Source organism: Sulfobacillus harzensis (genome assembly GCF_012933365.1).
In the GTDB taxonomy this organism is placed as follows: domain Bacteria; phylum Bacillota; class Sulfobacillia; order Sulfobacillales; family Sulfobacillaceae; genus Sulfobacillus_B; species Sulfobacillus_B harzensis.
In genome coordinates, this window is record NZ_JABBVZ010000017.1 from 1 (window position 1) to 56,055 (window position 56,055).

At 58.6% G+C, this 56,055-nt stretch carries 57 protein-coding genes (1 of these 57 only partly in view); 44 read left to right on the forward strand and 13 right to left on the reverse strand.

The window, feature by feature from the left end; all coding sequences use genetic code 11:
* Positions 1-341: 341 nt before the first annotated feature.
* The 9 genes from HIJ39_RS06975 (at position 342) to HIJ39_RS07015 (ending at position 10,106) form a co-directional block, all read left to right on the forward strand.
* Positions 342-1,112, forward strand: a complete 771-nt coding sequence (locus HIJ39_RS06975; protein WP_169098096.1) for an SDR family oxidoreductase — start codon at positions 342-344, stop codon at positions 1,110-1,112.
* A 222-nt stretch (positions 1,113-1,334) separates the two neighbouring features.
* On the forward strand, positions 1,335-2,090 hold the full coding sequence (locus HIJ39_RS06980; protein WP_169098098.1) for an SDR family NAD(P)-dependent oxidoreductase: 756 nt from the start codon (positions 1,335-1,337) through the stop codon (positions 2,088-2,090).
* 605 nt (positions 2,091-2,695) lie between these two features.
* Complete coding sequence (locus HIJ39_RS06985; protein ID WP_169098100.1) at positions 2,696-3,562, forward strand: aldo/keto reductase; 867 nt, start codon at positions 2,696-2,698, stop codon at positions 3,560-3,562.
* A gap of 371 nt (positions 3,563-3,933) precedes the next feature.
* On the forward strand, positions 3,934-4,728 hold the full coding sequence (locus HIJ39_RS06990; RefSeq protein ID WP_169098102.1) for a ferritin-like domain-containing protein: 795 nt from the start codon (positions 3,934-3,936) through the stop codon (positions 4,726-4,728).
* A 361-nt stretch (positions 4,729-5,089) separates the two neighbouring features.
* Positions 5,090-6,505 (forward strand): MFS transporter, encoded by a 1,416-nt coding sequence (locus HIJ39_RS06995; protein ID WP_169098104.1) that lies wholly within the window; start codon positions 5,090-5,092, stop codon positions 6,503-6,505.
* 216 nt (positions 6,506-6,721) lie between these two features.
* Positions 6,722-7,243 carry an FMN-binding protein gene (locus HIJ39_RS07000; RefSeq protein ID WP_169098106.1) on the forward strand — a complete coding sequence of 174 codons (522 nt, stop codon included), beginning with the start codon at positions 6,722-6,724 and terminating at the stop codon, positions 7,241-7,243.
* A 4-nt stretch (positions 7,244-7,247) separates the two neighbouring features.
* Positions 7,248-8,192: an FAD:protein FMN transferase gene (locus tag HIJ39_RS07005; protein WP_169098108.1), complete on the forward strand. Its 945-nt coding sequence runs from the start codon at positions 7,248-7,250 to the stop codon at positions 8,190-8,192.
* Positions 8,189-9,067 (forward strand): RnfABCDGE type electron transport complex subunit D, encoded by an 879-nt coding sequence (locus HIJ39_RS07010; protein WP_169098110.1) that lies wholly within the window; start codon positions 8,189-8,191, stop codon positions 9,065-9,067. Before HIJ39_RS07005 ends, HIJ39_RS07010 begins: the two co-directional genes overlap by 4 nt.
* Before the next feature lie 355 nt (positions 9,068-9,422).
* The gene (locus tag HIJ39_RS07015) at positions 9,423-10,106 is read left to right on the forward strand and encodes a zinc ribbon domain-containing protein (protein ID WP_169098112.1); all 684 of its coding nucleotides are present in this window, start codon (positions 9,423-9,425) and stop codon (positions 10,104-10,106) included.
* 253 nt (positions 10,107-10,359) lie between these two features.
* Here HIJ39_RS07015 and HIJ39_RS24570 read toward each other — a convergent pair whose 3' ends face one another.
* A complete protein-coding gene (locus HIJ39_RS24570; RefSeq protein ID WP_169098113.1) occupies positions 10,360-10,905 on the reverse strand; it encodes a YetF domain-containing protein in 546 nt (181 codons plus the stop codon).
* A 137-nt stretch (positions 10,906-11,042) separates the two neighbouring features.
* Here HIJ39_RS24570 and HIJ39_RS07025 point away from each other — a divergent pair, with 137 nt between their 5' ends.
* The gene (locus HIJ39_RS07025; RefSeq protein ID WP_169098115.1) at positions 11,043-12,350 is read left to right on the forward strand and encodes a glutamine synthetase family protein; all 1,308 of its coding nucleotides are present in this window, start codon (positions 11,043-11,045) and stop codon (positions 12,348-12,350) included.
* Here HIJ39_RS07025 and HIJ39_RS07030 read toward each other — a convergent pair.
* Positions 12,347-13,384: a Kelch repeat-containing protein gene (locus HIJ39_RS07030; protein WP_169098117.1), complete on the reverse strand. Its 1,038-nt coding sequence runs from the start codon at positions 13,382-13,384 to the stop codon at positions 12,347-12,349. The genes HIJ39_RS07025 and HIJ39_RS07030 overlap by 4 nt on opposite strands.
* Before the next feature lie 80 nt (positions 13,385-13,464).
* On the opposite strand from HIJ39_RS07030, the gene HIJ39_RS07035 reads away from it, so the two are divergent.
* From HIJ39_RS07035 to HIJ39_RS07055, 5 genes are read left to right on the forward strand one after another with little or no spacing between them, the layout of a single operon-like run.
* The gene (locus HIJ39_RS07035; protein WP_169098119.1) at positions 13,465-15,414 is read left to right on the forward strand and encodes an FUSC family protein; all 1,950 of its coding nucleotides are present in this window, start codon (positions 13,465-13,467) and stop codon (positions 15,412-15,414) included.
* 28 nt (positions 15,415-15,442) lie between these two features.
* Positions 15,443-16,105 (forward strand): HAD-IA family hydrolase, encoded by a 663-nt coding sequence (locus HIJ39_RS07040; RefSeq protein WP_338055106.1) that lies wholly within the window; start codon positions 15,443-15,445, stop codon positions 16,103-16,105.
* Between the two features lie 12 nt (positions 16,106-16,117).
* Positions 16,118-16,828: a metal-dependent hydrolase gene (locus HIJ39_RS07045; protein ID WP_169098123.1), complete on the forward strand. Its 711-nt coding sequence runs from the start codon at positions 16,118-16,120 to the stop codon at positions 16,826-16,828.
* On the forward strand, positions 16,819-17,523 hold the full coding sequence (locus HIJ39_RS07050; protein WP_169098125.1) for a PD-(D/E)XK nuclease family protein: 705 nt from the start codon (positions 16,819-16,821) through the stop codon (positions 17,521-17,523). Before HIJ39_RS07045 ends, HIJ39_RS07050 begins: the two co-directional genes overlap by 10 nt.
* Positions 17,524-17,535: 12 nt before the next feature.
* The gene (locus HIJ39_RS07055) at positions 17,536-17,970 is read left to right on the forward strand and encodes an OsmC family protein (RefSeq protein WP_243239412.1); all 435 of its coding nucleotides are present in this window, start codon (positions 17,536-17,538) and stop codon (positions 17,968-17,970) included.
* 2 nt (positions 17,971-17,972) lie between these two features.
* Here HIJ39_RS07055 and HIJ39_RS07060 read toward each other — a convergent pair whose 3' ends face one another.
* The gene (locus HIJ39_RS07060; protein ID WP_169098127.1) at positions 17,973-18,524 is read right to left on the reverse strand and encodes an NUDIX hydrolase; all 552 of its coding nucleotides are present in this window, start codon (positions 18,522-18,524) and stop codon (positions 17,973-17,975) included.
* Between the two features lie 129 nt (positions 18,525-18,653).
* On the opposite strand from HIJ39_RS07060, the gene HIJ39_RS07065 reads away from it, so the two are divergent.
* The 6 genes from HIJ39_RS07065 (at position 18,654) to HIJ39_RS07090 (ending at position 24,260) form a co-directional block, all read left to right on the forward strand.
* Positions 18,654-18,827, forward strand: coding sequence for a hypothetical protein (locus tag HIJ39_RS07065; RefSeq protein ID WP_169098094.1), 174 nt, complete (start codon positions 18,654-18,656; stop codon positions 18,825-18,827).
* 386 nt (positions 18,828-19,213) lie between these two features.
* Positions 19,214-19,420, forward strand: coding sequence for a DUF3311 domain-containing protein (locus HIJ39_RS07070; RefSeq protein WP_169098129.1), 207 nt, complete (start codon positions 19,214-19,216; stop codon positions 19,418-19,420).
* Positions 19,421-19,459: 39 nt separating this feature from the next.
* Positions 19,460-20,968, forward strand: a complete 1,509-nt coding sequence (gene mctP / locus HIJ39_RS07075) for a monocarboxylate uptake permease MctP (RefSeq protein WP_338055107.1) — start codon at positions 19,460-19,462, stop codon at positions 20,966-20,968.
* A gap of 113 nt (positions 20,969-21,081) precedes the next feature.
* On the forward strand, positions 21,082-22,146 hold the full coding sequence (ychF, locus tag HIJ39_RS07080) for a redox-regulated ATPase YchF (protein WP_169098131.1): 1,065 nt from the start codon (positions 21,082-21,084) through the stop codon (positions 22,144-22,146).
* Positions 22,147-22,166: 20 nt separating this feature from the next.
* The gene (gene hemL, locus HIJ39_RS07085; protein WP_169098132.1) at positions 22,167-23,444 is read left to right on the forward strand and encodes a glutamate-1-semialdehyde 2,1-aminomutase; all 1,278 of its coding nucleotides are present in this window, start codon (positions 22,167-22,169) and stop codon (positions 23,442-23,444) included.
* Between the two features lie 9 nt (positions 23,445-23,453).
* Positions 23,454-24,260, forward strand: a complete 807-nt coding sequence (locus tag HIJ39_RS07090; protein ID WP_169098134.1) for a prolipoprotein diacylglyceryl transferase — start codon at positions 23,454-23,456, stop codon at positions 24,258-24,260.
* Here the strand turns inward: HIJ39_RS07090 and HIJ39_RS07095 are convergent.
* Positions 24,181-25,047 carry a L,D-transpeptidase gene (locus HIJ39_RS07095; RefSeq protein WP_169098136.1) on the reverse strand — a complete coding sequence of 289 codons (867 nt, stop codon included), beginning with the start codon at positions 25,045-25,047 and terminating at the stop codon, positions 24,181-24,183. The genes HIJ39_RS07090 and HIJ39_RS07095 overlap by 80 nt on opposite strands.
* A gap of 48 nt (positions 25,048-25,095) precedes the next feature.
* On the opposite strand from HIJ39_RS07095, the gene HIJ39_RS07100 reads away from it, so the two are divergent.
* Both HIJ39_RS07100 and HIJ39_RS07105 read left to right on the forward strand, forming a co-directional pair.
* A complete protein-coding gene (locus HIJ39_RS07100) occupies positions 25,096-25,338 on the forward strand; it encodes a MoaD/ThiS family protein (protein ID WP_169098138.1) in 243 nt (80 codons plus the stop codon).
* A 4-nt stretch (positions 25,339-25,342) separates the two neighbouring features.
* Positions 25,343-25,765, forward strand: a complete 423-nt coding sequence (locus tag HIJ39_RS07105) for a molybdenum cofactor biosynthesis protein MoaE (RefSeq protein WP_169098140.1) — start codon at positions 25,343-25,345, stop codon at positions 25,763-25,765.
* Here HIJ39_RS07105 and HIJ39_RS07110 read toward each other — a convergent pair.
* The 5 genes from HIJ39_RS07110 to HIJ39_RS07130 all read right to left on the reverse strand — a co-directional run bounded on the left by HIJ39_RS07110 (position 25,762) and on the right by HIJ39_RS07130 (position 30,249).
* Positions 25,762-26,505: a LytR/AlgR family response regulator transcription factor gene (locus HIJ39_RS07110; RefSeq protein ID WP_169098142.1), complete on the reverse strand. Its 744-nt coding sequence runs from the start codon at positions 26,503-26,505 to the stop codon at positions 25,762-25,764. The genes HIJ39_RS07105 and HIJ39_RS07110 overlap by 4 nt on opposite strands.
* On the reverse strand, positions 26,492-27,769 hold the full coding sequence (locus HIJ39_RS07115; protein ID WP_243239413.1) for a sensor histidine kinase: 1,278 nt from the start codon (positions 27,767-27,769) through the stop codon (positions 26,492-26,494). The genes HIJ39_RS07110 and HIJ39_RS07115 overlap by 14 nt, the downstream gene beginning before the upstream one ends.
* A 1-nt stretch (position 27,770) precedes the next feature.
* Positions 27,771-28,346 carry a bifunctional nicotinamidase/pyrazinamidase gene (pncA, locus tag HIJ39_RS07120; protein ID WP_169098144.1) on the reverse strand — a complete coding sequence of 192 codons (576 nt, stop codon included), beginning with the start codon at positions 28,344-28,346 and terminating at the stop codon, positions 27,771-27,773.
* A 14-nt stretch (positions 28,347-28,360) separates the two neighbouring features.
* On the reverse strand, positions 28,361-29,179 hold the full coding sequence (locus tag HIJ39_RS07125) for a DODA-type extradiol aromatic ring-opening family dioxygenase (protein WP_169098146.1): 819 nt from the start codon (positions 29,177-29,179) through the stop codon (positions 28,361-28,363).
* A gap of 86 nt (positions 29,180-29,265) precedes the next feature.
* Positions 29,266-30,249, reverse strand: a complete 984-nt coding sequence (locus tag HIJ39_RS07130; RefSeq protein ID WP_169098148.1) for a hypothetical protein — start codon at positions 30,247-30,249, stop codon at positions 29,266-29,268.
* Between the two features lie 103 nt (positions 30,250-30,352).
* Here HIJ39_RS07130 and HIJ39_RS07135 point away from each other — a divergent pair, with 103 nt between their 5' ends.
* Complete coding sequence (locus HIJ39_RS07135; protein ID WP_169098149.1) at positions 30,353-31,894, forward strand: CAP domain-containing protein; 1,542 nt, start codon at positions 30,353-30,355, stop codon at positions 31,892-31,894.
* Positions 31,884-32,717, forward strand: coding sequence for an alpha/beta fold hydrolase (locus HIJ39_RS07140; RefSeq protein ID WP_169098151.1), 834 nt, complete (start codon positions 31,884-31,886; stop codon positions 32,715-32,717). The genes HIJ39_RS07135 and HIJ39_RS07140 overlap by 11 nt, the downstream gene beginning before the upstream one ends.
* On the opposite strand, the gene HIJ39_RS07145 is transcribed toward HIJ39_RS07140, so the two are convergent.
* A complete protein-coding gene (locus HIJ39_RS07145; RefSeq protein WP_169098153.1) occupies positions 32,653-34,059 on the reverse strand; it encodes a glutamate synthase-related protein in 1,407 nt (468 codons plus the stop codon). The genes HIJ39_RS07140 and HIJ39_RS07145 overlap by 65 nt on opposite strands.
* Positions 34,060-34,124: 65 nt before the next feature.
* Positions 34,125-34,313 (reverse strand): hypothetical protein, encoded by a 189-nt coding sequence (locus tag HIJ39_RS07150; RefSeq protein ID WP_169098155.1) that lies wholly within the window; start codon positions 34,311-34,313, stop codon positions 34,125-34,127.
* Positions 34,314-34,452: 139 nt separating this feature from the next.
* Between HIJ39_RS07150 and HIJ39_RS07155 the strand changes: the two genes are divergently transcribed.
* Complete coding sequence (locus HIJ39_RS07155) at positions 34,453-35,580, forward strand: amidase domain-containing protein (protein ID WP_169098157.1); 1,128 nt, start codon at positions 34,453-34,455, stop codon at positions 35,578-35,580.
* Positions 35,581-35,677: 97 nt separating this feature from the next.
* On the opposite strand, the gene HIJ39_RS07160 is transcribed toward HIJ39_RS07155, so the two are convergent.
* The gene (locus HIJ39_RS07160) at positions 35,678-37,678 is read right to left on the reverse strand and encodes a S9 family peptidase (RefSeq protein ID WP_169098159.1); all 2,001 of its coding nucleotides are present in this window, start codon (positions 37,676-37,678) and stop codon (positions 35,678-35,680) included.
* Between the two features lie 42 nt (positions 37,679-37,720).
* On the opposite strand from HIJ39_RS07160, the gene HIJ39_RS07165 reads away from it, so the two are divergent.
* Genes HIJ39_RS07165 through pstB form a run of 12 tightly spaced genes read left to right on the forward strand, consistent with a single transcriptional unit; the run spans position 37,721 to position 48,284 of the window.
* Positions 37,721-38,317, forward strand: coding sequence for an NUDIX hydrolase (locus HIJ39_RS07165; protein ID WP_169098160.1), 597 nt, complete (start codon positions 37,721-37,723; stop codon positions 38,315-38,317).
* Positions 38,311-39,024 (forward strand): GNAT family N-acetyltransferase, encoded by a 714-nt coding sequence (locus HIJ39_RS07170; protein ID WP_169098162.1) that lies wholly within the window; start codon positions 38,311-38,313, stop codon positions 39,022-39,024. Before HIJ39_RS07165 ends, HIJ39_RS07170 begins: the two co-directional genes overlap by 7 nt.
* On the forward strand, positions 39,014-40,183 hold the full coding sequence (menC, locus tag HIJ39_RS07175) for an o-succinylbenzoate synthase (RefSeq protein ID WP_169098164.1): 1,170 nt from the start codon (positions 39,014-39,016) through the stop codon (positions 40,181-40,183). The genes HIJ39_RS07170 and menC overlap by 11 nt, the downstream gene beginning before the upstream one ends.
* Complete coding sequence (locus HIJ39_RS07180; protein ID WP_169098166.1) at positions 40,161-41,258, forward strand: M20/M25/M40 family metallo-hydrolase; 1,098 nt, start codon at positions 40,161-40,163, stop codon at positions 41,256-41,258. Before menC ends, HIJ39_RS07180 begins: the two co-directional genes overlap by 23 nt.
* The gene (locus HIJ39_RS07185) at positions 41,255-42,181 is read left to right on the forward strand and encodes a D-2-hydroxyacid dehydrogenase (RefSeq protein WP_169098168.1); all 927 of its coding nucleotides are present in this window, start codon (positions 41,255-41,257) and stop codon (positions 42,179-42,181) included. The genes HIJ39_RS07180 and HIJ39_RS07185 overlap by 4 nt, the downstream gene beginning before the upstream one ends.
* A 1-nt stretch (position 42,182) precedes the next feature.
* A complete protein-coding gene (locus HIJ39_RS07190) occupies positions 42,183-43,004 on the forward strand; it encodes an Asp23/Gls24 family envelope stress response protein (protein WP_243239414.1) in 822 nt (273 codons plus the stop codon).
* A gap of 13 nt (positions 43,005-43,017) precedes the next feature.
* Positions 43,018-43,698 (forward strand): response regulator transcription factor, encoded by a 681-nt coding sequence (locus HIJ39_RS07195; protein WP_169098170.1) that lies wholly within the window; start codon positions 43,018-43,020, stop codon positions 43,696-43,698.
* The gene (pnpS, locus tag HIJ39_RS07200; RefSeq protein WP_169098173.1) at positions 43,695-45,095 is read left to right on the forward strand and encodes a two-component system histidine kinase PnpS; all 1,401 of its coding nucleotides are present in this window, start codon (positions 43,695-43,697) and stop codon (positions 45,093-45,095) included. Before HIJ39_RS07195 ends, pnpS begins: the two co-directional genes overlap by 4 nt.
* The gene (locus HIJ39_RS07205; protein WP_169098174.1) at positions 45,092-45,847 is read left to right on the forward strand and encodes a PstS family phosphate ABC transporter substrate-binding protein; all 756 of its coding nucleotides are present in this window, start codon (positions 45,092-45,094) and stop codon (positions 45,845-45,847) included. The genes pnpS and HIJ39_RS07205 overlap by 4 nt, the downstream gene beginning before the upstream one ends.
* Complete coding sequence (locus HIJ39_RS07210; protein ID WP_169098175.1) at positions 45,844-46,698, forward strand: PstC family ABC transporter permease; 855 nt, start codon at positions 45,844-45,846, stop codon at positions 46,696-46,698. The genes HIJ39_RS07205 and HIJ39_RS07210 overlap by 4 nt, the downstream gene beginning before the upstream one ends.
* Entirely contained in the window at positions 46,695-47,507 is an 813-nt protein-coding gene (locus HIJ39_RS07215; protein ID WP_243239415.1) for a PstA family ABC transporter permease, read from the forward strand. Before HIJ39_RS07210 ends, HIJ39_RS07215 begins: the two co-directional genes overlap by 4 nt.
* A 15-nt stretch (positions 47,508-47,522) precedes the next feature.
* Complete coding sequence (pstB, locus tag HIJ39_RS07220) at positions 47,523-48,284, forward strand: phosphate ABC transporter ATP-binding protein PstB (protein ID WP_169098176.1); 762 nt, start codon at positions 47,523-47,525, stop codon at positions 48,282-48,284.
* A 65-nt stretch (positions 48,285-48,349) separates the two neighbouring features.
* On the opposite strand, the gene HIJ39_RS07225 is transcribed toward pstB, so the two are convergent.
* Positions 48,350-49,948: an APC family permease gene (locus tag HIJ39_RS07225; protein ID WP_169098177.1), complete on the reverse strand. Its 1,599-nt coding sequence runs from the start codon at positions 49,946-49,948 to the stop codon at positions 48,350-48,352.
* Between the two features lie 504 nt (positions 49,949-50,452).
* Between HIJ39_RS07225 and phoU the strand changes: the two genes are divergently transcribed.
* From phoU to eno, 6 genes are all read left to right on the forward strand, one after another.
* Entirely contained in the window at positions 50,453-51,109 is a 657-nt protein-coding gene (phoU, locus tag HIJ39_RS07230) for a phosphate signaling complex protein PhoU (RefSeq protein WP_169098178.1), read from the forward strand.
* A 61-nt stretch (positions 51,110-51,170) separates the two neighbouring features.
* Positions 51,171-52,178, forward strand: a complete 1,008-nt coding sequence (gene gap / locus HIJ39_RS07235) for a type I glyceraldehyde-3-phosphate dehydrogenase (RefSeq protein ID WP_169098179.1) — start codon at positions 51,171-51,173, stop codon at positions 52,176-52,178.
* Complete coding sequence (locus HIJ39_RS07240) at positions 52,171-53,373, forward strand: phosphoglycerate kinase (RefSeq protein ID WP_169098180.1); 1,203 nt, start codon at positions 52,171-52,173, stop codon at positions 53,371-53,373. Before gap ends, HIJ39_RS07240 begins: the two co-directional genes overlap by 8 nt.
* A gap of 1 nt (position 53,374) precedes the next feature.
* Positions 53,375-54,145, forward strand: a complete 771-nt coding sequence (gene tpiA, locus HIJ39_RS07245) for a triose-phosphate isomerase (protein WP_169098181.1) — start codon at positions 53,375-53,377, stop codon at positions 54,143-54,145.
* A complete protein-coding gene (gene gpmI / locus HIJ39_RS07250) occupies positions 54,145-55,683 on the forward strand; it encodes a 2,3-bisphosphoglycerate-independent phosphoglycerate mutase (protein WP_169098182.1) in 1,539 nt (512 codons plus the stop codon). The genes tpiA and gpmI overlap by 1 nt, the downstream gene beginning before the upstream one ends.
* Positions 55,684-56,055, forward strand: partial view of a phosphopyruvate hydratase gene (gene eno / locus HIJ39_RS07255; RefSeq protein ID WP_169098183.1) — the 5' end (the start) only. It continues 897 nt past the right edge of the window; the window shows 372 of its 1,269 coding nt (coding positions 1-372); it begins with the start codon at positions 55,684-55,686; the stop codon falls past the right edge of the window.

Sequence of the window (56,055 nt, forward strand, 5' to 3'; positions counted from 1 at the left end):
CAAATGGCCGCCCACCCCAGCGAATTTTGACACCCGTCCGCGGAGCCGTCCGGGTCAATTTTTGAAAAAGCTCCTAGTGTGACAAAGGGTAAACAGGACCTCACTATAAGGAGTGGAAGGATGTCTGAACAGTCCTCGTCCGGTATTCTTCCAGGGCGGAATCACTCTCTTGTACTGGAATTTACCGATGAGTCTGGGAAGGCCGATGTTCGAAAGGGAAAAAGAGATCGTGATGCAAGCACCTGAACCAGTTACCTTGTGCGGAAGAATTTTCGGGGAAGGTTCTGCCTGATGGAGTCGGGAACGATAATATTTTCGCCGTTGGGGTAGGGGTACAGACCATGTTAAAAAACACATTGTTTTCATTAGAAGGTAAAACCGCCTTGGTAACGGGGGCTCGCCGAGGCCTTGGACGGGCTATGGCCGTTGCGTTGGCGGAGGCGGGAGCCGATATTATCGGTGTCAGCGCTCAAATGGAGCCGCATAGCCTCGTGCAAGATGAGGTCGCAGGGCTGGGTCGACAGTTTTGGGCGTACGCGTGCGACCTATCCGATCGCAATCAGGTTTACGAATTGATTGCCACCATCCAGCGGGAGTTCGACCGCCCTATTGACATTCTGGTCAACAATGCGGGAACCATTCTGAGGGCGCCGGCGGTACAATACTCCGATAAGTATTGGGACGAGGTCATCAATACCAACCTCAATGCACCTTTCGTGCTAAGCCGTGAGTTGGGTGGCTACATGGTCCAACGTGGGGCTGGTAAGGTAATTTTCATTGCGTCGCTGCTGTCATTCCAAGGGGGGATACTGGTTCCCGGATATGCGGCTTCGAAGGGCGGAATTGTTCAATTGACAAAGGCGCTGGCTAACGAATGGGCTAAGGATAACGTGCAAGTCAATGCCATAGCGCCCGGGTATATGGCCACCGACAATACGGCGCCGCTGCGCTCTGATCCAGTGCGCTCACGTGACATTCTAAACCGGATTCCGGCGGGAAGGTGGGGAACGCCCGATGATGTTAAGGGAGCGGTAGTGTTCTTGGCGTCCGATGCATCTAACTATGTGACTGGGACGGTGCTGACGGTTGACGGCGGCTGGATGGCTCGATAGTGTTGCCCAAATGGAGGGGGCTGCCTCGATTGGATTGCCAACTTCCGACTATGATGATGTTTCGCTGGTCACATCTCAAGCCCAGTGCTAGAGGATTGGCAAGGCGATTGCGGTCTGGCCTGGCGGTTGAAAGACCGTAAGGCGAAATGGCCACCTTGCTCACACCTGACAGTAGTGACGTAGAGACCGGATCAACCCCGTGATAGAGAAAGGGAGACGGATATGGATCAACCACTTAAAGGACAATGGGCCATTGTTACTGGAGCCACGTCGGGAATTGGACATGCAACAGCCCTGCGTTTGGGGGAGATGGGGGCTAATGTCGCCATTCATTATCATGGTCATCGAGAAGCGGCGGATGAAGTGGTATCCCAAATCCGAAAGATGGGGCGGGAAAGCCGCGCTGCCCAGGGCGATTTTCGCAAGCAGGGCGACGTGTTTCGGGTCATCGAAGAGCTAGCTGAGGGCAATCATCTGGACATTCTGGTCAACAATGCCGGAACGCTAATTCAACGCTATTCATTGCACGAGATGCCGCTCAGGCATTGGGACGACACGATTGCGCTCAATCTTTCCAGTGCATTTTGGGCCGTTCGTGCCGCTTTGCCATCATTGGTAGAGGGAGCACGGATTATCAATGTATCATCCATCGCAGCCCAAACCGGTGGCGGTCCCGGGGCTTTCGCTTATGCAGCGGCCAAGGGCGGCCTTATCTCCCTTACCCGCGGATTGGCGAAGCAACTTGCGGGTCGGAACATCCGAGTTAACGCAGTTGCCCCTGGAACCATTGACACGCCCTTTCACGAGCAACACTCGACACCGCAGTCGCTCGCCGATGTTGCGCAGCGCATTCCGTTGAAGCGTCTGGGCTCATCAGAAGAGTGCGCGGGGGTTATCGCTTTTCTGGCGAGTACCGACTCTTCATACATTACCGGCGAGGTCATCACAGTTCATGGAGGGCAAGGGCTGGTCTGGTAAATCCAAGTTTTTCGCCGGTCAAGCGTGAAACCGGTTACGTCCGACGGAGTCTTTAATGGGGCGAAGATGCGGTGGAGGTGTGCAACAAAAGACCATCCACAAGGCGTCCGCTAGGTAGATTACGGCGCATCTGCGGCTAACTTGGCCGGTAAGACGAGATTTGAGCGCAAGCGTCAAGGCGTAATCCCTGAAGTTCGGGTAAGCCCAGTGCTTAAGGGTGCCAACGTGCGAAGGGGAAAAATAACGTGTCTAACGGGTAGGAGGGTGGGATCCAAGCAGAGATTCAATTTGAGCGCCCTCAATCGAAGTCGGGCAGATCCAGTTCTGCCTGCAGGCACGATAGGTCCGCCTGTATCCGACAGCAATAAATTTCTGGACTAATCCGCCTTTAATAGAGGAACCCATGGCTTCGCATCGACGGGGCGTGCTTTGCATATTTGCGGATACAATAGCATGAGGCAGGGAGGACAAGACGAAGGATCGCTCGGGCGCTTTCCTAGGATTGGGTCGCTTGGCTTGCCAATCTCTGTGCTCCATGCCAGCGTATTGGGGCGGGGTCTTGTTATTCCGCCCTTGATTCAGAACATATTGAGGAGGGGACTAACATGGCAGTGGGAAACATCTCAGCATCGGCTTCGGGAACGTTTGCGATTGGCGGCGATCTTCAGGTTCACCGGTTGGGTTATGGCGCGATGCAATTGCCCGGGCCCGGCGTTTGGGGTGAGTCGCGCGATCCCGATGGGGCCGTTCGCGTACTACGCCGGGCGGTGGAACTGGGTGTGAACTTGATTGACACGGCAGATGCCTATGGTCCCTTTGTAGCAGACCTGCTCATCAAGAAGGCGCTCCACCCCTACCCGAAGGACCTGGTGATTGCCACCAAGGTGGGGCTCACCCGTTCGGGGCCGGACGACTGGCGACCGGTGGGACGTCCCGAGTACCTGCGCCAACAGGTGGAATTAAACTTGCGTCATCTCGGATTGGAGCGGATTGACCTTTTACAGTTGCATCGGGTCGACCCCAAGGTGGCGCTTGCCGATCAGGTGGGTGAGTTGGCGCTGATGCAGCGCGAGGGAAAAATCCGGCATATCGGGCTTAGTGAGGTCACTGTGGACCAACTGAAAGAGGCTGGCCAATACGCGACGATTGTCTCGGTTCAGAACTTGTACAATCTGGCTCATCGTGATGCGGAACCGGTGTTGAAGTACTGTGAGGAGCACAATCTGGCGTTTATCCCCTGGTTCCCTCTAGCCACGGGCGAACTGGCCAAGCCCGGCGGTCCGCTGGATGCGGTGGCCAAGCGGTTGGGAGCGAAACCATCCCAGCTGGCGCTTGCGTGGCTCTTGAAGCGATCCCCGGTCATGTTGCCGATCCCCGGCACTTCCAGCGTGACCCACTTGGAAGAAAACGTTGCAGCGGCTGAGGTGAAACTGAGTCAGGAAGACTTTGAAACACTTACCAAGGCGGTCTAAACTCGAAGCCGCAGAATTTGCGGATTAAGTTTGCCACCCTCTGAGTCGCCGGAAGATATTGGGAACGGGCATGCGGGCGTTGTTTACGCCGTGATGCCCGTTCCTTGTTTCCTTGTTCATCCGATAGTCTCAGCCCATTAACAGTCTCGGTAACCTTCACGATGTTCCAGGCACCAATGCGGCAGAGCGTCAGCCAGTGACAGGTCATACCTTCTTGCTCCATCCGGCTCAACCAGGCGGACCATGGCAAGACCTGGGGTTCCCTTAGGGCGCGGTAGTGTGGCTCCCCGGAAAAAGACCGCTTCAGGCAACGAGTCGTATAAAGTCCGCACGGGTGAGGAAACTACTGGCATGACAGAAGAAGGAGTGTGATGGCACTGATGGAATCCCAGGACTCGCATGCCGTGGAGCTTTTGAATGCCGATTTATACGGCGAACATGATGCCATTTTGTACTATTTGACGCACGCCTGGACGGTAGCGCGTCAGCATGGCCATCAAATTCTCGAGATCGCCTATGACGAAATGCGTCATTTCAAATGGCTGGCGCATACCATCGTGGATTTGGGCGGCACACCAGACTTGAAGCCACCGGACGTGGCACCGGTAACAGACATCCAGGCAGCCTTGAAGAAGGATGTGGAGGCCGAGATTCAAGCCATTGATCAGTATCAGGACCATATCGAGCGCATATCGCTGAAGCCGGTCAAAGCGCTGTTGCAACGCATTGTGGTTGATGAACAGGATCACCTGCGCCAGTTTCGGGAGTTGTTGGATCAGACCCATGGAGAACCGGAGCAGGTTGAACGGCCTGAGAAGGTGGTCTCCCGCGTGGCCACGCAGCTGCAACAGACGATTCGCCTCGAGTACCAGCAGATGCTGGCGTATTTGATGCGGTCCTTTATGGAAACGCATGCCCGGGAAATGGGCATGGACATGGAGGAACGGTCTATTGATGAAATGCGGCACATGGGGTGGATAGGAAAGCGCATGGGAATGTGGGGAATTCAGCCCAAGTTCCCCGAAGTGGATATTGATGAAGTCGCTCACACCGAAGAGGAAGCCATATATCGCGATGTGCGCGAATGGGCTCAGGTGGCAATGCCCAGCATGCTGCCAACCATTGACCGCATTCTGGCGCAAGAGGAGTATCACGTGACCCGCTAACCCAGGGCCTTTCGGGAGTACTGGTCTTTAGCCATATGTTTCTTGGCTCGTATGTGGGGCAGATGGAGTATCATACAATCCGAAGTGCGCCGTTAAAGTGCCAATTAGGGTACTGAAAGCGAATGTCGGAAAGTGGCTCCGTCTGGCCCACACACTGTATTTTGGGAGAATGGGAGACTGATGGCTCGGCGTCCTGGCGAGAGGCACGCCTGGAATATCCATAAAGTTTGTCGCCAGTGCCTGCCCCGTTCCCCGCCTTTTTTGTTGCCCGCCTTCAGAGCTCGCGTTGGTCAAGAGGGTCAGATGCCATGGAATGAATCTTCTATGGGGCCTTGAGATTTTGAATAGGAGGATGGGCGGCTTGGGTTCCCCACGCAACACTTGGATTCTCATCACGGTCGGTATTGGGACCTTGCTGTCCAGCATGACGAACAGCGTAACCAATACAGTTCTACCGGTAATTGCGCAGCATCTGCATCTCACCATTTCGCTTGCGTCGTGGGTTAACTTGATTTACTTGCTGGTGCTCATTTTATTGCTGCTGCCGGCCGGACGATTGGCGGATATGGTCAACCGGCGGGCATTGATGACGGCGGGGTATATCGTCTTTGGACTCTCATCCGTGGGGGCGGCGCTTAGCCACACGTTGTTCTGGCTCTTAGCCGCCCGGGGAATGAGTGCCGTGGCTGGTGCCCTGCTCTTGTCAGTGGGGCCGGCCGTGTTAACGGCCACCTTTCCACGCGACCAGCGAGGCCGGGCGCTAGGATGGCAGGCGCTGATGACCTACTTTGGGCTTGCAGTGGGTCCGATTCTCGGGGGGTGGCTGGCGCAATTGGCGGGATGGCCGGCAGTATTCTGGGTGGCCGTTCCGATTTCGGCGCTCGGTGCGGTTCAGGCCCTTTTGTGGATTCCTGGCGCGGGGCTAGGACGTCCGCGGGCGTTTGACACGTGGGGTAGCATCTTCTTTGTGGTGGCCATGGTGGCGGTCACGCTAATCATGAACCCCAGCGCCTACCCTGGTCAGGAGGCGCTGGCGCTTGTCGTGCTGGGCGTTGTCGCACTCATTGCCGCGCCGCTCTTCATTCTGCGTCAGCAGCGCTTCGCCGATCCGATGATCGATCTTGGACTCTTTCGCGCCCGCAATTATCTCTACGGTACCCTGGGGGCAATGATTAACTATCTCTGTTTCTTTGTGGCGTTGTTCCTGCTTCCCTTCTACCTCACCACCATTCGGTCCTGGTCGGTGGGTCAGGTCGGTTTGGTGCTGACCATTATGCCAGCCTTAATGATGGTGCTGGCTCCCTGGGCCGGGAGTCTGTCGGATCGCTTAGGATCCCGGGGGCTATCCACATTGGGAATGCTGGCCAATGCACTGGGATTGGGGGCGTTTGCGCTTGCAGCGGTGGTTCCGTCAGTGGGGCTGGTTCTTCTGGTGGGTGGCCTGGTACTCATGGGAGCGGGCACGGGACTTTTTGCTGCTCCCAACAACGCGGCCATTATGAAGGCCGCCCCTGGCAGCAAGCAAGGCGTCGCGTCCGGCACCTTGGCCACCGCGCGTTATGTGGGGATGGTGGGGGGCACCACGCTCGGGAGCTCGCTGTTCCATCTGTTGACAAACATGGATGCCCGGGGCCCGCACCCGTTTCTCACCGCGTTTATTTGGGTCATGGGGATTGGGGCCGCGTTCGGCCTTCTTGGGTGTTTGGTCACCCTATCCATGGAGCGCCGGGAGGGGGGCTTGCCCCATTCGACAGCCCGCATGAGCCAGGAATGTTGAAGGCATCAGGCACGTTAGGTTGCGGAGTTAGGATGGCATGTGAAACGACGGATTCATGGCCTTGCTAAAATCACTCAATACATTTCGTAACAGCCCCCGTGCGGGGCTGTTTTTTGGGGGAGAGGGGTCTCATGTCCGTCAGTCTGTCACGAGATTGTCATACTTTGTCGGTATTGTTTGTTTGGTGAATAACTCGCATATGGGGGGATTTTCCATATGGCCAGCCTGTCTGGCGCCAAACTTTTAGGTCTTTGCACCATCGCGGTTGGGGCCATATATGCTGCAGGCTATGTCTATACGGAGCCAACCGCACAAGCTGCCGTGCCAAGCGCCAGCGCCCATCAACTCACGCCTCAGGCTAACCAGGGCGCGAGCCCCAGATCATCGCCCAGCACCAGCCCGACATCATCGTCCCCGACCCCAAGCCCGGGCGCGAAAAATTCCGGTGCATCAACCACGGCCCAGACGGTTCAATATAAGGACGGGCAATACACCGGCTCTGGGTCGAATCCTTATGGCACGCTGTCGGTGTTGGTAACCATCGCTAATGGCAAAATCTCGAATGTCAAGATCACCAGCTACAACATGCACTATCCGCAGCAATACATCGATCCGCAAATGGTGAATGAGGTCGTGTCTATGCAGACCTGGCGCGTGTATGTGGTGAGTGGCGCCACCGCCAGCAGCTACAATTTTGCCGAGGCCGTGTATTACGCCTTGCAGAAAGCGAGGGCTTAGATCTATGCCGTCGAATAGGGATTCCACGCGCCATGATCTGATGAGCCTGTCCGATTCATTTCTTTTGATGGGGACGGTCGTCACCATACGAATTGTAGGACAGGCAGGCGTGCATAAAATGCGGGAAAGCATTGATCAGGCGATTGCCGCCATGCGTGCGGTGGAAGCCGCGTGCAGCCGATTTGATGACGAGAGCGCGTTGCGGGAATTATGCCGGCATCCGGGGGAGAACGTGGCCGTGCCCCCCGCTTTGTATCATGCCCTCCGTATCGCCCGGGAGGTAGCGGAAATGACGGACGGGGTGTTCGATCCGTCCATCGGCCGGATGCTAGAGCAACAGGGATTCAACCGCAACTATTTGACGGGCCAAGAGGTGACCTCGGACATTCCTTGGGATGATGCGGCTAGCTTTCGTGATATTACCATTTTTGAGGATGGAAAGACCATCCGCCTAGAGAAGCCCATGCTCCTCGATTTGGGAGCGGTCGCCAAGGGACTGGCGGTGGATCTGGCGGCTCAGGAAATTCATGGCTACGAAGGATTCGCGGTCGATGCCGGCGGCGACATCTATGTATCGGGGGTGGACCCGTCAGGCGACCTCTGGAGGGTGGGTATCGAAGATCCCGTTCATGTTGACCGATTGCTTGGCTCTGTCCAAGTCAAGGACATGGCGGTGTGCACGTCCGGAAGCTACAAGCGGCGAAGTCCCAAGAATTCTGAGGTCCACCACCTCTTGAATCCGACTTCCGGGGAACCGGTGGACGGACTTCTTTCCTGTACAGTGGTTGGACCTCAGGCGGCGTTGGCCGATGTGGCTGCTACAGCAGCGTTCCTGTTGGGGCCTCAAAAGGCCATTCCGTTTATTGAATCCCTAGGTCTCGCGGGGCTGTGCGTGGCCACCGACCATCAGGTGCAGGAGACATCATCCATGGGGGTCTATAAGCGATGAGCAAACAGGGAAAACAAACGCCGATTACCTCAACCTGGAAGTCCTTCCGCCGCTTTGCGAAGACCCCGAAGGGCCACGTCCTGGGCGCGTTAATAGTGCTCACGCTGATCGGAGGTTTCTTCCCCGCGGGACACTTGGGCATTCTGCATGCGATTGCCGCAGGAGCCACGGCTATTGTCTTTGACGCCATGGTAGCGTGGGTGCTCAAGCGAAAGGTGACCTTCTCAACCGGGGGACTCATTACCGGCCTTATCATAGCGGATGTTTTAAGCGGGCTTGCCCCGATTGCCATCGTCATGCTGACTACCATGGTGGCGCTCGCCTCCAAGCACCTTCTGAAGCGTGGACGAAAGCCCATTTTCAATCCGGCGGCGGTGGGGCTTTTGGTATCCATTGGCGTGTTCTCCACCGCGGAAAGCTGGTGGGCGGGCATGCCGCTCATGCCGCTTTGGACGCTGGGGCTGTTGCTGGCAGTGGGGGTGTTTGTCGCCATTCGGGTCAAGAAGTACCTGCAAGTCCTTGCCTTTTTGGGCACCTATTTCACACTCATCTTGGTCATGGCGCTCTTGCATTTAGGGCTGCCGTCAGCAACGCCTGCCGACGCCCTGCGTTCGCCGTTTGTCAATTCGGCTCTCTTCTTGGGTTTCTTTATGTTGACGGATCCCCCCACTACGCCGGGAACCTTAGGTCAGCAAATTCCTTTTGCGGCGGTATCGGCCGCCGTGGCGGCCGTGCTCTTCGCGACGGTAGGCGGACTGACCTATCTTCTCATTGGTCTCTTGGCCGGCAACGGTTTGACCGCCTTGATGGCACGCTCGCGAAAGCCCATCCAAACCACACGGCCCGTGGAACGGCAGACGGCTTCGGGCGTGTAGATGGTCAATTGGGGAAGCTGGTACACGTCTGAAGCTTTAAGGCCGTGAACTTGTCTTCACAGGGAGAGGAACCGCGACTCCGAACGCGCTGAATGGGTTATCAACACCAGCGCAGGGGCACTGCTGGGGAAGGGGAGCGCCCCTGCGCATCGTTGGATCTATTACGGTGGGCGTTGGTTGTCGTTTTCTCGTGTTAATGCCGGAGTTGCCCGTGAAAATGTCGCCATAGTGGACACGAGATTTTTGTGCCGTCCTAGGACAGCCAAATTTTTCCGGAGAAAACCATGGCCAAAAACTGATGCACGCCTCCGAACTTGTTAAAATGGGAAAAACGAACGAAGAACGGGGGAGGAACATGGGTGAACGACAAGCCCGTCCACATCTGAGCTGCCCCAACTGCGGGGAAACGGTGTTGCCGGATGACGTCTTTTGCTTTCACTGCGGGCGCCGTCTAAAGGCCGCCCAGTCGTCTCCAAGACCGGTCCCGCGCCATATTGGCCTCTGGGCGTTGGCGCTGGTCGGTGTTCTTGCCTTAGTGGGGGCAGGCTACGTGATTCATCACCAGCAGCAGGCCCTTCAAGCCGCGCTTCAGCATCAGAATAGCCCAAAGGCTAAACACCGATCGGGTCGCGTCGTTCTGCATCCGGTGGTCACAACGACCACCAGCTACCCCGCTAATTTGCCGTCTTCGGCACACTGGACGGTTGAGGTCGAGACTTACCACAACGTGCAACTCAGTTTGCGCCTGCCGACCAGCTTGGCCCATCTTAAAAAGAGCACCTCGAGCCAATGGGTCTGGGGCGATCCGTCATTTCCATACCAAGTCACATTAGGCGTTGCGTCATCCAAGCCGGGGGCAGCCTCGGTGTCCTTGGGAACCAACACGTGGGGAACGCCTATTGCGAAGAGTGGCTCCACCGCCCAACAGGACCTCTATATCAAATGGGCACCGGGCAACTGGGCAGAAGTGCTGATGACCGTGCCTTCGAAGGATGAAGGATGGTTGGGAGCCATAGCTGAGAGCGTTCGGGTTAGCTAGAGGACGGTGACAACGGCAAAGGGATGCCGCTCGCTGTATCTAACGTCGCATCACCAACCCGTGATGTTGGGGGAACTCTGGGTTTACGATATTCAGCAATCAGCTATCGGGAACAAGTGCGGGGTCATTCTCCGTCGCGCGTAGTTTCACGCGCCATCAAAAGAGGAGACCGAGTGTGTGGTTCCGCTTTTATCGGGTTATGAGCTGCTGCGCCTCGCGTTTTCTCAGGATCCTGGAAGTCTCTCGTGTCTAATTAGCCTGAGGACTTGTTCCCACCTGAGGGCCCTTTCGAGGACTCGCCTGACGTTCCCCCGGAGCTTCCCCCAGACTTAGATGATGTCGTTTGGCTACTGGACGATTTTTTCTGCACGGAAACTTTGCCGCTTGCCTCAAGTCGGGCTTCTTTGACATCTTTCAGCTTGACGCTGTTTTGGCGAAGCTCCATGAACAAGTCTGGCTTAGACATGCGCTGTCGCCGCATTGCATCTTCCTGTATCTGGCCATTGGTAACAAGCGTGGTAGAGATACCTTGCGTAATTTTCTCCAGCCAACGAAAGCGAAGGTTGAACCAGGTCAGCAACCATTGCAGCACGCCTAGGGCGACAGTAATGGCGATGGCGTTGATGAGTGGTGTATGGGTATTCTCCATTCCCAAGGCTACCGCTTCACCAATCATGATGACAACCGCGTAGTCGAAGGGCCCCATTTTTCCCAGCGTACGCTTGCCCATCAGCCGAAACACCACCAGCGCGGTCAGCCATAAGATGGCTGTACGGCCCACCAATGCGATGACTTCCACCAGATATTCGTCCTCCTTCGCCTGGCATCGCCACTAGCATGCAACGCCAAACACCGCCCTATGCGAATCGGCGCTTGGCATTCGTCTCCAGAGAATGCATTTGCTAGAATGGCAGGAAGAGAACTGAGGGAGGACTTATGACCAAAGACGAGGTCTTGGAGCAGGCGCGCGCCTTGCACGTCGATGTCGTGCGCCTGCAGTTTACCGATATCCTGGGAATTGTAAAAAACGTCGATATTCCGGTGAAATCGTTGGGCATGGCGTTGGATGGCCGCATGATGTTCGACGGGTCATCCATCGAAGGTTTTGTCCGCATTGAAGAGTCCGATATGTACCTCTTGCCGGATCCCAGCACGTTTGCCGTCTTGCCGGGGCGTGCACAGGCGGGCGTGACCGCCCGCTTAATGTGTGACATTGTCAATCCGGATGGCAGCCCCTTTGCGGGGTGTCCCCGCAGCGCCTTGAAGCGGGTGCTGGCCGAGGCCCGCGACTTGGGGTTTTCGATCACAGTTGCCCCCGAACCGGAATTTTTCTTGTTTGAGGGCACGGAGGCCCGCACGACCGATGAGGCCGGCTATTTTGATCTGTCTCCCAGCGATTTGGGCGAGGATGCCCGCCGTGATATTGTGCTGGCGATGGAGTCGATGGGCTACGCGATTGAAGCCACGCACCACGAAGTATCACCCGGACAGCATGAAATTGACTTCCCGTATACCGACCCCTTGTACTGTGCTGACACCTTAATGACGTTTCGCGTGGTGGCGCGATTGGTGGCTCGCCAGCATGGCTTTCATGCCACCTTTATGCCCAAGCCCTTGGCAGGGGTTAATGGCTCCGGCCTTCATCTCCACCAGCGTCTCATGTCGGACCAGGGCAATGTCTTTTATGACGCCAAGCAACCCAACGGGGTGAGCCGGACTGCACTCCGCTACATCTCCGGATTAATGGCTCATGCCCGGGCGTTTACGGCTATCACCAACCCCTTGATCAATAGCTATAAGCGTCTGGTTCCTGGCTATGAGGCGCCGGTATACATTGCCTGGTCAATGGGCAACCGCAGTCCCATGGTGCGTGTGCCGCGGGGACGCGGCATGGAGACCGCCATCGAGGTGCGTTCACCGGACCCATCGTGCAATCCCTATCTGGGGTTGGCGGCCACTATTAAGTCCGGATTGGACGGTTTGAAGCATCGCTATGAGCTGTCCGCCCCCATTTCCCGAAACATTTACCGCATGAACGACGCGGAGCGTCGGGAACTCGGCATCGAGCGGCTTCCGGAAGATTTGGAGGAAGCGCTGGACGCCTTAGAGGGCGACCGTGTGGTTTGGGATGCGCTCGGCGATCATATCGCCCAGCGGTTTATTGAGGCTAAACGGCTGGAGTGGGACGTCTACCGGCATGAGGTTCATCAGTGGGAACTGGACCAATACCTGCGCATGTATTAGCCCTGAAGACGAATGGTCCAAAGACTGTTCAAAGCGCCCTGGGGACCCTCGCCGCCCACCCATAGCGCTTGGCCGGCACTTGTCGACACCAGAGCACCGTAGCCGGCGGGTTCTGGCAATGATGGCGCCGCCTGCCACCGGTGCAGGTCGGCGTTGTACCAATAGGCTTGGCTGGTCCAGCCAGATGCGGTCTGACCGCCGGCCACCAAGAGCCGTCCGCCCACCACCGCGGCCTCCGCATATTGCATGGCCAAGGGATAGGGCGGGAGCGATGTCATCGATCCAGATTTCAGATTATAGGCTTCAGCATCATTGGTGTAGGACCCGGAGGCCGTCAACCCACCCACAACATAAAGGGTGTGCGCGCTTCGCGCCACGGCGGCGTAACGTACGCCCTGAGGAAGTCGAGCGAACACATGTGCGGGCTGGCCCGGCGAGTACGACCAAATGGTGTTTGAAGGCGCTCCGAGATTGTGGCCCCCGACAATGAGAGTGCGTGCGCCATCGGGGACCGCCGCAAGATCTGACAGAGGGAGAGGCAGCGGTTGTTCCGGGGTTGCGGGGGCCATCCGCGGAAGCGGCAGACGAAAGGTTTGAGCGCTTGAGGCGAATGTGCCGCCGCCTAAGACCAAAAGGCTTTGATCCCAGGGAACCGCGGCCAAGTCATGAAGTGGGGTGGGAAGTGTGGTAGGACTGGGCGATACGTTTTGAACGGCGCCCGCGGAACTTACCTGAAGCTCGACAATTTGATTGCTGCTGGAGTCATTCACCAGGCCGCCCAACACAAAGACTTGCTGTCCGCCGGATACGGCTGCCAGGCCCATGGTCCGGTGAGGCAAGGTTAAGCGGGATAGCGACCATCCACTCCACCGGGGAGACGGCTTGACTGGGGTCGGATGTTTGGGCGGCAATGCCGCTCGGTGGACGGGAGGCTTTCCCGTCTTGTGCGTGAGCATCAGGCTTATGACCACGAGGAAAAAGACCGTAAGCAACAGCCAGAAGCGACCGACAGGGCGCCGTGAGCGACGTGACATGAGGTTCCCTCCAGAATATCGCCTATTGTATCGCACCCGTGGGGGATTGCATACGTTCCGGGGAAAGGAGGACACACGCGATGTGGAAGCCATTTCTCGACCGTCTTTTTCGGGATTTGCTGTCTCATGACCTGGCCGAGTTGAACTGGCAGGTTGGGCTCAGAAACGCGCTCGGGATTGTCCTGCCGCTGTTCTTCGGGCTGATCTTTCACGCGATTCCCACCGCCGTGGTCATGACGGTCGGGGCCATCGTCACAGGCTTTGCCGGAATGTCGGGAACCTGGCAGAAACGGTCCCGCATCATGCTGTACGCTATCGTGTGGGTGTCGCTAACCACGTTTTTGGGAAGCGTGGCGGGAGCGCAAGCCTTGTTGGCGGGCGGCTTGGTCGTGCTGAGTGGAGGGATGGCGGGCATCTTGGCCGCGGTGAGTCCCGAGTTAGCGCTTATTGGTACGCTGGCTACCAATGCTCTCATTATTTTCTCCGGCCTTGCCATACCGATGGCGGATGCCGTGCCTACGGCGCTTAAGGTGATGGCGGGGGGCCTGCTGCAGTTAATCTTGATGCTGGCCACGGTTCCTTGGCAGCCTCAGGCTGACGGAACGGCGAGCCTTCGTCGGCTGTGTTGGCAGCTGGCGTCCTATGCGTTGTGCCCAGAACGGAGTGTTGACCTTCGCGTGGCGCGGGCCCTCATTACCGCCGAGAACCGCATTGGGGACCGGGCCATTTCTCCCCAAAAGCGCTGGCGATTGGCGACGCTGCTTCGTCGCCTGGACACGGCCCGGAGCGATTTGGTTTCGCTGCATCATGATGAGAACTTGGGGGAATATCGGGAGATTCTCTTACACCACGTATCCCAATTGCTCAAAGGGTGGAGTCGGCGCCTTTCCACCGACCCCGCGTCGTCGCTGTCTTTGGACTCTCTCGAACCGCTTCTAGCGCTGGATGAACAATTGAAAACCGAGGTGGGTCCCGCTTTTGCACGGGCGCATCATTTGATTAGCACCTTGGCTTCCATTCCCCAGGCGGGAATCGATCCCGAAGCGGAAGTCAGCTTGGAGCGCTGGAGCATGCCAGCCGTCCAGAGTCTGGTGGCGACCATTAGGGAGAACCTGTCTCTCCGCCGTTCCGCCTTTCGCCATTCTGTGCGGATTATGGGCACACTGGCGCTGGGCCTCTTGGTGGAGCATCTTTTTCACCTGCCGCGCGGGTATTGGGTGGTGCTGACCACCATGGTGGTGCTGAAGGCCGACTTCTTTTCCACCATCGGCCGGGGACTGGCGCGGGTTGTGGGCACTGCCGCCGGTGTGGTGGCCGGGACGTTGGTGGTTGTGGGGTTCCATGATCTGGTCATCGGGATTCTGGTGGCGATGGTGGTGTTCGCCCTGGCGATGTACGCCATCATCAATGTCAACTACACCGTCTTTTCCATGGTGGTGAGCGCGGAAATTGTCTTGCTGCTGTCCTTTTTTGAGCGGGTCCCACCCTTCTTGGCCATGGCCGACCGCTTGAGCGATACGGTCATCGGCAGCGCCCTGGCCTTGTTTGCCTTCACGGTGTTTCCCACCTGGCAACGCGAGGAAGTTCCGAAGACTCTGGGCGACCTGGTGAGTTCCGAGGCGCGCTACTTGGCCGCCATCCTTGATGGCACCAGGCCGGCTTTGGCGCGGCGCGACACGCGGGTCGCCCGTGCGGCTGCCGCAGCCTCGCTTGATCATGCGGTCAACGAGCCGGCCAAGGGGTTATTAGACCGGTCGGACGCGCTGCGACTGATGGACGTGCTGCACAACTTGGCCGATTTGCTGATGGAATTGGAGGTGACCGATTCGGTCACGCTAGCGGCAGCGCGCCCCATGTTGCAACCGGGTGTGGAGCGGTTGCAACAACTAGCCGAGGTGCTGTACCGCTGGCCGACGGCATCGCCAGAGCCCGCGGAGTCGGAGATGCCGGCCAATCCGCTGGCTGGCCGCTTGGAGAGGCTTCTCGGGGAAGCGGAGGCAGTTCTTGTCGTAGCCAAGCCCATGATATGATATAAGAAGCATGAGGAGGGCTTGGGGAGTGTGGCAGTTTCTCTTTGACTTTGATGGAACCATTCTTGACACCACTGATCTCATCTTGAAGAGTTTCGCGCACACCTTTGAGACCGGATTGGGGGAATCCATTTCTCGGGAGGAACTGCTAGTCCACTTTGGGCGCCCTTTGGCGGAACAGTTCCGCATCATGCGGCCGGCCTTGTCGGACGCCGAGATTGAGCGGCTGGTGGCCATCTACCGTGAACATAATGAGATCACCCACGATGAGCTGGTGTCTATTGTCCCGGGGGCTGATGCGGGACTCCGACGGCTTAAGGCGTTGGGTTTTCCGCTCGGGATTGTGACCTCCAAGCGGCTTAATATGACCGAGCAGGGATTGAAGGGCGCGGGTCTTTTTGATTTGTTTGACGTCATTGTGCATATGGACAGCACACCGAATCATAAGCCGCACCCGGAACCCGTTCAGCATGCGCTTAAGATTATGGGTGGCGCTCCGGAGAGAGCGGCTTACGTGGGGGACAGTCCGTACGATATGGCAGCCGGGCGCGCGGCGGGAGTCAGGACCCTCGGGCTCATCTACAATACCTTTAGTGAACCGGTCCTGCGTGAAGCCGGCGCTGACGTGATTGCGCATGACTGGGAACAGGTTGTCGAGACGCTATTAGGATGGGCGAAATCTAACCAATGAGGTGACGTTCTTATGGAATTGCAAGGTGCCGTCATTACTTGGCTCGGACATGCTACATTTCTGATTGACACACCCGGGCAAAAGACGATAGTCATCGACCCATGGCTGGCCGAAAACCCCAAGTGCCCTGAGGAATACAAGAACTTGGATCGGGCCGACATCATTCTGATCACCCACGGTCACTTCGACCACATGGGCGGCGCGGCCGCCCTAGCCAAGAAGACGGGGGCTCAGGTGGTCAGCAACTTTGAGATTGGCTCGTTTTTGGCCTCGCAAGGAGTCGAGAACACCGTTGGCATGAACAAGGGAGGGACGGTGTCGTTCGGCGACATCAAGGTGACCATGGTCCATGCGGATCACTCCTCCGGGATTACCACGGCGGATGGCACCACCGTGTACGGCGGTGAGGCCAGCGGCTTTGTGGTCACGTTGGAAAACGGCCTAACCCTGTATCATGCCGGCGACACCAACGTGTTCTCGGATATGAGCCTGATTCGTGAGTTGTACGCTCCCGATGTGGTGTTGCTGCCTATCGGCGGTCATTTCACCATGAGCCCCAAGGAAGCAGCTTACGCCGTCAAGCTGCTGAAGCCCAAAGCGGTCATCCCGATGCACTACGGCACGTTTGAGGCGCTCACGGGAACACCGGAAGCGCTGAAGGACTTGTTGGCCGGCGAGCCGGTCGAAGTGCTCGCCCTCAGTCCGGGCGGCCAATGCCGGTAGAGGGACGAAAGTCGCAAAAGACCCGGAAGCCAAGACGCTTTCCGCCTTCGCTGGCGGGAAGCTGTCTTCGCTATGCGGTCATGGATGTCCTAGGATTCGGACGCCTGATCGAGCCGGACAGTCTTTCGGCCATGCAGGCGGGCTCGGCACAGCACAAGCGCTTTCAAAATCAGCTGCTCAACGAGTATGCCATGGCGGCGGTCGAGGTGCCGTTGAAAGACGAGGCATGGGGTGTGTCGGGCCGAATGGATGCGGTTCTTGAGACTGAGCGTGGTCCGTGGGTCCTGGAATATAAGACGGTAGCGCCCGAGAAGTTTCACACCATTCAGACCGGCGGTCCCTTAATTAACCATTGGGCGCAGTTGCAGCTTTATCTGGCTGTCGGCGATTTCGTCGGCGGGAGCCTCGTGGTGGATTCCCGCCCCGAAGGGCAGCGGGTGGTGTTTCATGCCGATCCCGATATGGACTGGCACGCTTGGATTCGAGCCCGGGTGGCTCGGGTTCAGTCATACCAGGCGACCAGAAAGCTTCCGGAACGCGAAATTAGTCTGGCCTGCCAAGCGTGCGATCGATGGCAGCGATGCTTTCGCACCGCAGAGGAGCGCGACGCGGCGGTCGCCCTGCATCCGGAATGGGAGCCGGACCCCGCGTTGCCAGCAAAACCGCGAGTTGTTGCAAGTCGAGATATTGTTTAGGAGTGAGGACGCATGACATCGGTAGTGGTGCGGCATCAAGGACAGATGGCGTTTTCCGGAGAAAATAGTTCCGGTCAGAGTGTGGTCATGGATTCAGCCGCTGAGGTCGGCGGTCAGGGGCAGGGAATTCGGCCCATGGAGATGGTTCTCCTGGGACTTGGCGGATGCACGGGCATCGACGTGGTCAGCATCTTGCAAAAGATGCGGGTACCCTTTGATCGCTTTGAGATTGCCGTTGATGGGGAGCGCGCTGACGAGCATCCCAAAATCTATCGCCACATTCGCGTCCGCTATCAGTTTTGGGGCGAGGGCCTCGACAGCGACAAAGTCTGGCGGGCCGTGTCCTTGAGTCAAGACAAGTATTGCAGTGTATCGGCGATGTTGAAGCAGGCAGCCACCATGGAGGCGTCCGTCGAAATTAATGGCCAGCGGGTGGAGAAGAACTAACCCTAACGCGGATGGCGGATGATCCAATCGTTGGCCAAGAAATAGGTCGCGGCGCTAAATAAATGGGGCATTCGACCGTTCCGAATCATGTTGCCCAACTCGTCCCAGGCGACCTCCTCCACGCGAATCTCCTCGGTGGCATCCAATCTCTGAGGGGCGATTTTCTCAGCATCTATAATGAGAAACGTGTGCACAAAATTATTGGAGGTCGCCGGGTTCGGGTAAAATTTGCCGAGAAAAATGGGCTCCGTTTCTGAAGCATAGCCCGTTTCCTCCAAAACTTCCCGTTGGATGGCTTGAGAGGCCGGCTCATCCGCCTCGATCATCCCGCCCGGGATTTCCTTCACCAAGGTTTCGGATCCATGCCGGTACTGATTAACCAGTACCACACGCTGCTCCTTTGTGAGCACCAGCGCATTGACCCAATCCCCGTACTCGTTGGCGTAATAGATGATTTCCTGTCCGTCGGGCAGTTGACAGCGATCACGGCGAACACGGCTATACGGGGCATTCTCGACCACCCAATGGCGCGACAGGACTGTCCATTTTTTCATTGCGCAACCCTCCACCGCTCTATGCTACCGCATTCCATCCGGTCCATACGATGCGGGCGGTTATTTTCCTCCAAAGACCAGTGTTGAATTCAGGCAGCCGGGCATGCTAGCGGCGAGGGAGGTGGCAGCATGGCCGACAACCAAAATCCTAAGAAGACGATTCGAGAGCTGACTCAGGAGAAGTTCCAAGAAGAGGTGGCGCGGGAATTAGGGATCGATTTGAACAACGCTGCCTTTCCCGAGCGGGACATCCGCCGGTTGGAAAATACCTTGCATGCTGGGGATGACGATTCCGATTCCTAATAAGCGGCCCGCCCGGGCCGCTTTTTCGTATGAGCGTCTTAGGGGCCATGCCGGGGCGCCTTGATGGTGGTGAAGAAAAAATTCTCCCGGCCAAAACGTTGGCCTTCCCCAAGGGGTTTCCTTGCATACATACCGTCCTCCCGCACCGGGACGGGAGCTCTTGTAGTTTCATGTGCCACGCGCTTCTAGGCATCTCCGCGCGACCCCAATGGGTTGCCATTCCACGTTGGGAACGGTAGTTCGCCTGCGTCATAAACAGAGTGTCTTTCAAGAACTTCCCCCGAATAGGAATTAACCGGGTGGACTATTGACGATTCGTATATCTAAATGCCATGATTTGACCGGAATCGTCAAAAGGTTCCCTATTGGGTGAAAGGAGGAGGGCTATGTCCAAGGAATTACCGCGTCCAAAGAACGGACGGCGTTGGTGGTATCTCTTACTCATCATCCCCTTTCTCGGCACCTTATTTCCTCAGCTATACAACGCGATGACGCCGACTATCGGGGGGGTGCCCTTTTTCTATTGGTATCAGCTTCTATGGGTGATCATTACCGGGCTATTAACCATTTTTGTCTACTACGTGTCCCGTTAGCGTAAGCTTACGGCCCACGGGAATAGAGGAGGTTGGGACGTGAACGCCACAACCATGGTTGTGTTCCTGGTGCTGTTTGCCTTTGTGACTGTGCTCGGATTTTACGCCTCCCGCTGGCGGAAGTCGGCGGTGGCTAATATTGATGAATGGGCACTAGCGGGTCGGCAATTTGGCACCTTCATTACCTGGTTTCTCTTGGGCGGCGACTTATATACCGCCTATACGTTCATTGCGGTGCCCGCCCTAGCTTTTGGGGCAGGCGCGCTGGCATTTTACGCTGTACCTTATACGATTGTGGTTTACCCGTTTGTCTTCGTAGTCTTGCCGCGGTTTTGGTCGGTGGCCAAGGCTAAGGGCTATGTGACAGCGGCTGACTTTGTTAAAGGCCGTTTTCAGAGTCGTGGACTGGCCTTGGCGGTGGCGATCTCGGGGATTCTCGCCACCTTGCCGTATATTGCTCTTCAGATGGTGGGCATGAAAACCATTCTGCAGGCACTGGGATTCGGCGGGGACATCCCCATTATTGTAGCCTTCGCCATTTTGGCGGCCTATACCTATTTGAACGGTCTTCGTGCGCCAGCCATGGTGGCGGTCGTCAAAGACATCCTGATTTATGCGACCATCATTGGGGCGCTGATTATCATCCCGGGCCATTTGGGTGGATTCGGCCACATCTTCCAGGCAGCCAACGTGAAGCTGCATGCTGCCGCTAAACCGGGGTCAGTGCTTCTCTCGCCCAAGCTCTACACGGCTTATGCCACCTTAGCGCTGGGTTCGGCAGTGGCCTTGTTCTTCTATCCGCATGCCATGACGGGGGTGCTGGCTTCCAAGTCGCGGGACACGGTACGCAAGAACGCCGCATTTCTTCCTCTATATTCACTGATGCTGGGCGGCATTGCGCTGTTGGGGTTCATGGCTTTGGCTGCTCACATCAATGTCAACGGGAACAACAACTTAGCGGTTCCCTTGTTGTTTTTGAAGGAATTCTCGCCGTGGTTTGTAGGGGTGGCCTTTGCCGCCATTTTGATTGGCGCGTTGGTGCCGGCTTCGGTCATGGCCATCGCCGCGTCCAATCTCTTTACCCGCAACATCTATCGCGAATACTTTGTGCCGCATGCGAGTGAGAATCAGCAGGCTGGCATTGCCAAATTCATTTCGCTGTTGGTGATGTTGGCGGCCTTGATCTTTGTGGTCGGCATCCCGGTGCAATTCTCTTTGTATCTCCAGACGTTGGGCGGGGTATGGATTCTCCAGACGGTGCCCATGATTGTGGGCGGCATTTACACCCGCTGGTTTCACCGCACCGGGCTTCTCATCGGCTGGCTGGTGGGAATGGTGTTGGGCACCTGGATGGAGTACTCCGTCGGATTTACCACCTCGTTCTTCGCCCTCTCGCCGGGCATCGTCGGCTACGCGGGCATTTGGGCCCTCATCGCAAACGGCATTGTGGTGGCCATTTTGAGCCTCATCTTACATGCCGCCAAAGTCTCCAATGGCGTGGACGAGACCACGGTATCCGATTATCAGGAGGAAGCTACGTCTGCCTGAGCGAATCTCTATATACGCTCTCACAAGGAGGAGCCATCCAGTGAGATGGCTCCTCGCTTGTGAGTCGAGGGCCCGTTTCGTATAATCGGGAAAGGAAATGGGGGCCCGGAAACTTGGATATAGGATTGATTGGTCTTCCGCTGTCGGGGAAAACCACGATTTTTAACCTTCTTACACATTCACATGCCGAAACAAGCGCTTTTGGGGGAAAAGCTGAATCGCGACGCGGCCTGGCGCCGGTGCCGGATCCGCGGTTGGACTGGTTGAGCCAACTGTACCATCCGCGTAAAGTGACTCCGGCCCAACTTCAAGTGGTGGATGTGCCGGGATTGGCCCGGGGGGAGTCGCAAGGCCCTAATCGCTTTCTGAACGACGTGCGGCTGGTGGACGCACTGATTCATGTGGTGCGGGGATTTGCCTCGGAATTGGGGGAAGCGCCCAAGCCGTTTCAGGACATTGAAGATATGGAGCTGGAACTGGGCTTATCGGACTTGGATTTGGTGGAGAAGCGCCGCCAACGGATTCAAAGCGGGAAAAAAGTGACCCCCGAACAGCGTCACGAGATGGAACTTTTGGATCGCCTGCATGAGGCCCTGGAGGCGGGCGAACGCCTGGACTCGTTAGACTTGAACGACGAGGATCGTCGCCTCATTAGCGGGTATCAGTTTCTGACCCTGAAGCCGATGATTTGGCTCTTGAATCTTGATGATGAAACCTTCAAGTCGGGCCAGTATCCAGATCGGGATCAAATTGAAGAGGCAGCACACGCTAAGCATATTCCCGTCGTGTTGATGGCAGGCGCTATGGAGCAAGAGATTCAGGATTTAGATGCCGAAGACCGTGAGGAATTTATGCGCGACTTGGGAATTGAGGAGACCGGCACGGCCCGCTTAAGCCGCGCAACCTATGACCACTTGGGTCTTATCTCCTTCCTCACGGCAGGGGAGGATGAGGTGCGCGCTTGGACCATTACTCGGGGAACCCTGGCTAAAGAAGCGGCAGGCAAGATTCACTCCGACATTGAACGCGGGTTCATTCGTGCGGAAGTGGTGGCTTTTGAGGCGCTAAAGGCAGCCGGAAACATAGCAAGGGCCCGAGAGCAAGGGGCGGTACGCTTGGAAGGCAAGGACTATGCGATGCAGGACGGGGATATTGTCAATTTTCGGTTCAACGTATGAACCGGGAACGAGGTGGGGCGATGACTGAAAACAGCGGCTGGTGGGCACGAGCTCAAGAGGTGCTTCCGGGCGGGGTGAATTCGCCGGTTCGCTCCTTTCGGGGCGTCGGCGGGGAACCCTTCTTTGTGGATAAGGGTGAAGGCGCTTATCTGGTGAGCGACCAGGGGAAACGCTATTGCGACTATGTAATGGGATATGGACCTTTGATCCTGGGGCATGCCCACCCTCAAGTGGTCGAGGCGGTGCGGGCCCAGGCCCTTCTCGGGCTTTCCTACGGGACTCCCACGCACAGGGAGGTGCTGATGGGCGAGCGCATCCGTTCCGCCATTGCCTCGATGGAATTGGTCCGCCTGGTCAATTCCGGCACCGAAGCGACCATGAGCGCTTTACGGGTGGCGCGAGGCGTGACGGGCCGGCGGTTGGTGGTCAAATTCACCGGCTCCTATCACGGCCATCACGATTCGCTTATAATCAAGGCGGGATCGGGAGCGGCGACCCTAGGGGTGCCAGACTCCGCCGGCGTTCCCGAGGAGATCGCGCAGCTCACCATGACGGTGCCCTATAACGACATCGACGCGCTGAGAGAGGTTTTCCGCGAGCATGGACGCAACATTGCGGCCGTGATTGCCGAACCGGTGGCCGGCAACATGGGCACCGTGCCTCCGGTGCCCGGGTTTTTGGAAACCATTCGAGAGCTCACCCAGGAATACGGGGCGTTGTGGGTCAGCGACGAAGTCATGACCGGATTTCGCGTCACGTACGGGAGCGTGGCCGAAAGCCGGGGTCTCGAGCCGGACTTAATCACCCTGGCCAAGGTGATTGGCGCCGGCATGCCGGTGGGTGCCTACGGCGGCAAGCGCCAATACATGGAGCTGGTGGCTCCGCTGGGCGCTGTGTACCAGGCGGGGACCTTTTCGGGAAATGCCGTCGCCATGGCGGCGGGGCTGGCCCAGTTGTCGGTGGTGGGCGAGCCCCATTTTTACGAAACCTTGACCCAGCGCACCACGAGATTGGCCGAGGGGCTTAAGGAGCGGGCGCGCCGTCATGGAATCGAGGTGTCGGTGAATCAGGCGGGGGCGATGATGACGCTCTTTTTCAATGGCCAGTCACCGACCAATTTTGATGAGGTGGCAGCGTCCGACCATGAGCGCTACCGCCGCTTTTTCCACGGCATGCTGGAGCGGGGGATTTTCTTTCCGCCGTCGGGTTATGAGACCTGTTTTCCCTCCTGGGCCCATACGGATGCCGATATTGATATGACTGTACAAGCAGCCGATGCGGTATTTCGGCAACTATAGAGGTGAGCGATGTATATACCTTGGCTAAGTCCCTACGCTTTTAAAATCGGGTCGTTCGGCGTCCACTGGTACGGCATCTTCATGGTGTTGGCCATATTAGGCGGAGGCTGGTATTTGATGGAGCGCGGCCAGCAATTGGGCGCCGATCCCGACCGGCTCTCCACCATTACGCTTTGGACCATCTTCTGGGGCGTGGTTGGCGCCCGGGTCGTGTTTGTGTTGGCAAATTATCCGCAATGGATCTGGACAGACCCCGTACAGGCGCTCAAAATCTGGGACGGGGGCTTGGCTATTGACGGTGCCGTCGGCTTTGGGATTCTGGCGTTGTGGTGGCAGCTTCGCAAGCAGCCGGTGATGTTCAACCACCTAATTGACTGGACGGTACCGGGGATCGGGCTGGGAATCTTCATGGTGCGGATCGGGAACATCTTCAACCATGAGGTGCTCGGGCACATGACCACGCTGGGATTTGGCCGATGGCCAGAACAGTTGATTGGTTCCACTTGGGGTGTGTTCCTCATCATCCGCTATTTTTGGTTGGAGCGGCGGCGTACTCCGCCACCGGGCTATCAATTCTGGTCGGCCATGTTCTATTACGCCATTTTGCGCGGGTTCATCGGCGAGACCACCCGCGACAATCCCCTGCACTGGGTCCATTACCTCAATCCCCATTGGGGCATCGGGTTTGTGACCCTGATGCAGTGGTTCACACCCCCGATTCTGGTGTTCACCGGCATCATGATGCGGAGGACTTGGCGGAAGTCGGCCCAGACCCATTTGGTGGAGCAGGATATGGCAATGGAGCCCTCGCACTAACACTTTGAGGTTGCGGGGTCTGGCCTTCGACAATCACGGGCGTGCCGATATCGGCAAAATGCCATAGCCATTCGGCTTCGGGCGGCTCGCCGGTGGCACCGTGAGGCCCGGTTGCGGTGGGCAACTGGACGCAGCCGTGGCTCACGGCACGCCCAAAGCGGTGGTTCCACCAAGCGCCATGAAACGCGATGGCCCCATTAAAATATTGGGCATAGGGCACGTGCTCAACATCCCAATGATCGGGCGAATGGGGATCGCCGCCCACCATATGATCGTCTTCCACCCGGCGGTAGATCCAAAAGGTTCCGGTGGGCGTAGACCAACGGGGCGCAACGCCTGTGGAAACGGCCATAGTCCGCACCGCGTGGCCATTTTCCCACGCGGTCAGCGTTTGCGTGCTAAGATTGACGACCAAGGCCCGCCCATCATCAATGGACAGCTGCTCAGCGGTCGCGGTTCCCCGAATTCTGATGGCGACCTGACTCTTTTCCGGCCATCCGGGGTTCGGCATAATAAGAAAGTGGTGGGGACCGTGGGCGACAACCCGCACCGCTGTAGCGGGGGAAATGATCAAGTGGCGTGTCACCCAATCGGCGGAGACCGCGCGCGAGGTCGTAAGGTTAACCGGTTCCTTAATGCCGACGCGATGAGGAACGGGTCCCAACCGGACCTCCATCGCTGTCATGGCGGCCGGATCGCCGTGCGGCGGCCCGGGATGCGAAAGTGAGATGGTGAGGAGCGCGAGCGCGCTCAACGTGATCCACAGTAGCCGAGCTTGATTGTTCATCCTACACCCTGGATGGCCAAATTTGGAGCGCTCGGGAAAGGAGGCCCCATGGCAAACGTTACAGTGCTATTCTTCTCGTACGCGGCCGATCGTATGAGTGGCCGCCAGGCATCGTATGACCTGCCCGAGGGGATGACCATCGGTGCGTTTTTCTCGACGCATGTGGCTCCTAAGCTGCGGGAGTCCATGGAGAGCATGATGTTTAGCATTAACGAGGAGTGGGCTCCGCCCGATTACGTACTTCAGGACGGCGATCGGCTGGCGGTCATTCCCCCGGTGAGCGGAGGCTAGCGACATGGACATTTTTCGGGTCCAAAAAGACCCCATCAATGTGGACGAGGCGCTGAAGGCGATTTCCGATCCCGCCGCTGGCGGCCAAGCGCTGTTTTTGGGCACGGTGCGAAACAACTTCGAAGGCCGGGCTAGCCTGGGGCTATTTTACGAAGCCTATCGGGAGTTGGCAGAAAAGGAAATGGCGCGGATCGGCCGGGAGATTAAAGACGAGTTTGGGGCGTTGCACGTCGCCATGGTCCACCGTGTAGGGGATTTGGCCCTCACGGAGACGGCGGTGGTGGTCGCCGTCTCGACTCCCCATCGGGCGGAAGCGTTTAAAGCCTGCCAAGCGGGCATTGACCGGATTAAAGAACGGGTACCCATTTGGAAGAAGGAGCGTTGGGCGGACGGCCAGACCGCCTGGCATCGTGACCCCGAGGCTTAGGCCAGATGGAACACCTCTTTGACCCGACGAACATTGGCGCGGCTGACCGGCACCTCACTTTCCCGTTTGTCCTTTATTTTTAGGAGATAGGTGCCGTTGAAGTGCGGCATGATTTCTTTGACATAGCGTGTATGCACGATGAAACTGCGGTGCGTGCGGATGAACGTGGAGGGCAGCCGATTTTCCAACTCGCCCAAGGTGAAGCGGGTGGGTTTGCGTCCGTCACGGGTGGCCACATAGATGGTGTCGAGTTCCGCTTGAATGTAGCAGATCTCCTCAATTGGCACCGGGGCGGTATGGCCATTTTGGTCGCAAGGCACCCATTCCAAGAGCTCCGCCGTCTCCTCTTCAGGGCCCTCGACAGGAGTCATGCCGGCGGTCAACCGCCGGATGGTTTCGGAAATCCGCTCGGGGCTGACCGGCTTCAAGAGATAGTCGACCGCTTCCACCGAGAAAGCGTCCAGCGCATACTCCTCGTAGGCGGAGATAAAGACCAGCTTCACGCCCCGTTTGGCCGAGCTTTTAAGGGCGGCACCCAGAGCCATGCCCGACTCGCCCGGCATGGAGACGTCCAAAAAAATCACATCGTAGTCAATCGCGGCAATGAGCGTGCGGGCTTCTTCAGCACTGGCGGCTTCGCCCACCACCTGCACCACACCTTTATGCGGCTCCAACAAGTAGCGCAGTTCCATGCGCGCCGGCGCTTCATCCTCCACAATTAATGCCTTAAGCGGTAACATCGCGGTCCTCCCTTATCGGTATGGTGATGCGCACGGTGGTCCCGGCCCCTTCTTTGGATCGAAGCCTTAGATGGTATTCCGGGCCGTAGAGTCCCATCATCCGCTCGGCAACGTTGGAAAGCCCCAACCCCATGCCGCTGCCCCGGCCCATCTCAAATATTTCGTACTGCTTGGCTTTGGGTATGCCGACTCCATTGTCGGAGACATAGATGACCAAGTGGGTGCCCAAGAGACGCGCCGTAACGCTGACCGTTCCCGGCGTTCCGCGTTGGCTCAGCCCATGAACCACGGCATTTTCCACCAGTGGTTGCAGCGTCAGCACCGGAACCGGCACCTCCATGGCCCGAGGATCCACCCTCAGACGAAAGTGGAGACGATCGCCAAAGCGGGCCTGTTCTAAGGTGAGATAGGTGTTGACGTAATCAATTTCATCTTTCAATGGGATGGTCGGGCCGCGATGCTGCAGTGAGCGGCGAAAGAACGCGGCCAATCCAATTAACAGCTCGCGGGCCCGATCAGGTTCGGTGCGCGAAAAGGCAATGATGGTATTTAGCACGTTGAATAAAAAGTGCGGCCGAATCTGGGCCTGCAGCGCTTCCAAGCGGGCATCCGCGGCTAAGGTGCGCTGGCGGTCGGCTTCCACCACCTCCATAAGGAGGGAGAGCATTTGCGCGATGCCTTCCGCATGTTGCAAAATGCGGCTCGGCAAGACCCGGTGGGTGGCAACATAGAGTTTGATGGATCCCACCGATTGGCCGTGGGACACCAACGGGGCGATGACCACGGTGCCTAAGTCGCATTCGTCATAGGAGCCCTTCAGTTCCGAGGTGTCCATAATCCGAATGCTCCGGTCCGCCATGGTGCGGCGGGTGGTTTCAGACAACAGGCTTCCCGGTTGGTGTTGCGGACAGCGCTTGCCTGACCAACCTAAAACCATTTGGGTGTCGGTGATGGCCACGGCATCGACTTCGGCGGTGCGCTGCACAATATCCGCCAAATGCTGAGCGGTCTCGCGGTTTAGACCCTGACGCAGGTGGGGCAGCGCTTGGTTGCCGATTTGAAAGGTGGTTTCAGCTGGGTCGGGCCCGGTGGGGCCCTCGTCGAGAGGCTTGGCGGCCGCATCGTGGCGCCCTAGTCGATATGCGGCAATCGCGCAGGCCAGCGAGATGGCAATAGCCACCCAGGGCCATGGGAAGGCCAGGTGAAGCGCCAGACACACAGCCATCGAGAGCCAGGCAATCAGCCACAAAATTGTTGATCGCATCTCAGATTAACTCCGCGCCCCGGCGGGCCATTTCGACCAGAGCCCGGTCGCTGTCGCCGGGATTTACGTCCACGCCCTTAACCCCGTCGGCGATAACCCAGGTCTTAAATCCTTCCTTCAGGGCATCGAGCACGGTGGCGCGCACGCAATAGTCCGTGGCCAGTCCCGCGACATAGACCTCGGTCACGCCGTTCTGGCGGAGAAAGTCCGCCAAGAGCAGGGTGCGTTGCCCGCCTTCGCTCAAGAGCCCCTCAAAGCCGCTGTAGGCATCCTGGTCTTCCCGGAATCCCTTGTGAAATTGGGGCGTATCCGCCGGCAGCCACAAGTCAGGGTGCAATCGGAATCCCGGTGTCCCGACCACGCAGTGGGGAGGCCATGGCCCACCCTGCGCCTGAAAGGAGACATGATTGCTGGGATGGGCGTCCTGGGTTGTCACAATGAGCTGGTGGTCATGGTGAAAGCGATTGACCCAATCTTGAATGACCGGGACTACCTGATCGCCATTGGTCACGGCAAGCGCCCCTCCCGGGCAAAAGTCGTTTTGCAGATCCACGATGATTAAGGCTTTTTGCGGCATTCCTGATACACCTCCTAGAGCGGACTGAAGGCGGCACTCATCATGCCAAAGTAGGTAGGACAATCATAACCCAAATGACGGGCTTGAAAACGATGGCCTAAGGCACCGGCTAAAATCACCATTTGCCAGAGCGCGTCAGGCTTGGCATCCTGAACCCAGCTCATGTCGACGGCCACGAGTTCCGCCCAATCCTGACGCATAACCACGTCCTGGAACCAGGTGTCAAACGCCGCGGCGGCCGGATGGAAGCCATAGGGCCCCTCGGCATTGTGGGCATGGGCCATGTCAGCCGAGGCGATCAACCAGACGGGGTCGGGATGGCGTTCCAGCACGGTGCCCAGCATTTGGCCAAACGCGAAAAGACGACCGAGTGGCCACATGCGGCTCGGTGTCATGACCACCGTGTTTAAATCGGCGACCGCCCCGGATAGAAAATGCAAGGGGACTTGGGCACCCCAGTCGAGGGGCAACTGGCAATGGGGACCGTTTGATGCGCCAGCGGAGAGGGCCGCCATGGGGAATCCGTGACCTTCCGCTTCTTGAAGAATTGACCGCGCCAAGGGGCGATTCACGGAGAATACCTCTACCAGCGGGGTGTCCGTTTCGTCCAAGACGCCACGCACCGTTTCCGAATCAGAAATCGTCATCATGTTCTCCGCACGAATGCCATGCGGGGTGAGAATGACCGCGGTGCGGGCAGGATTTTCCCCGAGAATACGGGCCGCCTGTTGAAGTCCTTCGGTTACCGTTTGAAAGCGGGGGAAGTCCGGGTCGCGGATTTCCGGTACCGCCTGGGAACCATGCGGCATCAGAGCGCAAGCGACCAGTGCCATGATGTCCTCCTTCACGAGGTGGAATTTTCTCTATGTTACCAGAACGGCGCCCGCCGTGAACAATTTTTGCCTGGGCGCCGTCCGGCTTAAGCGGTGCAGCGGGAGGCCAGACGCGCAATGTCGATATCCAGCCAGAGAGACCATTCACGGCGCAATGTGCGGATCTCGTCAAGGAGCTGCCAGGCCTGATGATAGAACGTCTGATAGATCGTCCACCAGCTTTCGGCTCCATCAACATCCGTCTGACGGCCAAAGGCGGCATCGACAACGATGCGCTGACGTCCTCCCGGAACGTCATAGGGGGCGGTGCTGTCAGTCATGCCAATGCCCAGCTGCGGAAGCACCACATGATTAACCCTGGAGGGCTTGAGGGCGTCATGATAGAAGTGAACGGTATGGCCTTGCATAAGCGCCGTTTCGCCGAATCGGCGGATGAGTCGGCTGGACATGCCAGGCAGTCCATTAATTAAATGCAAGGAGAGGTCGAGACGCGAAAAGCTGTCCGCTAAAAAGCGTTGATCCGGCCCATCGGCCGTCAAGGGGCTGCCGAAGCTGTGAATGTCGACCGGATGGCTGGAGAACGCCCGTTGTCCTAAGAGCTGGTTGCGCCAGTTCCGCACCCAGGGCTCCACGGATGGCACCGGTCCTTGAGCTGCCAATTCATATTCTGCCATGGCGGCCGCGCAACCCACCAAGCATTGCTTGATGCGCGCCTGATATTCTTTTATGGTGCGATCGACATCCGATGGCAACTCAGGACCCACCATCAGCGACTCGACGCTTACGTTGCCGGATGGGGTCACACGACGGGCGATTTCACCAGAGATCCAGGCCACGCCTAAGGGTCGGAGGACCACCCCGGTTAGTGCCTCGGGATCGTAGACGGAGTGCCAGCGTGCGATGTGCGCACCGCGTTCGGCGTAGGTGTCGGCGATGCGATCTAAGATGGTATGCGAGGGGCCATAGAGCACCACCAATTTTTTAATGCCGGATAGGTGTAGGCCATAATAAGCGTGGTATCCCAGCGCGGTTTCCGCTTCTAGCCACAGGTCAGATACGGGGAAGCTCAAGGTGATCACTCCTTGTGACAATGTACGGCATCATACGCCTGGGCCTCCTAAAAGGTGAGATGGGAACGTATACTAGGTGAATAATCCGGGCGGAGGTGAAAAGTTGGGACATGGCATACGACGCACTCGCATCGCGGCGGTAGTGCTCCTAACAGCCGTCCTCGCCTTCGTCCGCTGGCCGCCAATTCCCCCTTCTCCCCAAGCCTTGCTGATGATGCCCATTTCCGCCTTTGGCCCGTTTAACACGCGCATGAATCACGGCTACGAGGGAGTCGACCGGGTATCGCCGATCGTTCCCACCTCGTATTCCGTGCTGCATGCGCCCCGCCTTATCGGCCTGCAGTTCGTGGGGGATGCCGCGGCCAACCTCAAGGCCGACCATTTTGACATCCGCATTTCCGGGCCTGGCTATGCCGATGTCCGCTATGCACCCAACGTTTTTTTGCACGGCTTCGTCGGCGTACGCCTGCGCCATCCGCTTAGGCCCGGCGTCTATCACTTGAGCTTTCATGTCACAGGATTTAACATGCACCGCCAGCGGTGGACCATCACGGTACCTCGGAGAACGGTTCAAATACCGGCGGAATCCGCCAACAATAAACTCAGCATAGACGCATTGAACACGCTCCGCCGCACCTTGGGCTTGGCGCCGGTGGTTTGGAACCCCCAGCTAACCTTGGCTTCGGAGGCCCACACCCGATACCTCGCCGTCAATGGCTATAACCGGCCGTCGTTCCACATGGAGAGCCCGAACCGGCCCGGGTATACGGGCCGCGCTCCCTGGACGCGCGACGCCCGTTTTGGCTGGCCCACGGAGGTGACCGCAGAGGTGGGCATTGAGGGAGGAGAGGCCGACACCGGTGAGGACTTGGTGCAGGACTTGGCGGACACCATCTATCATCGCCTCTCCCTCTTGTCCGACAATGTCTGGGCCGTGGGGGCGGCATCGCATGGCGGTGAGTTTGCTTCTCAAGTCATGGATTTGGGTTACGGATATCGAAGCCGGTTGCCGCTGGCCATTGTCTATCCCTATAACGGGCAACCCGGGGTTTCGCGCTCATGGGTCGATATTGAGTCTCCCGATCCCGTCAAAGGCGGCTTTGGTAAAACCTTTGGCTATCCCATTACCGCCGACTTTCCCACGGTGCAGACGCTGACCCAAGTCCACGAAGCCCTCTACAACCAAGGACGGCGGGTAAAGGTAGTGCTGGATCCGCCGTCTAAAGGCGACATGGGAGATAACCAGGTGGGACTGGTGCCGTTACAGCCCCTCAAGCCGGAAGCGGTGTATACCGTGCACCTGGTGGGATGGGCTCGCTTCTACGACGGCACTACCAGCCGCCTCAGCATTCATTGGGTGTTTGCGACCGGCCGTTCGAGCCAGTCGCTCGCAGCCGCGGTGACGTCCGGGCGACGGGTGGTCATCGCCGACGTCCAGGCCGGTTCTGGCACCTTTGTGGCCAATCAACCGGTGACGCTCTACCGGCGGGTGTTAGGAAACCACTTAACAAGGGTAAAATCAGGGAGAACAAATCAAGAGGGAAGGTGGACCGTTACGCGACAGACGCCAGCGCCCGGCTATTATGAAGCAGTCAATCAAAGCGGCAACGCCGTGATTTTTTGGTGGGGACGCCATGGATCCTGATTTTCCCGTCAACACCGGGGTTCTTCAGAATGGGATGCGTCTCGCTTACATAGAAACTGGCTCGGGGGAGCCGGTGACTCTCTGGATTCACGGCATGGGCTCGTACAGCGAAACCTTTCACCACCTCTTTAAGGCCCCCGACCTCGCCGGCCGCCACATTGCGCCCGATATGCCGGGATTCGGCCACTCGGACCATCTGCCGCGCGTGCACACCCTGAACGACTATGTGGAGGCTGTCGTCGGATTGATGGATGCGCTGAATATCCCGCGCGCCATCATAGCCGGGCACTCTTTTGGCGGCATGGTGGCGGGCGAGACGGTCATCCGCCATCCGGAGCGGGTAGACGGGGTCCTCTTCGTTTCCTCGGCGGGCTGGTTCTTTCCGGAAAATGCCATGGCGCCCACGCCCTACCCCTGGATTAACCGGATCGGGATTTGGTTTACCGGGATGGAGTTCTTCGGCCGACGCATGATGCAAGCCCTTGGCGTCAATCCCGACACGCTCTCCAAAGCGGACCGCCGCCGCTTCCAATGGGGATGGCGGCATGCTTACGAGATGGCGCGCATGGGCCGTTTCTATGACAGCCCCAGGTTCGCCGATCGCGTCGTGGCGAGCGGGCGGCCGCTTTATGCCATTCACGGGAGCCGAGACCTGCTCTTTCCCATCTCACGGGTCAAGGAGGCAATCTCCGATCGCTTTCCCCTGAAGATTATCGAGGGCGCAGGCCATGTGCCCTTCTACTCCCATCCCAACGAATTTAACCGCGCTCTGGCTGATGGGTTTTCGCATCTCGGGGCGTCCCCGCATAATGGCAGCCAGTGATGCGGGCGATTTCCGGGTCCAACGCCGATAAATCACTCATCGACAAGTCATGGACGCTGGTGTGGCCCATGGTGCGGATAGCGATGGCCATTTCCTTGCGGCAGCTTTCCAAAAAATGATACAGCCCTAGGGCCGCTTTATCCACATGCAGCGGGATGCGGGGATTGGATCGATAGAAGACCAGATCGGTGGGTGGATAGAAGGGCACCGACTGGGTGATTTGGTAATGGGCCAGGGCAAACATGGCGATGGTTCCGAGACCCACGGCGTCCGCACCCATAGCATAGGCCTTGAGAAAGTCGCCGGGTTCGCGAAACCCTCCGGAGATCAAGAGGTCCACGTCATCGCGGGTGTGGGTGGTGTGAAGATGTTTGAGGGCCCGGGACAGGGCCATCAGGCTGGTGATGCCGAAATGATCGGACAGCGTGATAGGGGCGTTGCCGGTAGCGCCCTCGGTACCATCAATGACAATGACATCAACCTTAGCATCCAAGGCCACGTCAATGTCTCCCTCCAGATCATCGCCGGCCCCCATTTTGATGGCAATGGGAATGCCAGGGACGACCGAGCGCAGATATTCCACCACTTCGGCGAGGGTGCTGGGCTCTTTCGGATCGTGAAGATAGAGATCGGCATGAATGATGGGGGCCTGATCGGGGGCGAGATGCATAAGCTGTTTAATCTCCGGTCCCACCCCTTCTGGTGTGGCAATGACGGCGCTTCCCGGCTGAGCGCCTTGTCCCACCTGCACTTCTATCATGTCCGCCTGTCGTAGGATGTCGGGGTCGCGATTCCACGACCACCGGCCAAACTGCAGCACATAATGGGAGGCCAGTTGTCTTTCCTGGTCCAGAAAGGGCCCTTGGCCGGAATTAATCGGAATCTGGCTCCGGCCTGACGCTTGAGCCATCGCCAAGCGCGCTTCCTTAGTGAGGGCGAGTCCATAGGCCATGCCGGAAATGTAAAGGGGCATGGAACAGCGGACAGGCTTATGGCACTTCTTGCCCAAGGTTACGGAAAGATCCACGGGTTCCGTAGCCAGCGCTGGCTTTCGGGCCAATTGTGCGGGGACTAATGCCAAGTCATCGAAGCCATGCACGGGACGCGCCGATCCCATGGGACGGATGACGACGTCGCCCGAGTTGCTGCGTAGCGACGAATAGATGAAATCGATGGGTGGCGTAGAGCGCATGGAGACGTAGAGCTCGGCCAATGTGTCACTCATGGGACGCGTGAGGAGGTTTTCAATCATTTTGCGGGAAAACCAAGGCAGAGCCAACACCAACGCTAAGCCGCCCAAGGCCAACGCAATCAGGGCGGCGATAAGCATCAACCAAAACACACCATCGCCTACTTTCAAGGAAAGTCTTGGGATTAGACTGTCCCGACGAGACGATGATCATCCACTTAGACTTGGTTGAAGCGCGCACCCTGCCAGTAGGTCAGATATAGCAAAAAACCAAAGATGGGGAATACCAGGCAAATGAAAGCCCAGACGGCGACACCGTCCGCGGCGTTATGGCTCGCGTGCTTGGTAACCAGGTACGCTGGCAAGAAGTCGACCACGATCCATAGCAAAATTAGCCAGATAATCATGAGAGTGTTCACTCCTTCGTCCATTTGACACGGCAAATTGCAATAAGCTGACAATTCATCATAGCACCCCGATTACCGGCTTAGCACGACGGGGTGTTGAAATCGCATAACTCGCATGAATTAGAACATCCTAAGCGCCATGGAAAAGCTGATCGTAAAATTATGGGCGGTGCTCATCATCGCGCTTCCGGGAATGGCGTCTCTCATCCCTGGTCATCCCGCACTTACGCCATTAACGCCGCAAGAACAGGCCGTGAAGAGTGCGCTGTTAGGGTTGGTGACGCGTGAAGACCAAGCCGTCTTGGATGGCAACCGCCGGCAGTTGGAGCAGGTATTCCTTCTACCCAAAGCGAAGTCGGCGTTGCGCCACGCAGAAGAACGGCAGGCCTTTCTTGATGCCTGGTCGCGGGCGAGAGGACTGGCCTTTACCGCAGTCTCGGTTTCACTGCGCACCCCGCACATTACGTTTTCGGGTCCGGGTCGGGTACGGGTATTCGCGGTCGTCTCCGAGCGGTATCAGTACCGCTATCACGACAGTCGGGCCTTAGACGGATTTGGACTAGGCATCCGCCATGATTATCTTCTTGAAGAATCCCAAGGCCGCTGGCGCATCGTCGGCGACGATTTCACGGATCCCTTGGATCAGAATACCCGAGTATCTGGTACGGCCAACCCCGAGTCGCAATTAGTCCCATCTCCCGGTGCGGTGCCGTCATTGCCATTGGCGCCGGGCGCCGCCAAAGCGGTCGCGTATGCCGACCGGTATTGTGGTGCGGCCCCAGGTTGTCAGAATCAGGGCTTCTATAATCCGGCGTACAACAACTTCAACGGGGACGGCGGGGACTGCACGAATTTTGTCTCGCAGGCTCTTCGGGCGGGCGGATTTCGTGAGACGTCCGAGTGGAATTATGACCGTTCGCGGGCTGAGGGGTCGCGGGCTTGGACCAACGCCCGAGGCCTCTTTGATTTCTTGGAGGGCTCGGGGCGGGCGACCATTCTCGCCCATGGCCGGTTTTCTGCGGTGGCCCGGCCCAATGCACGGTATCCGCGCAGTGCCGCCGGTGAGCTGCGTCCCGGCGATATTGTTTCGTATATCGAGCGCGGACGCGCCGTGCATTCCGCCATTGTGGTCGGCTATGACTCGCATGGGGTGCCGGTGGTTGATTCCCACACCAGCGACCGCTATCACGTGCCCTGGGATCTGGGATGGGACTACCGCACCTACTACTACTTTTGGCGGGTGCATTACCCGACGCCCAAGCCTTAGTGTGGGGGGGGGGGGAGTTCGTCCAGGCTTAACCCGGTGCTCCGGACCAGCACCTGGGGCGCAGGTGCTGGCGCGGACCCGGGAACTTGAACGCTCGCTATTTTAGGTATTGATCAAACCACTCGGTGAAGGTGTTGAGTCGAAAGATCCGGTGCCAAGGCTTCCCGTTTCGGCTCATTCCGTGAAATTCGTCAGGGTAGCGAATGAACTTGACTGGGGCTTTGTTGAAGTACTTCATGGCCGTATACAACATTTCGCCCTGTTCGATCGGGCACCGCAGGTCGCCTTCCTGATGCTCGATAAGGAGCGGGGTCGTGATATTCTCCACGTACGTGATGGGACTTTGCTGGCGGTACCACTCATCATTGCCGCTCCACGGCCACACATTGTCGGCCCGTTGGATCCAGTGCCATCCCAGGTCACCGGTGCCAATCATGGTTTTCCAGTCAACCACGGACCGCATGGTAATGGCGGCCTTGAAACGATCGGTGTGCCCGACAATCCAGTTGGTCATATAGCCGCCATACGATCCGCCCAGCACGCCCAGCCGATCGGTATCAATCCAGGTCTCCTCGTTGATCGCGGTATCAAGCGCCGCCATCACATCCTGAAAGTCGAGATTGCCCCATTCCGGTTGAATGGCGATGCAGAAGTCGCGTCCATAGCCCTGCGAACCACGCGGGTTGGAGTAGACAACGCCGTAGCCGTTGGCCGCGAGCCATTGAAACTCGAAGAAGAAGGCTTGGGCGTACATCATCATGGGGCCGCCATGGATTTCAAGCGCTGTTGGCGCTTTTTCACCGGGCTTCAATCCCACCGGCTTCATCACCCAACCGTCCACTGCGGGTCCGTTGGGCGCGTGAGCCGTAAATCGCCGCGGTTCGGCGAGCTCTAACTGATTCAGCAGTTCCTGATTGGGGTTGGCCAACACCGTGGCTGTCTTCTTGGCCTTTAAGTCAAGCCAGACGATTTGGCCCGGATTGAGCGGCGTGCTGGTGGCTAACGCCGCGAATTTGCGGTCATGGCTGACGTCGTAGCTGTAGAAGACTTGATCGGCCGTCGTAACCAATTCCACGTGGTTGTCTTCGAGACCCACTCGAGCGAGCTCTGTAGTGCCGTTTCGCGACGTCAATATAAAGAGGTGCTGTCCATCCGCGTCGAAACGGAGCGGATTGCTGCCGGGCGCGGGCATGTCCGAGATAGACACGTCGGAGAATGGCCGATCCCATTGAGCGGCGATGCGCCTGGCCTCCCTACCGTCCAGATCGGTGCGGTATAACCCGACGTTGTCGTAGCCTAAGTCGTCGTGGTTGCTGGCTAAGAAATAGATGGTGTGGCCATCGGGCGCAAAGATGCCGCCGCTGGTGCTCAGCGGGTCGCGGGAGAGGGCGCGGGGCGCCTCGGCGCCGGACAAATCAATAAGGTACAGCAGCTTTCGGGAACCGTTTCGGTCGTAATCCTCGCCGTAGCGGCTCGCCGTTAACGCCCAGCGCCCGTCGGGGCTCACACTGAGGCTGGCGTGCCGCATTGGCCCGTGGGTCAGCTGGCGCGGGACGCTGCCTTCAGCAATCGCTTGCACAACCAGATGTGGGCGCTTCTTGGTGTAATAGCCGACGCCGTCCAGCTTGTGGTACTGCTCGGTGATCACTTTGACGCCTCGGTTGAATTTGACGTAGGGCGCGTCGTCTTCCGGCGCATCCTCCGCTTCAATGCCATCAGGGCCGATGAGAGCGATGTAAAGAAGGGTTTGGGAATCCGGAAGCCATCGAAACTCTTCCACGCCACCTTTGATATGCGTGACCTGTCGCGCTTCACCGCCATCGGTAGGCATTAGCCAAATTTGGCGCGTGCCGCTGCGCTTCGACAAGAAGGCAACCCAGGCACCATCCGGTGAAAAGGCCGGACTAGTGTCGGTGGTTCCGCCCGTGAAGCGCCGTGGCGAGGCCCCCGGCTCTACAACCATGAGCCAGCTGTCCGTGGTGTTTTGCTCGCGGTTGGCTTGTTGTTCCTGATACACCACCTGATGGCGATGTGGATGAACGGCGACATGGCCGACTAGGTGAAAGCCAAACAGGTCTTCCGGTGTGATTTTGCGCATGCTGCAGCCCCCTTGTGATACCATTTTGTTAAGAGTTCGCTGATGGTTAGACGAATCCTTTCTCGGAGAGGGGTTTGCACGATTTTTTCATACCTTCGGCACGTGCTCAGCCAACGAGAACCGGCGATTGATACCTGGGGCAAGCCTGCCGCAGTCATGGTTCTGATTGCCGAGACGCCGAAGCCGGCGTTGCTGCTTATTCGCCGCCCCGACCATCTCAGTTCGCACGCCGGACAAATTGCCTTCCCGGGAGGCCGCTTCGAGTCTACAATTGATCAGAATTTATGGCAGGCGGCGCAGCGTGAAACGGAAGAGGAAGTCGGCATCCAAGTGCCGCAAGATCGCCTCTTGGGATTTCTGGACCCGGTACATATTCAGGTCAGCGGTTTTACCCTATTGCCCGCCGTGGTGGGGCTGGAGGAACGCCCCTTGGTCCAGCCGGCATCGGATGAAGTGGCTGACTACGCGTGGGTCGCATTGAGCGATTTGGCTCAAGTGCGCCGCGAGCGGCCCCGCATTATCGGCAATCTCACCTATCAAATGGCGGAGTTTCCCCTGTCGTTCGGCCTTCTTTGGGGCGCCACCGCCCGTGTGGTTGATCAGCTTATTCAAACGGTGCAGGGGGGAACGCCATGGTAGAGATTCGCCGCATCAGCGATCCTGACGGCTTGGTTGGTGTTTCGCGCTTGGAGGCGGAGATTTGGGGAGCTTCTGATCCCACGCCTGTAGCTTTATTGACGGTCTTTTCCCATCGGGGCGGCGTCGTGTTGGGCGCCTTTCATGACCAAACGCTGGTTGGCGTGGTGGTTGGATTCCCTGCCATCGACGAGGCCGGTCGGCTCTACCTGCATTCGCACCTTTTAGGCGTGCTTCCTACCTATCGCCGCCAGCGTCTGGGAGAGCGCCTTAAACGGGCTCAGTGGGATTTCGCGCAGAATCATGGATTTAGCTATATTGGCTGGACTTACGATCCGCTGCTGGCGGCCAATGCGTGGTTCAATCTCGCGGTACTAGGGTCACGGGTGGCCGGACTGCAAGCGAATGTATATGGGGAGCTGGGAGATCGTTTAAACGGCTCCTTGCCCACCCATCGTTTCTGGGTCGCGTGGAACCCGGCCTGGAGCGGCGGAACGGGGGACCAGGCGCCCGCCACTCGGGTTGCCATTCCCGAAAATGTGGCTCAGTTGCGAGAGCGGGATCCCGACCAAGCTCGGATTCAAGCCGACGACTTTTTTCGCCAGGCCGAGACGCTGTGGGAATCCGGGCTTCGCGTGGTTGGAGTCGAAAAACAGGGCGAGCAAGTCAATTATCTTTGGCAAGAAGGGGGGCGACGCGGTGAAAATTGAGCAGGTTCACATGGACTTTGTGGAAATTCCGTTAAAAACGCCGTTTCAAACCTCCTTTGGCACCGAAAGCCGCAAAAGCGCGTGGCTTCTTGCTGTGCGCGCCGAGGGCGTGACAGGATGGGCTGAATCGGTGGCGGACGTGGAACCACTGTACAGCGAAGAGACCCATGCCACGGTCTACTTTGCCTTGAAAAACCATCTGCTGCCGCGGCTGTTTGGGGTGGAAATCGACAGGCCGGAAGCGGTGGATGCCATCCTCTCGCCGGTTCGCGGCAACCGCATGGCCAAGGCGGCCATCGAGATGGCCATATGGGATTGGTTTGCACGGAGCCGGAATCTCCCGCTTTGGCAGCTGTTGGGCGGTGATCCGGGCCGCATGCGCATTCCGGTGGGAGTGTCGATCGGCATTCAACCGTCAGCCGAGCATTTAATCCGAGTCGCCGAGTGGTATTTGGAACAAGGCTACCGGCGGCTCAAAGTCAAAATTAAGCCCGGAACGGACTTGGAGCGGTTGGGACGTCTCCGCGCGGCGGTGGGGGATGCGGTGCCGATTATGGCCGATGCCAACTCCGCCTATCGTTTAAGTGATCTCGAGCACCTTAAGTCGTTTGATGATTTGAATCTGATGATGTTGGAACAGCCGCTGGCTGAGGACGACATCATCGATCACCGCCGTTTGGCCGAGGCCCTCAGGACTCCCATTTGTCTCGACGAAGCCATTCGTTCCGATGAGGATGGGCGCAAGGCGATTGATTTGGGCGCATGCTCGATCATCAACATAAAAGTGGGCCGGGTTGGCGGACACACCGTGGCGCGGCGCCTGCATGATGTGGCGGAGGCCCGGGGCGTGCCTGTCTGGTGTGGCGGGATGCTGGAAATGGGGATTGGCCGTGCCCATAACCTTCACCTGAGCACCCTGCCTAACTTTCGGCTGCCGGGAGACACGTCGGCCAGCGACCGATACTTTATCGAGGATTTAATCGAACCGCCTTTTCGTTTAAATGCGGACGGAACGCTTAGCGTACCGGAAGGTCCGGGAATTGGCGTGGAGCCGGACGCGCGCCGCCTTGAACGCTTCAGCACCCATCACGAGCTTTTTTCGGCAACGGTCCAGAGCAAAGGAGGTGGCATTCCCCATGGCACATCCGTCAGCTTCTAGCGCCATGCGGCAATGGTTACAAGAGTTGGTCATGATTGAATCGCCCTCCGGTGACGCCAAAGGCGTACAAGATGTGATGGAGCGGATTGCCGAGGTATTAGACGGTACGGGACGAATACGCTGGGAAACCACCCCGATGGGACCGATACTGCAAATTTCCCGCGGCAGCGGGGGAGCCCTCCTCTTAGGGCATGCGGACACGGTATGGCCCCAGGGAACATTAAAGGACATGCCATGGCGCGATGAAGGCGAGTGGGTGTATGGACCCGGAGCACTCGACATGAAGGCAGGCTTGGCGTTGGCCATGGCGGTCATTCGGGATTTGCCGGAGACGGTCCCCTTTCGCCTGTTGGTTACCCCCGATGAGGAGGTGGGCAGCGAGGCCAGCCGAACCGCTATTGAGGAGGCGGCTCAACTGGCGCCGCTCGTGCTGGTGTTGGAATCGGGGATGCCGGGTGGGGCCATTAAGGTGGGCCGGGCTGGAGTCGGAGACTTCCGTCTTTATGTCCGCGGGATCGAGAGCCATGCCGGGCTCGATCCGGATCGCGGGGCGAGTGCGATTCGGGAATTAGCCCATCAAATCTTGTGGTTGGAAGGACTCGAACAAAAGGTGCTGGGAACTACGGTGAATGTGGGAGTGGTATCGGGCGGGACCCGCAGCAATGTGGTGGCCGGGAAAGCCGAGGCCCACATTGACGTGCGTGTGACGACCCGGACCGAAATGGATCGGATTCGGGCCACCTTGGAAGCGCCACCCCGATTTGATCCCAACTGCCAGGTGGAATATCAGGGGGGCATCAACCGTCCGCCGATGGAACCCACAGCAGATAGCGCCGTATGGGTGGAGCGCGCTCGGCGCATTTGGTCCTCGGTGGCGGGCCAACAATTAGCCGGCGTGCGGGTGGGCGGCGCCAGCGACGGCAATTTTACCGCCCGGTTCACCCCGACGCTGGATGGGCTGGGGGCGGTCGGGATAGGAGCCCATGCAAGGGGGGAGGGTGTGGAGTGGCGCTGGATGGAGCCGCGCCACGCGCTCTTGACGCAACTCATCTCGGAAGCGGGGCGTAAAGCATGACAATCGCTGTGTACGGGGACCGAAAGCTGCACCAAGGGTTGGTGGAGGCGCTAGCGGCGCGAGGATTCACCGAGCCTGTTGGCTGGGTAGAGGAAATGGGGCCGGAACAGCGGGCCCAAGTCGAGATTTTATTTGGCTGGCGGATACCTCAATCGGTGGTGGACGCTTGTCCCCGGCTGGCCTGGATTCAGGGCGCGGGCGCGGGCGTGGATTGGGTTCTTCCGTTGAAGCTGCCTCCCCAGGTGGTGGTCACGCGCATTGTGGACCAATTTGGGCCCGACATGGGGGAATTCGCTCTGATGGCGGCGCTGGCCTGGGTTAAGGAGTATCCCCGCATTTTGAAGCAGCAGGCGGATCGCCAATGGACGCCCTATCTCGTCGGACAACTGGCCACCAAGGTGGTGGGGGTGCTGGGGGCCGGGTCCATTGGGCGCCACATTGCTGAGATGTTTCGGCCATTGGTCCGTGAGGTGCGGGCCTTGGGCCGTCGGCCGCCCGAAATTCCCGGGATTCAAGGATTTGGGGCGGCCGACGCTCTCCATTTCTATCACGGGCTGGATATTTTAGTGATGGTCTTGCCGCATACGCCCGACACCTATCACCTGGTGGGTGGAGAGGAAATCGGCCGGATGAATCGCGGGGGTTATCTCATCAACGTTGGCCGTGGAGCGGTATTGAACGAGAGCGCGCTCATTGCTGCGGTTCAGAGCGGCCAGCTTTCCGGCGCCTGTTTGGACGTGCACGAAACGGAGCCCCTTCCGTCGGATTCGCCCCTCTGGACATTGCCTGGGGTGACGGTGAGCCCTCATATTTCTGGGCCGAGCCGCCGTACCGGAATGGCGGCGGTGTTTCTTGAGAATCTTTCGCGCTATCGCCAGGGGTTGCCTCTCGTGGGACAAGTCGATTTAGCGCGGGGATATTAACTTGAAGACCATTTATGCGCTCATTGGCCCGAGTGGTACCGGGAAAAGCCACCGGGCCTCTATGGTGGCGGTTGACAAGGGTACAGAGGCCATTATCGACGATGGCTTGCTGATTTATCGCGGACGGATCGTAGCCGGCCGCTCAGCCAAGCGCGAGGCGACCCGCACCGCCGCGGTGCGCCGGGCGATCTTTGATGATCCAGAGCATCGAAGCCAGGTCGCTCAAGCGGTGGCGTCGCTCAATGCGGATAGTGTGTTGGTGTTGGGGACTTCGCGTCACATGGTGGAGCGCATTTTAACGGCTCTGGGGCTCGAAGATATTCCCATAGAATGGGTTCCCATTGAAACAGTGGCCTCGCCTGATGAGCGACGGTTGGCCCAATATATCCGCCAGTCGGAGGGCAAGCACGTGATTCCGGCGCCGACTATGGAGGTGCAGAAATCCTTTTCCGGGTATCTGGTGGATCCGCTGCGGTTCATCTTTCGGAGAAAGGGTCGGCAGGTCGAGGTCGAGAAGTCGATCGTTCGGCCGACCTACTCCAGCATGGGGCGGTTTTACATTGCGGACACCGTTTTGAGCGCGATTGTGGTCCACGCTGGTCATCGCGTGCCAGGAATCGCGCGTGTCTCTCGCGTCATGGTACAATCTTCGCAAGATGGCATCCTGATTCAAGTAGATGTGACGCCGGCTGTGACCCGCAATTTGTTCAGCCTGCTCCGCCAGGTGCAGGCGGAGATTCGCCAAGATATCGAGATGATGACCTCGATTAATGTGCTGGGAGTGCGGGTGGAGACGCGTCGCATTCTGATCGGGCCAAGCTAAAGGAGTGCGACGCATGGCGCGTCTATTGGTGGTTGACGACGAGCGGGCGATTTTGGAACTGGTCACCTATCATCTCACCCGCGAAGGGTATCAGGTAGAAACTGAGGAGGACGGGCGCACGGCCGTGGAGCGTGTGGGGCGCGAGCCGTTCGATTTGGTGATTCTGGACGTCATGTTGCCCGGGCTGTCGGGACTGGAGGCGTGCCGCGCCATTCGCCAGAGCACGGATGTGCCCATTATCATGCTGACCGCGCGCAAGGATGAGGTTGATCGGGTGCTGGGACTGGAATTGGGAGCGGACGACTATGTCACCAAGCCTTTTTCGCCCCGAGAGTTGACGGCGCGGGTCAAGGCTATTTTGCGGCGCAGTGCCAAAGGCCGGGAAGACAATGGCGAGGTCCGGGTGCCGGGACTGGAAATCGACGTCGAGCGGCGCACCGTGCAGGTGGATGGTCAGCCAATCAATCTAACCTTTACCGAGTTTGAGCTTCTGACGATCTTGGCCCGTCATCCGGGCCGCGCCTTTACCCGCGATGAACTGTTGGTCCGGGTCTGGGGCGAGGACTTTTACGGCGACTCCCGCACGGTGGATGTCCACGTCCGCCACCTCAGGGAAAAGCTGCATGAGGACCCGCAAAAGCCCCGATTCATCGAAACTGTGCGGGGTGTCGGGTATCGGTTTGCCCAACCATGAGAACTTTTGGGCGCGCTAACATTGTGCTGGTTCCGGCGGCCCTCGCGCTGGCCACGGTGGGACTTTTGCTCTTGCGCGTGCCGCGCGGACCTCTCTGGGCGGTCTTATGCTTTCTGGTGGCGTGGGTTTGGGTCATTCGCTATCTCCTCACCTGGCGCCAAGAGCGGCGGTTGCTGTCAGAATCGGTGGTGCAACTGAAGGACACCGTTGATCGATGGGCATCCGGCGATCTCCAAGCCCGGGTATATCTTGACCAGGAAGATCCTCTCGACTCGCTGGCTCACGGGATGAATCGCGTGGCCGAGGTGTTGATGGAGCGCACCCGCGACTTGGAAGAGGACAAGAAGCAGCTGGAAGCCATTTTGACCAGCATGGCCAACGGCATCATCATCCTCAACCACGGGCTGACCATTACGCTCATCAACCGAGCGGCCCGTGAAATGTTCCGCATTCAGGAGCCAACGGTGAGCGGCCGCCATTTGCTCGAAGTCATCCGCGATGTCCGTATTGATGATGCGGTCCATCGCGTCACACGCCATGGGGGCAGCGAGACGGTGCAATGGAGCCCGCCTGACCAACCCGGCCTGGTGGTTGAGGCGACGGTGGCGCCGCTGCCCGAAACGCTCGGGGGACAGGGGGCGGTCATCGTTTCCCGCGACATTTCCCTGCAAAGCCAGCTGGACCGCATGCGGCAAGATTTTGTGGCCAATGTGAGCCATGAGTTGCAGACTCCGCTCACCATTATTCGCGGGTTTACCGAAACCCTGATTGACGATCAAGACATTGATGAGGCATCCCGCACCCGTTTTACCCGCCTGATTCATGAGGAAGCCAACCGCATGAGCCGATTGGTGGATGATCTTTTGACCCTGTCACGCATGGAGCACCACTCGCTGCCGTTTAGTCTGGAAGGGGTGGATGTCGCCATGCTGGCGGAATCGGTGGTGTCACGCATGGCTCCTCGGGCGGAGGAAGCCGGGCTCGCTTTGGAAGCGCGCATCCCCTCCGTGTTGCCGCTGGTGTCCGGTGATCCCGACCGGCTTCAGGAAGTGCTGCTCAATCTCGTGCAAAACGCGATTCAGTATACGCCCCAGGGGGGACGGGTGACGGTCGCGGCGCAATCGGATGCCGCCAGCGGCCTGGTGGGAATCTCCGTCAAGGACACCGGCATTGGGATTCCGGCTGAGGATTTACCCCGTATTTTTGAGCGCTTTTATCGCGTTGACAAGGCGCGGTCGCGGGCTTCAGGGGGGACAGGACTCGGATTGGCCATTGTCAAGCACATCATCGAACTCCATCAAGGGCGCATAGAAGTGAATAGTACGGTAGGACAGGGCACGGAATTTGTGGTCTGGCTGCCGCAGCACCGCGAGAACGGAGGGACGGATGGCGAATGAGTTGGGTTTTGACGGTATGTCTGGCGCTGATAGCGATGGCGTCGGGGGCTCTCAGTTCCGGGCGGCACCTTTCGGTGGCGGGGGCGACCAGCGTGCTCGCATATCTTCGCCAGGCGGTCCCGGAGTGGGAGAAAACCCACCCTGGCTATACCGTCTCGCTCTCCGGAGGGGGCTCGGTGGCCGGGCTGGTGGAAGTGAGCCAGGGGCGGGTTGATCTGGGCGTATCGGACATCCCGCCACGGGCGGAATGGACTCAAGGTCGGCAGTTGGTGGCGGTGCCATTAGGAAAACTCCCCATTCTCTTTATCGCCCACCCTGGGGTGAATCCGACGGCGCTTAGTCGCGAGACTTTGGCCGCCCTGTTGGCGGGCCGACGCCGCACCTGGCCGGGGCTGGGCACGAAGGTGCTGGTCATGACGCGGCCGCTGTCGTCCGGCGCACTGAACGTGGTGGAATCGCAAATCTTAAAGGGGCAGCGCATGAGTCCCGAGGCCATTGTGCAATTGTCAAACGGAGCGATGCTGGCCGCCGTGCGGGAAACGCCGGGAGCCTTAGGCTATGTTGAATCCGATCATGCGCCCCGCGGGGTGACCGTGCTGGCTGTCGGGGGCTGCGCATTTAGCGCTCAAAACCCGTCCGCCTGGCCCTACTATACCCGCCCAACCCTCTACTATCGTCCCGATGCGCCTCCCGTGGTGCGGGATTTGGCCGCTTTTCTCGCGCGACCCGGCACCGGTCAGGGGGCAGCATGATGGCTCGAAGCCGGGATGCCCTTCCCGCGCGCATCGCCGGCGCGGGTGCGGCGCTGTTCGGATTGGTCGGGCTGGGCTTGGTGGCGTCCTTGGTGGTGGGTGGCTGGCGGGTACTGGGCGAGCCGGCGGTCGTGGCCAATGTGCTATCCAATTTCTGGGATCCACTTAAGGGTCGTTATGGGCTCGGCCCCTTTGTGGCGGGCACGATCACCGTGTCCGTCATCGCCCTCATGGTAGCCGTGCCTTTGGCGTTGGCCACCGCCGTGGTTGCGTCCCAGAACCTCAGCCGATGGGCCAAAGACATCTTGAGCCGCGGTTTGGATATCCTGACGGCCGTTCCATCGGTGATTTTCGGTTGGTGGGGCATCCAAATGGTGGTTCCTTGGGTCCGGGCTCACACGGGTGGTCCCGGCTTTAGCCTTTTGGCGGCAGGCTTGGTCCTGGCGCTGATGGTTCTTCCCACGCTGGGACTCTTTTTCTTCCACGCGCTGGAGCGAGTACCCCGCACCTATCGTGAAGCCTCGTTGGCGCTCGGAGGCACGCCGGATCAGACCCTCACCAGGGTGGTGCTGCGCTGCGCGCTGCCGGGGTTGGTCAACGGGCTGCTGGTGGGGGTCGCGCGGGCAGTGGGAGAAACGATGGCTGTGCAGATGGTGATCGGAGGCAACACCACCTTCCCGACGGGCGTGGCCGCGCCCGGTGCCACTCTCACCACCCAAATCGTGACGGACATGACGGCCTTTCCCCCCGGGACCCGCGGTCACGCTGTCCTCGATGTGATGGCGCTCTTGCTGATGGTGGGGATGTATGTGCTGGTCCGGCTGTCGGAGCGTTGGGGGGCGAGCGCATGAGACGGGGACGCACGCTGCATCATCTGGCCTGGTTGTTGATGCTGGTGGCGCTGGCGGGATTTGTGCTGGTCTTGGCCAGTGTGTTGCTAAATGGGTGGCCAGACTTGACTTGGCATTTTCTCTCGTCATGGCCCGATGCAGCTGCGGGCGGCGATGGCATTTTGCCCGAGCTCATCAATACCACAGTGATGGTGGGCCTGGCGCTCGTGATAACGGCACCGTTGGGCCTTATGGTGGCGGTGTATCAAACGGAGTATCGCCAGCGGCGGCGCCCGCCCCTGGAACGGGTGCGCGGTACCTGGCTTGCCGCGCCCACCATTGTCATTGGCTTGGTCGTCTATCGGGTAGCGGTGGGATGGTTTCACTGGCCCATTTCGCTGTTGACCGGGACGCTGGCTTTGGCGGTTATTAACTGGCCGTTTATGGTATCCATATCGGAGTCCGCCCTCGGCGGGGTGCCCGCCAGCTATCGCCAAGCTTCGTTAGCCTTGGGCGCGAGTCGCTTTGAGACCGTCGTCCGGGTTGTCATTCCCGCGGCCGCAGCCCCTCTCATTGAGGGCCTGGGCATGGCCGCCGCCCGCATGGCGGGCGAGTCGGCGGCTCTCATCGTTACCGCGGGGATAAACGTGTCGCGCCATTGGGGGCTTCTGGCCCCCGGGGAAACGCTGGCGGTTCACATTTGGTATCTTCGCACTGAGGGTCTGGCAGCGGGCCGCGATGCAGCCTCCGCCGCGACCGGGGTGGTGTTGTTGACCTTGGTCACGGTGGTGCTCTGGATTAGCCGCAGGATTGCGCGCTGGTTCGAATAGAGAAAGGGGGAGCGTATGGCGCCGGAAATCCGGGTCGAGGGGCTGTCGGTCTGGTACGACCGCCAACGAGCGCTGAAGGACGTATCGCTGAACGTCCGGCCGGGTACGGTCATGGCCTTGATCGGGCCTTCCGGATGCGGCAAGTCCACCTTTTTGCGGGCCATCAACCGCCTCATTGAAGAGAGCACGCCTCGGGCGCGTGTCCAGGGACATGTCCAGGTGGGGGACATCGATGTCTATCATCCCTCCACCGACGTCAACGACCTTCGCCGTCGCGTGGGGATGGTCTTTCAACTCCCCAATCCGTTCCCCTTCAGCATTTTTGATAACGTGGCCTATGGGCCGCGCTTACAGGGCGTGCGCGATGGGCGAACCCTGCGTCGGTTGGTCGAAAACAGCCTGAAGCAGGCAGCCCTATGGGATGAGGTGCGGGGCAAACTGCGCCGTCCAGCGTTAGCCCTTTCGGGGGGCCAGCAGCAGCGGCTTTGCATCGCCCGCGCGCTCGCCGTCAATCCCGACGTGTTGTTGATGGATGAACCTACCGCCTCGCTGGATCCCTTGTCCACCAGCAAAATTGAGGAGTTGGTGGCGGATCTGCGCGGCCGTTACACTATCATTTTGGTGACGCATAATCTACGCCAAGCGGCTCGCATTTCCGATCATACCGCCTTTTTTTCCAACGGCATGGTAATTGAAACCGGGGACACTCGGCAAATATTTACGGCGCCCCGTGAACAGCAAACGGAAGAGTATTTGACTGGCCGCTACGAGGATTAGCGAGGCTGGGGACAAAAAAGAGCTGCGGCAGGGTGCCGCAGCTCTTTCAACTCGCCTTCTCGGCTTTAGCCGACGTCCAAGTCCTCTTCTGCGTCGGTGGTGATTTGGGCGGCCGGCAGGCGGCTCGCCACACCCCAGTAGTAGAAAATGAGACTCAGCACGCCAACCACGATCGAGTCAAGCCAAGGGCCAGAAATCAAGGGGTGCTTCAAGGGCCCGAACGAGCCGATGTAGGTCATAATGCCCATCACGATATAGTACACAATGACCCAAGCTCCGGACTTCCAGTCGCGCTTCAGCCGTTGAAGCGATTCGTGGTTGCGATCCATGAAAGCGAAGTAGAGAATCAGCGACCCGAGGGTCAACGCGATTAAGATGCGGTCGGTGGTCCAACCGGACCAGTACACAATCCAGCTTCCCGCGACAAACGCCAAGGGGGCAATGATAGAGTGCCCGCCCAGCTTAAAGGGACGCGGGTGATCTGGCGCGGACTTTCTGAGCGATGACAAGGTGACTGGCCCCAACACGTAAGTTAGCACGGTGGCTGAGGTGACAGCCGTCACCAGCCCGCTCCAGGAGTGGAAGTTGGCCGGTAAAATCCAGACCACCGCGAGGATGAAGGAGAGCACCAAGGCGGGCCGGGGCAAGCCGGTCCTGGGGTCGACACGGCTGAAAATGCTGTAGAAGTACCCGTTCTTCGACCAGGCATAGCTCATGCGAGCGGTGCTGCTGAGATAGATATTGCCCGTGCCGGCCGGCGAGAGGACCGCGTCGGCGAAGAGCAAGACGGAGAGCCATCCAAAGCCGAGCATAAGAGCCACCGTGGCGAACGGCGAGTTAGAGAGATTCTTGTTGTTCAAAATGGCGCCCCAGCCGTGAGACAGAGCCGAGGCGGGAATGGCGCCCACAAACGCAATTTGCAGCAATACGTAGATAATCGCGCCCAACACAATCGACAACAAAATGGCCAAAGGAACGGTTCGCTGGGGATTTTTCGCTTCACCGGCAAATTCAACCGGTTGGCGAAACCCGAGGAACGAGAACACAATACCGGCTGACGCCACGGCGGTAAAGATCCCATGCGCGCCGCCGGGGCTGGCGCCGGTGATGGAGAAGTTGCTGCCGTGAAGCTGGGTCAACAACAGGACGAGGGTCAGCAGCGGCATGATGAACTTCAGTGCTGTCACCACCGAGTTGACTTTGCCGAAAATGTTGACGCTCCAGTAGTTAATCAGGAAGAAGAGGGCCAGGAACACGATTTCAACCAGAAGACCCCAACCGGTGTAGTTGCCATTGGAGAGGCTCAACGCCGGGATATAGTGGGTGGCGTACTGACGGACGGCCGAAGCCTCAATGCCGGCCACACTGGACGTCGCCAGAAGGTATGCAAAACCGTTTAGATAACCGGCTAAGGAACCATGGGAAAATTCCGGGTAACGGATTACGCCGCCGGAACGGGGCCAGGCTGCACCCAACTCGGCGTATACCAATGCAATGAGTCCGACAGCAACGGCGCCAAAGACCCAGGCAATCCAGGCGTCGGATCCGGCGTAGGCTGCGCCGTAAAAGGCGGAAAACAGCCAGCCGGAACCAATGATGGCGCCCAACCCTAAGAAGGTGAGGTCAGCCAAGTTGAGCTGGCGTTTGAATTTGCCTTGTTGCAAGATGAATCCTCCTTTCAGCTTCTCTTCGACGGCTAGCCGAATGTCGCCTGGTTGACGGGAGATGGCGACATTAAAAGTTAGCCAATCGAATAAAGGGGGGATGCAGAATAATGCGAAGTGCACGTAGATTATTCGACGAAAAAATGCGAATTCCTTCTGGGCGCTAAATTGTTAGGGGGCCAGTAAAGCATATGATCGCCGTGTCCGGGATTGCCCGAACGTTGCTGGGAAAAATGAACCGCATCCAAGAGCACTCTTAGCCCGAGGAATATGAGGGAGCTTTTTTCCTACAGGCTGCGGGCGGCATAACATAAGGTCGCCGCGGCGAATAAGATGGGCACGGGGCCGGCGGCGCTTTTCTTGACGAGCCGTAGGGCCTGGTATACGCTTGCCCCACAGAAATGAGAACCGTCCGACACGGGCGCCGCATCCTCTAGATGGGAAAGACGCTCGAGCCATGCCACGCATTACCATAATAAAAAATAGCGCTCGGAGGTGGACGCGGTGGTCCGGCAATACTTCAGCGACCAACTAGTGGAGTTGGAACAGGAATTGCTGCGCATGGGGGCCCTGGTTGAGGATCAACTGCGGGCGGCCGTGCGGTCGTTGACGGAAAAGAACAGCGCCTTGGCGCGCGAGGTGATTAGCGAGGACGACCGGGTCGATCAAATGGAGATGGACATCGAACGGCGCTGTCTCACCCTGCTTGCGCTTCAGCAGCCCTTAGCGGGCGATCTTCGCATCGTTTCCACGGCGCTCAAAATCATTACCGACTTGGAGCGCATGGCGGATCATGCCACCGACATCGCCAAAGTCACCCTGCGGCTTGCGAACGAGGCTTTTGTCAAACCGCTCATAGACATTCCGGAGATGGCCCGTTTGGCGAGTTCCATGGTGCGTCTGGCACTAAATGCCTATGTGCACCGAAGCATCGAGGAAGCGGCCACTATGATCCGCCTCGATGACGATGTAGATCATCTCTACTCGGCCATCTTTCGCGATCTCATTGAGCTGATGCGCGACCGTCCGGAAGCAGTCGGACAGGGCACCCATCTCCTTTTTGTGGCCAATTACATTGAACGTGTCGCCGACCACGCCACCAACATTGGCGAATGGGTCATCTTTATGGTAACCGGCGAGCGCAGGGAAATGAACGACTAACTATGGCCTGCCGCCAAGATTCGGTACAATGGAATCAATCTTGGGACTTGGAGGCGATAGCGTGGTTCGAGTAGGCATCAACGGGTTCGGCAGCATTGGACGCCGTTTTTTTCGCATTGCGCAGAATCAAAAGGATTTTGAGGTTGTCGCCATTAACAGCATCGGGGACGTCAACGCTCAGGCCCACCTCTTAAAGTACGACAGCAACTATGGACGTTTTCCCGGCGAGGTGTCGGTCGATGGCGAGCATTTGATTGTGGATGGCCGTTCCATTCGGGTGTTTTCAGAAAAGAATCCCGCCGAGATTCCCTGGCGGGAGGCCGGCGTGGACATTGTGGTCGAGTCCACCGGGGTCTTTACCAAAGCGGAAAAAGCGCGAGCCCACATCGATGGGGCGGGCGCCAAGCGGGTCATCATTTCCGCCCCGGCCCAGGGGGAGGATATTACCATTGTTTTGGGCGTGAACGATGACCGCTACGACCCGAGTCGGCACCACATCATTTCCAATGCCTCCTGCACCACCAACTGCTTGGCTCCCGTGGCCAAGGTGCTCCATGAATCCTTCGGCATTGTCAACGGCCTGATGACCACGGTTCACTCATATACCAACGACCAGCGGCTATTGGATTTGGAACATAAGGACTTGCGGCGGGCGCGGGCGGCCGCGCAAAATATCATCCCCAGCAGCACCGGTGCGGCCAAGGCCTTGCACTTGGTTTTGCCTGACTTGAAGGGCAAGCTGAATGGCATGTCGCTTAGGGTCCCCACACCGGTCGTGTCGGTGGTGGATTTGGTGGTCAACACGGAAAAGCCGCTGGACCGCGATCGAGTCAACGCAGCCTTCCAACAGGCGAGCCAGGGGGCATTGAAGGGCATTCTTGCCTACACCGATGAGCCCTTGGTATCGGGCGACTTTAAGGGGGATCCGCATTCCAGCATCGTGGACGGCCAGGAGACCATGGCCATGGGCGACCACATGGTCAAGGTGCTGGCCTGGTATGACAATGAATGGGGCTACGCCAACCGTTTGGTGGAACTCACCCAACTGGTGGCGAAGCACGATGCATGAGTCCTTTCCTTTCCGAACGTTAGACGTCCTCCCGGTCGTGGAGGGGCGGCGCGTGTTGGTGCGGGTGGATTTCAACGTGCCCGTCGACGATCAGGATCAGGTCACGGACGACACCCGAATCCGGGGAGCGCTCGATACCCTGATGGAGCTTAGGCGACGGGGCGCGGAGCTCATTCTCATGAGCCACCGCGGCCGCCCCAAGGGTTGGGGCGGCGCTTCTATGGAGGTGGTGGTGCCGCGCCTCTCGGAGCTTTTAGAATGCGATGTCGCGTTTATCGACGACATTGCGGGAGATCGTGCGGCCAAAAAAGCGGCGTCGCTTCGGCCCGCCGATGTGCTGCTGCTGCAGAATTTGCGTTATGACCCGGGCGAGAAGGCGGGCGATCGAGACTTCGCCCGGCGTTTGGCTGCCTTGGGTGAATTCTATGTGAACGATGCCTTTGGCACCGCGCACCGGGCCGACGCCTCGGTGGCGCTGCTGCCAACCTTGCTGCCCGGCTACGCGGGACGGCTGATGACGCATGAGCTGTTGATCCTGTCGCAGCTTCTGCATGATGCAGAGCACCCGTATTGGGCGGTGGTCGGCGGTTCCAAGGTGAGCGATAAGGTGGAGCTCTTGGACGCACTGTTGGATCGGGTTGACGGACTCGCGGTCGGCGGGGGGATGGCCAACACCTTCTTGGTGGCTGAGGGATACGACATGGGAGCGTCAAAGGTGGAGTCAGAGGCCGTCAAGACGGCCAAGCGGCTCTTGGATAAGGCCGCCGCCAAAAAGGTGCCATTGCTTTTGCCGGAGCGCGTCACGGCGGCCAAAGACTTCAAACCTGACGCCGAGCACCGTGTGGCGAAGCCGGGTGAGCTGGGTGCGGATGAAATGGCCTTGGACGTGGCTCCGGAAGCGGTCGACAAGATGCTGGAAACTATGACAGGAGCCCGTACGGTGCTATGGAACGGGCCGATGGGGGTCTTCGAATGGGACGCGTTTTCGGAGGGCACCCTGCGCATGGCAGAAGGTCTGGCCAACTCCTCGGCCCGCGTGGTGGTGGGCGGCGGCGATTCCGTGGCTGCTGTGGCTCGGGCTGGGGTTCAGGATCGGCTCTTTCACGTTTCGACGGGGGGCGGGGCAACGCTGGAGTTTTTGCAGGGGAAGCCGCTGCCGGGCGTCGAGGCATTGATAAACTCCATAAAGGGATGATATGGTGTCAAGCCCGTTAATTGTCGCCAACTGGAAGATGCACAAAACCGTGCGCCAATCGATAGCCTTTGCCCGTGAGCTGCTGCGGCGTCGGGATGAAATTCCGCCGGGAATTCAGGAGGTTATCTGTCCGACGTTGCCGGCACTCTATTCCGTTTCTCAAGTGCTGGCCTGGAGTGGCATTCAGACGGGGGCGCAAACCTTGGACCTCGGTCGCGAAGGGGCGAACACCGGGGCCGTGTCCGCCTTTTTAGTCCGGGAGACCGGCGCGGCCTTCGTCATCCTGGGCCATTCGGAGCGGCGCAACCTTTATGGCGAGGATGATGCGTTGGTCGCGGAGAAGACGCGATCGGCGCTGGATGCACATCTCATTCCCATTATTTGCGTGGGAGAGAGTCCCGAGGAGCGGAAACGGGGACGAACCGATGCGGTGATTCGCCATCAAGTGAGGGCCGTGGTGGAAGGGCTGACCGAACGGACGACGACCGCCTTGGTGTTTGCCTATGAACCCCTTTGGGCTATTGGTACTGGCCAAGTCCCGGAACCTGATGAGGCCAATCGCGTGGCTCGTTTGGCGCGAACGGTGGTGCACGAAACCACTCCTCAATTCGACAGCGATTTACGAATTTTGTACGGAGGATCGGTCAACGCGGGCAACGCCAGCGGCTTTGCCAACGCGCCCGAGATTGACGGCGCTCTGGTCGGGGGCGCCTCACTCGACATTAATCAGTGGATTGGACTCAATATCGCGTGGGGGGAGGGACGGCCGTAATGCGACCTGTGGTCTTGATGGTGTTGGATGGTTGGGGACTCGCACCGGATTCCAAAGCGAATGCCATCGCGTCCGCGCCGGAAGCGCATTATCGGAAGCTGCGCGAAACCTACCCGAGCACTGAAGTTCAAGCTCACGGACGGGCCGTGGGACTGATGCCCGACCAGATGGGCGATTCCAATGTGGGGCATTTGACCATTGGTGCAGGACGGATTGTGCAACAGAACTTGCCCCGCATTACGGATGCGGTTGAATCCGGGGAGTTAGCCAAGAACCCGGTCCTGCAAGAGGCGCTTCGAAGGGCGCGGGGCCACCGTCTGCATTTGATGGGGTTATTGTCTCCCGGGGGTGTTCATAGCCATCAGGCACACCTGAAGGGTATTTTGGACATTGTCAAGGAGGCCGGTCTCAAGGACGTCTATATTCATGTGTGGCTGGATGGCCGCGACGTGCCGCCATCCAGCGCCATGAGCTCGCTGGAGTTCTTAGCCAACGCAATCAACAGCGTCGGAGTGGGCCAGGTGGCCACCGTCGCAGGCCGCTACTATGCCATGGATCGGGACCGGCGATGGGATCGCACCGAAAAGGCCTATCGTGCCATGGTGGAAGGGAACGGCCGGACAGCCCGAAGTGCCCCTGAGGCATTGGACCAGTCGTACCAAGAGGACACGACCGATGAGTTTGTGGTTCCGACGGTGATTGTCAATGCCGACGGGAAACCGGTAACAACCATCGACGAGAATGATGTGGTGCTGGTCTTCAATTTTCGTGCCGACCGCGTCCGGCAGATTACCCGAGCACTGGCGGATCCGGAATTTGACGCCTTTTCCCGCCCGTTTAAGAAAGTGGCGGTCTACGGGATGACCGAGTACGATGAAGACTTCGAGCTACCGCACTTATTTGACCGCCCCAGCGTTCCCCATAATTTGGCGGAATGGTTGTCGAAGCATGACAAGTCACAGCTGCATGTGGCGGAAACGGAGAAGTATGCCCATGTCACCTTCTTTTTTAACGGCGGGCAGGAAAAAGTCTATCCGGGAGAAGATCGCATTCTCATTCCTTCACCAAAGGTAGCCACCTATGACCAGGCGCCGGAAATGAGCGCCAAGAAAATCGCTGACGCCGTGGTGAAAGACTTAGAGCAAGGCCGACACGAATTTATCCTATTGAATTTTGCTAATGCCGACATGGTCGGTCATACTGGGAAATTAGAGTCGGCTCAAGAGGCGGTCCGGGCGGCGGATGCCGAAATTGGCCGGATAGCGGATGCCGTGCTCAATCGCCACGGGCTGTTGGCCATTGTTTCGGATCACGGCAATGCCGAAGTGATGCAAGATGAGAACGGCAAGCCGAACACCAACCATACGACCAACCCGGTGCCCTTTGCCATCATCGCGGAATCGGATTGGCTCCGCGGCCGAAAGCTGAAGACGGGGGGCCTGCAGGATGTGGCACCCACGCTGTTGGACCTGATGGGGATGTCCATTCCTTCAGAGATGGCCGGACACTCACTTCTGACGGAAGGGGAGCGGGAGTAAATGAATGACACCATACGGCAGATTCAAGCCGTGGAAATTTTGGATTCGCGCGGCAACCCGACCGTGGCGGTACGGGTAGGACTGGAAGATGGGACGGAAGCTTGGGCGCGTGTCCCATCCGGCGCCTCGACCGGCGCTCATGAGGCGGTTGAGGTGCGTGATGGCGGCCGACGATATGGGGGCAAGGGCGTTCTCAATGTGATTCGCCACGTGAATGATGTGATTGCTCCCGTGCTTTTAGGGCAGGCGGCCCATCATCAGGACGGCATCGACCAGCAATTGTTGGAACTGGACGGGACGCAACAAAAGTCCCGGCTGGGCGCCAATGCCCTTTTGGGCGTGTCTATGGCGGTCATGCATGCAGCCGCCGCG

What these genes read in the sequence shown, in the direction of transcription:
- HIJ39_RS06975 (WP_169098096.1), top strand. Translation starts at nt 342, where the DNA reads ATGTTAAAAAACACATTGTTTTCATTAGAAGGTAAAACCGCCTTGGTA.
- HIJ39_RS06980 (WP_169098098.1), top strand. Translation starts at nt 1,335, where the DNA reads ATGGATCAACCACTTAAAGGACAATGGGCCATTGTTACTGGAGCCACG.
- HIJ39_RS06985 (WP_169098100.1), top strand. Translation starts at nt 2,696, where the DNA reads ATGGCAGTGGGAAACATCTCAGCATCGGCTTCGGGAACGTTTGCGATT.
- HIJ39_RS06990 (WP_169098102.1), top strand. Translation starts at nt 3,934, where the DNA reads ATGGCACTGATGGAATCCCAGGACTCGCATGCCGTGGAGCTTTTGAAT.
- HIJ39_RS07000 (WP_169098106.1), top strand. Translation starts at nt 6,722, where the DNA reads ATGGCCAGCCTGTCTGGCGCCAAACTTTTAGGTCTTTGCACCATCGCG.
- HIJ39_RS07005 (WP_169098108.1), top strand. Translation starts at nt 7,248, where the DNA reads ATGCCGTCGAATAGGGATTCCACGCGCCATGATCTGATGAGCCTGTCC.
- HIJ39_RS07010 (WP_169098110.1), top strand. Translation starts at nt 8,189, where the DNA reads ATGAGCAAACAGGGAAAACAAACGCCGATTACCTCAACCTGGAAGTCC.
- HIJ39_RS07015 (WP_169098112.1), top strand. Translation starts at nt 9,423, where the DNA reads ATGGGTGAACGACAAGCCCGTCCACATCTGAGCTGCCCCAACTGCGGG.
- HIJ39_RS07025 (WP_169098115.1), top strand. Translation starts at nt 11,043, where the DNA reads ATGACCAAAGACGAGGTCTTGGAGCAGGCGCGCGCCTTGCACGTCGAT.
- HIJ39_RS07030 (WP_169098117.1), bottom strand. Translation starts at nt 13,384, where the DNA reads ATGTCACGTCGCTCACGGCGCCCTGTCGGTCGCTTCTGGCTGTTGCTT.
- HIJ39_RS07035 (WP_169098119.1), top strand. Translation starts at nt 13,465, where the DNA reads ATGTGGAAGCCATTTCTCGACCGTCTTTTTCGGGATTTGCTGTCTCAT.
- HIJ39_RS07045 (WP_169098123.1), top strand. Translation starts at nt 16,118, where the DNA reads ATGGAATTGCAAGGTGCCGTCATTACTTGGCTCGGACATGCTACATTT.
- HIJ39_RS07050 (WP_169098125.1), top strand. Translation starts at nt 16,819, where the DNA reads ATGCCGGTAGAGGGACGAAAGTCGCAAAAGACCCGGAAGCCAAGACGC.
- HIJ39_RS07055 (WP_243239412.1), top strand. Translation starts at nt 17,536, where the DNA reads ATGACATCGGTAGTGGTGCGGCATCAAGGACAGATGGCGTTTTCCGGA.
- HIJ39_RS07060 (WP_169098127.1), bottom strand. Translation starts at nt 18,524, where the DNA reads ATGAAAAAATGGACAGTCCTGTCGCGCCATTGGGTGGTCGAGAATGCC.
- HIJ39_RS07065 (WP_169098094.1), top strand. Translation starts at nt 18,654, where the DNA reads ATGGCCGACAACCAAAATCCTAAGAAGACGATTCGAGAGCTGACTCAG.
- HIJ39_RS07070 (WP_169098129.1), top strand. Translation starts at nt 19,214, where the DNA reads ATGTCCAAGGAATTACCGCGTCCAAAGAACGGACGGCGTTGGTGGTAT.
- hemL (WP_169098132.1), top strand. Translation starts at nt 22,167, where the DNA reads ATGACTGAAAACAGCGGCTGGTGGGCACGAGCTCAAGAGGTGCTTCCG.
- HIJ39_RS07090 (WP_169098134.1), top strand. Translation starts at nt 23,454, where the DNA reads ATGTATATACCTTGGCTAAGTCCCTACGCTTTTAAAATCGGGTCGTTC.
- HIJ39_RS07095 (WP_169098136.1), bottom strand. Translation starts at nt 25,047, where the DNA reads ATGAACAATCAAGCTCGGCTACTGTGGATCACGTTGAGCGCGCTCGCG.
- HIJ39_RS07100 (WP_169098138.1), top strand. Translation starts at nt 25,096, where the DNA reads ATGGCAAACGTTACAGTGCTATTCTTCTCGTACGCGGCCGATCGTATG.
- HIJ39_RS07105 (WP_169098140.1), top strand. Translation starts at nt 25,343, where the DNA reads ATGGACATTTTTCGGGTCCAAAAAGACCCCATCAATGTGGACGAGGCG.
- HIJ39_RS07110 (WP_169098142.1), bottom strand. Translation starts at nt 26,505, where the DNA reads ATGTTACCGCTTAAGGCATTAATTGTGGAGGATGAAGCGCCGGCGCGC.
- HIJ39_RS07115 (WP_243239413.1), bottom strand. Translation starts at nt 27,769, where the DNA reads ATGCGATCAACAATTTTGTGGCTGATTGCCTGGCTCTCGATGGCTGTG.
- pncA (WP_169098144.1), bottom strand. Translation starts at nt 28,346, where the DNA reads ATGCCGCAAAAAGCCTTAATCATCGTGGATCTGCAAAACGACTTTTGC.
- HIJ39_RS07125 (WP_169098146.1), bottom strand. Translation starts at nt 29,179, where the DNA reads ATGGCACTGGTCGCTTGCGCTCTGATGCCGCATGGTTCCCAGGCGGTA.
- HIJ39_RS07140 (WP_169098151.1), top strand. Translation starts at nt 31,884, where the DNA reads ATGGATCCTGATTTTCCCGTCAACACCGGGGTTCTTCAGAATGGGATG.
- HIJ39_RS07150 (WP_169098155.1), bottom strand. Translation starts at nt 34,313, where the DNA reads ATGATTATCTGGCTAATTTTGCTATGGATCGTGGTCGACTTCTTGCCA.
- HIJ39_RS07155 (WP_169098157.1), top strand. Translation starts at nt 34,453, where the DNA reads ATGGAAAAGCTGATCGTAAAATTATGGGCGGTGCTCATCATCGCGCTT.
- HIJ39_RS07160 (WP_169098159.1), bottom strand. Translation starts at nt 37,678, where the DNA reads ATGCGCAAAATCACACCGGAAGACCTGTTTGGCTTTCACCTAGTCGGC.
- HIJ39_RS07165 (WP_169098160.1), top strand. Translation starts at nt 37,721, where the DNA reads ATGGTTAGACGAATCCTTTCTCGGAGAGGGGTTTGCACGATTTTTTCA.
- HIJ39_RS07170 (WP_169098162.1), top strand. Translation starts at nt 38,311, where the DNA reads ATGGTAGAGATTCGCCGCATCAGCGATCCTGACGGCTTGGTTGGTGTT.
- HIJ39_RS07180 (WP_169098166.1), top strand. Translation starts at nt 40,161, where the DNA reads ATGGCACATCCGTCAGCTTCTAGCGCCATGCGGCAATGGTTACAAGAG.
- HIJ39_RS07185 (WP_169098168.1), top strand. Translation starts at nt 41,255, where the DNA reads ATGACAATCGCTGTGTACGGGGACCGAAAGCTGCACCAAGGGTTGGTG.
- HIJ39_RS07195 (WP_169098170.1), top strand. Translation starts at nt 43,018, where the DNA reads ATGGCGCGTCTATTGGTGGTTGACGACGAGCGGGCGATTTTGGAACTG.
- pnpS (WP_169098173.1), top strand. Translation starts at nt 43,695, where the DNA reads ATGAGAACTTTTGGGCGCGCTAACATTGTGCTGGTTCCGGCGGCCCTC.
- HIJ39_RS07205 (WP_169098174.1), top strand. Translation starts at nt 45,092, where the DNA reads ATGAGTTGGGTTTTGACGGTATGTCTGGCGCTGATAGCGATGGCGTCG.
- HIJ39_RS07210 (WP_169098175.1), top strand. Translation starts at nt 45,844, where the DNA reads ATGATGGCTCGAAGCCGGGATGCCCTTCCCGCGCGCATCGCCGGCGCG.
- HIJ39_RS07215 (WP_243239415.1), top strand. Translation starts at nt 46,695, where the DNA reads ATGAGACGGGGACGCACGCTGCATCATCTGGCCTGGTTGTTGATGCTG.
- pstB (WP_169098176.1), top strand. Translation starts at nt 47,523, where the DNA reads ATGGCGCCGGAAATCCGGGTCGAGGGGCTGTCGGTCTGGTACGACCGC.
- HIJ39_RS07240 (WP_169098180.1), top strand. Translation starts at nt 52,171, where the DNA reads ATGCATGAGTCCTTTCCTTTCCGAACGTTAGACGTCCTCCCGGTCGTG.
- tpiA (WP_169098181.1), top strand. Translation starts at nt 53,375, where the DNA reads ATGGTGTCAAGCCCGTTAATTGTCGCCAACTGGAAGATGCACAAAACC.
- gpmI (WP_169098182.1), top strand. Translation starts at nt 54,145, where the DNA reads ATGCGACCTGTGGTCTTGATGGTGTTGGATGGTTGGGGACTCGCACCG.